We start from the raw sequence: 52987 nt of genomic DNA, 5'->3' as shown, positions 1-52987 counted from the left end.
GTCGGCAGCTGAGGACGGCCGGTCACGGGGCCGCCGGGGACCCCCCGGCGGCCCCGGTGCCGTCTCCGGTGCCGTCTCCGGTGCCGTCTCCGGTGCCGTCTCCGGTGCCGTCTCCGGCGGGGGCGGGTGCGCCGCACAGCAGCCCGGCGAGCGCGACGAGCCGGTCGCGCAGCGGCGCGGCCCGCTCGGCGAACGCGGCCTGCGCCCGCGCGTAGTCCGCCCGCCCGGCCGCGGTCTCGATCGGCACCGGGGTGAACCCGTGCCCGGACAGGTCGTACGGCGAGGCCCGCATGTCGAGCTCGCGCACGTCCGCGGCCAGGGCGAAGCAGTCCGCCACCAGCTCCGACCCCACGGCCGGGGCCAGCTTGTAGGCCCACTTGTAGAGGTCCATGGTCGCGTGCAGGCAGCCCGGCTGCTCCAGCTCGACCTGCCGCTCGCGGGTCGGGGCCAGCTCGTTGCGCGGCGCCGCGTCGCGGGTGAAGAACCGGTAGGCGTCGTAGTGGGTGCAGCTGATCCGCGCCGACTCGACGACGGCGTCGGTGCCGGCGCGGCCCAGGCGCAGCTCTGCCGTGCCGCGGTGGCGGGGGGCGTCGGCGCGGTACACCATCGCCCACTCGTGCAGCCCGAAGCAGCCGAGCCGGGCCGGGCGGGAGCGGGTCGCGTCGAGCAGCCGGTGCACGAACGCCGCCGTGGTGACCAGCCGTTGCGGCAGCGCGGCCGGGTCGAGCACCACGGTGCCGTCCTCGCGCAGGACGTGACCGGGGCGCCCGGCGAGCTCGCCGGCGTCGCGCAGGGCGAGCCCGGGACCCGGGTCCCAGCGCTCCAGCTGCGCCGGGCGGTGGGAGTAGTAGGTGAACAGGAAGTCCCACACCGGGTGCGGCTCGCCGCGGCGGCGGCGCTCCCGGTGCGGCACCGTCCACGCCGCGACCCGCGCGCGGTGCGCGGCCGCCCGCGCCCGCCACTGCGGCCCGTCCAGCACGACGGCACCGGCGACGGCGGGGGACGGGGCGCTCACACCTGCAGACGGTACGGCGGCGCCCGCTCAGGCCGGGGTGCCGGGGGCGTGCGTGGCGTCGCGCACGCTGCCGACGAACGCCTCGGTCAGGTCCTCCATGGTGACCACGCCGACGGTGGCACCGCCGGCGTCGACCGCGCGGGCCAGGTGCGCCCGCGCGGAGCGCAGCGCCGACAGCGCCTCGTCGAGCCGGTCGGTCGCCGCGACCGTGGGCAGGCTGCGGACCCGCTGCGGCGGGATCGTCGCCGACTCCGCGTCGGCCAGGTCCAGGACGTCCTTGACGTGCAGGTACCCGGTGAGCCGCCCGCGCGCCCCGCGGATCGGGAACCGGGAGTACCCGGTGCGCTCGACGGCCTCGGTCAGCCGCGACACCGTCGTCGACCCGCCGCCGTCGGAGTCGAGGCAGACGAGGTCGCCGAGGGCGATCACGACGTCGGCGACGGTCGCCTCGGCCGAGGACAGCGTCCGCTCGATGCGCGAGCTCTCCGAGTCGTCGAGCAGGCCCTCGCGGCGGGAGTCGTCGAGCATCTCGGCGAGCTCGCCGGTGGTGAACGCGGTCTCCAGCTCGTCGCGCGGGGTCACCCCGACCAGCTTCAGGGTGACGTTGGCCATCCAGTTGAACAGGTCGATCAGCGGGCGCGTCGCCCGCGTCCACACCAGGAACGGCGGGACGAGCAGGATCGCGGCGCGCTCCGGCCCGGCGATCGAGATGTTCTTCGGCACCATCTCGCCGAGCATCATGTGCGCGACGACGACGACCATCAGCGACACCGCGAACGCGACCGGGTGGGCGAACGCCTCCGGGACACCGGCCGCGGTGAGCGGGCCGTCGATGAGGTGCGCCACCGCCGGCTCGCCGAGGCGGCCCAGCAGCAGCGAGGCGATGGTGATGCCGAGCTGGGACGCGGCCAGCATCCGGGACAGGTCGTGCGAGGCGTCGAGCACCCGGCGGGCGCCCGCGGACCCGGCGTCGGCCATCGACTCCAGCCGGTCCTTGCGCCCGGAGATCAGCGCGAACTCCGCGGCGACGAAGAAGGCGTTCACCCCGAGCAGGGCGACCGCGGCGAGCAGGGCGAGCACGTCGTTCACGCCGGCACCGCCCCGGCCCGTGCGGCGGTCCCGACCCGCACCTCGGCGACCCGGTTGCGCTCGCGGCGCAGCACCGACAGCGACCAGCCGTCGACCTCGACGGTGTCCCCGACGTCGGGGATGCGCCCCAGCCGGGCCACGACGAGCCCGGCGAGGGTCTCGTACTCCCCGCGCGGCATCCGGAAGCCGGTGGCGTCGTCGACCTCGTCGGCGCGCATCAGGCCCGACAGCGCCCAGACGCCGTCGCCGAGGCGCCGGACCCGGTTCTGCTCGTCGCGGTCGTGCTCGTCGCGGACGTCGCCGACGATCTCCTCCACCAGGTCCTCCATCGTGACCAGGCCCGCAGTGCCGCCGTACTCGTCGACGACGACGGCGGTCTGCAGCCCGGCGGCCCGCAGGCGGGTCATCAGCTCGTCGCCGTCCAGCGACGACGGCACGGTCTCCACCGGGCGGGCCAGCTCCCGCACCGGGGTCGTGGCGCGCCGCGGCGCGGGCACCGAGAACGCCTGCTTGACGTGCACCAGCCCGAGCGGCACGTCCGGGTCGCCCTCGACGACCGGGAACCGCGAGAACCCGGAACGGCGGGCCAGCGCGAGCAGGTCGGCGACGGTGTCGCCCGCGTCGATGGTCTCCACCCGCACCCGCGGCGTCATCAGGTCCTCCGCGACGCGGTCGGTGAAGCGCAGCGAGCGCTCCAGCAGCGTCGCGGTGCCCGGGTCGATGCTGCCGCTCTCGGCGCTGGCCCGGACCAGCGAGCCGAGCTCGCCGGGGGAGCGGGCCGAGCGCAGCTCCTCGGCGGGCTCGATGCCCAGCCGGCGCACGATCGCGTTCGCCGCCGCGTTCAGCCCGGTGATCAGCCAGCGGAACGTCGCGGCGAAACCGGCCTGCAGCCACACCACCGATCGCGCCACCTCCAGCGGGTGCGCGATCGCCAGGTTCTTCGGGACCAGCTCGCCGAACACCATCGACAGCGCGGTCGCGATGACCAGCGACAGCACCGTGGCCGCGCCGGACGCGAGCCCGGCGGGCAGCCCGGCGGCCTCCAGCACGGGCCGGATGAGCTCGGCGACGGCGGGCTCGGCGATGTAGCCGGTGGCCAGGGTGGTGGCGGTGATGCCGAGCTGGCAGCCCGACAGCTGGAACGACAGCCCGGCGTGGGCACGCTGCACGGAGCGGGTGCGGCGGTCGTCGCTACGGGCGACCGCGGCGTCGATCCGGCTGCGCTCCAGCGCGGTCAGGGAGAACTCCGAGGCCACGGAGACGGCGGTGCCCATGGTGAGCGCGACGACCGCGAGCAGCCCGAGCAGGGAGAGCAGAACGGTCACGGAGCTCACGGCCTCCACATGCGGGTCGAAACGGTGCCCGACGATACGGCCGGTCACCGGACACCGCGCGCCGGGAGCTGCGAGTGATCTCACGACGTCCCGCGGGTGATCCGCCCGGTGGACGGGGTCTAGGTTGGTCAGCCATGACCACGGCGACGCCGCCCCCCGCGCCACCCCCCGCGCCCCCGGACCCGCTGCACGGGCGCCGGGTGCTGGTGACGGGGGCGTCGGCGGGCATCGGCGAGGCGGTCGCGCGGACGCTGACCGCGCGCGGAGCCCGGGTCGCGCTGCTCGCGCGGCGCGCCGACCGGCTCGACGCTCTGGCCGCCGAGCTGCCCGGCTCCGTCGCCGTCGCCGCCGACGTGACCGACGACGCGGCCGCGCAGGCCGCCGTCGCCCGCGCGAGCGCGGCCCTGGGCGGGCTCGACGCGCTGGTCAACGCGGCCGGGGTGTTCCACGCGGGCGTGGTCACCGGCGACGGGGAGCGCAGCACCCCCGACGGGTGGCGGGCCATGTTCGCGCTCAACGTCGTCGCGCTGCTGGTCCTCACCCGCGCCGCCGCCGACGCGCTCGCCGCCGGGACCTCGCCGTGCGTGGTGAACCTGTCGTCGATGTCCGGGCGGCGGGTGCCGACCGCGGCCGGCGCCGTCTACGCCGCGTCCAAGCACGCGGTGCACGCCGTCTCCGAGGGCCTGCGCACCGAGCTGGCGCCGCGCGGGGTGCGGGTGACCGTCGTCGCGCCGGGGTTCGTCGACACCGGCATCGTCGACGGCTGGCCCGACGGCCCGCTGCGCGAGCGGTTCACCGAGCGCCTCGCGACCGTCGGCCTGGACCCGGCCGTGGTCGCCGACGGGATCGCGCACGTGCTCGCGAGCCCGGCGCAGGTCGTGGAGTACGCGCTGACCTCGGTGCGGCAGTGAACGCGCCGCAGCCGGTGGGCCCGGCGGCCCCCCAGTACGGCGGTCGCCGCAACTCCGGGCTCGCCCGCGGCACCGCGTCGCCGTTCGTCGACTTCGACCGGCCCTCCTGGGCGCAGCTGGCGTCCTCCACCCGGGTGCCGCTGTCGGCCGAGGAGCTCGAGCAGCTGCGCAGCTACGGCGACTTCGTCGACCTCGACGAGGTCCGCGAGGTGTACCTGCCGCTGTCGCGGCTGCTGAACCTGCACGTGGAGGAGGGCGGCCGGCTCTACCGCGCCTACCGCCGCTTCCTCGGCGCGGGCGGCGCGCGGACCCCGTTCGTGATCGGCATCGCGGGCTCGGTGGCGGTGGGCAAGTCGACCACCGCCCGGCTGCTGCGGCTGCTGCTCGCCCGCTCCCCGGAGCACCCCGACGTGCAGCTCGTCACCACCGACGGGTTCCTGCACCCCAACGCCGAGCTGCAGGCCCGCGGGCTGATGGAGCGCAAGGGGTTCCCCGAGTCCTACGACCGCCGCAAGCTGCTGCGCTTCGTGTCCGAGATCAAGGGCGGGCGCCCCGAGGTGACCGCGCCGGTCTACTCGCACCTGGTCTACGACATCGTCCCGGACGAGCAGCTGGTCGTGCGCAGCCCGGACATCCTCATCGTCGAGGGCCTCAACGTCCTGCAGCCCGCGGTGGCGGGCGCGCTGACCGTGTCGGACTTCATCGACTTCTCGGTCTACGTCGACGCCGCCACCGCCGACGTGCGCCGCTGGTACGTGGAGCGCTTCCTGCGGCTGCGCCAGACCGCGTTCCGCGACCCCCAGTCCTACTTCCGCCGCTACGCCGAGCTCGACCACGACGCGGCCGTCGCCCGCGCCGAGTCGATCTGGGCCTCGATCAACCAGCCCAACCTGGAGCAGAACGTGCTGCCGACCCGGTCGCGGGCGAGCGCGGTGCTGACCAAGGGCCCGAACCACGACGTCACGCGGGTGCGGCTGCGCAAGCTCTGAGCAGGGCGTCGGTCGCGTCGACGATGTTCGCCGCCGAGCAGGTCTCGTCGGTCACGTGGGCCAGCTCCGGGTCGCCGGGGCCGTGCACGAGGACCGCGGGGGCGCGGCCGTCGTCGCCGGTCAGGGCGGGCACCAGCACCGAGGCGTCGGTGAAGTAGGACGCGAACCCGGCCGGGGCGCCGTCGTGGCCCAGCGCGGCGGCCGCGGCGCGGGCCCGCGGGTCGGCCGGGTCGGTCCCGACGGCGGGCAGGTCCAGCAGCACCTCGACCTCCGGCAGCCCCCGGTGGCCGGTGCCGGCCAGCGCCTCCCGGGCGACGGCGGCGACCTGCTCGCGGGCCGCGGCCGCGTCCAGCCCGGGGACCAGGCGCAGGTCGACCTCCAGCTCGGCCCGGTCGGGCACCAGGTTCGGTGCGACCCCGGCCCGCAGCACGCCGGGGTTGCCGGTCGCGGGGCCGTGCGTGTCGCTCACCGGCCACGCGTGCCCGTGCAGCGCGGTCGCGACCCGGCCCAGCGCGACGAGTGCGTTGTCGCCCAGGTCGGGCCGCGAGCCGTGGGCGCTGCGCCCGTGCTGGACCAGGCGCAGCCACAGCACGCCCTTGTGGCCGTGCAGCACCCGGTTCCCGGTCGGCTCGGCGACCAGCAGCAGCGGGGAGGGCTCCAGCCCGGTGAGGGTGCGCGCGCCGTCGCCGCCGGTCTCCTCGCCGAAGGTGAACACCAGCTGCAGCGGTGTCGCCGGGTCGCTGCGCAGCGCCGCGACCGTGATCGCCGCGACGCCGGCCTTCATGTCGGTGCTGCCGCGCCCGCGCAGCCGGCCGTCGACGACGTCGCCGGCGTGCGGGTCGAACGACCAGCCGGCCGGGTCGGCGGGCACGGTGTCCAGGTGCCCGGTCAGGGTGACCGGGGGACGGGCGTCACCGCGGCGGGCGAGCAGGTTGGCCCGCGCCGGGTCGGCCGGGTCGGGCCGGACGTCGACGGCGAACCCGGCGTCGTCGAGCAGGCCGGCGAGCAGGTCCGCGGCGGCGCGCTCGCCGCCGCCGCGGGTGTCGAGGGCGACCAGGGAGCCGGCGAGGGCGACGGGATCGGGGATGCGCATGCCCGTGACCCTGCCACCTGCCGCCCGCGGGGGCCGATGCCATTGCTCAACACTTGTTTGGCAGGATGGTGCGATGGGTGAGCGAACCGGTGACACGGCGGTGGCCGGCCGTTTCGAGACGCGCGAGGACGAGCTGGCGTCACGGCTGCGGCTCGCGGTGGGCAGGCTGAACCGGCGGATCCGCATCGACGGGAGCGAGTCGCTGCCCCCGCTGCAGCTCTCGACCCTGGTGACCGTGGAGCAGCACGGCCCGCTGCGCCTGTCCGAGCTGGCGCGGCGCGAGGGCGTCACCGCCCCCACCATGTCGCGGGTGCTGTCCGCGCTCGACGAGCAGGGCATGGTCCTGCGCGCGCCCGATCCCGGCGACGCCCGCGGCGTGCTCATCTCGATCTCCGACGACGGCCGGTCGCGGCTGCGTGAGGTCCGCAGCCAGCGCACCGCCCTGGTCGCGCGCCGTCTCGACCGCCTCGACGAGGCCCAGCGCGCCGCACTGGCGGCCGCGCTGCCCGCGCTCGAGGCGCTGCTCGTCGCCGACGAGGACTGACTCAGCCGGGCTCGCCGTCCACGGTCAGCTCGATGCGCGAGCCGTCGTCGCGGCTCCCGCCTGCGGTGGCCCGCAGCCCCGCGATCCGGGCCGACTCGGGCAGCGGGTCGGGGTAGTGCCAGAACACGTCGGCCAGCCGCGTCCCGCCGGGCAGCTCGGCGTGCTCGTAGTGGGCCTCGCCCTTGTACGGGCAACGGGTGCGCAGCTCGCCCGCCGTGGTGGGGACCGCGACGTCGGCCGGCGGCAGGTACCAGCGGTTCGGCAGCCCGGTCTCCGACAGCACCCACGGCGCGCGGGACTCGGCCAGCACGGTGCGCAGCCCGTCGGTCGCGACGTGGGTGACGACGACGTGGCGCCGGGTCGGGCGCACGTCGACGCGCGTGTAGGGGTCGGTGAGGTGGGCGAAGACCTGCTCGTCCTCGTCGTACCAGGCGTCCGCGGCGTTCCAGTACAGCGCGGCCAGCCCGCGCAGCCACGGCGCCCTCGCCACCGGCTCGGGGTAGGTCCACACCGCGTTCTCGGCGGTGCGGTCGCCGACCCGCAGCGACCGGTAGGTCGCGTCGCCCTTGAACGGGCAGTGCGTCGTGTGGCCGCTCGCGACGAGCGCGTCGTGGTCGAGGTCGGCCTCGGGCACGTAGAGCACGGGCAGCAGGTTCGACTCGTGCAGCAGGAACCCGCCGCGGGTGTCGAGCACCGTGCGCCCGGCGAACTCCGCGCGCACCCGGCGCGCGAACGGGTGCAGCAGCAGCCTGTGCGGCGGCCCGTCGAGCGCGTAGTTCACCGTCGCCGGTGCGTACGGCGACAGCGGGCCGTCGGTGCGGGTCAGTCCCATGGGGTGTCACCTCGGGGGTGGTCGTGCGGGGGATGCGCCCCACACAACCACCCCCGCGGGCGGGCGGCTACAGCGAGAGCTCCACGTCGTAGTCGCCGATCCAGGTGTTGAGGTCGATGATCCGCTCCAGCTGCATGCGGCGGCCCATCGAGTTCGCCTCGTGCCCGCCGCCCTCGTCGAGACGGGCGAGGACGGCCTCGCGGTCGACGAGCGGGGCGACCGGGGCGTCGTCGCCGCGGGCCATGATCTCGGCGACCTGGTCGCGCAGCGACTTCTCGTAGCCGTCGTCCTGGGTGGAGGGGTACGGGCTCTTCACCCGCTGCACCACCGACTCGGGCAGCAGGTCGGACGTGGCGTGGCGCAGCAGCGACTTCTCCCGGCCGTCGAAGGTCTTCTGCGACCACGGCGTGCCGAAGACGTACTCGACGAGGCGGTGGTCGCAGAACGGCACCCGCACCTCGAGACCGACGGCCATGCTCATCCGGTCCTTGCGGTCGAGCAGGATCGGCAGCCAGCGCGTCAGGTAGAGGTAGCAGATCTCGCGCATCCGCCGCTCGTGCGGGTCGTCGGCGGCCGGGCCGGTGAGCTCGGGGACCTCGGCGAGCGCGGCCCGGTACTGCTCGTCGACGAAGCCCGGCACGTCCAGCTGCGCCCACACCGCGCGGTCGAACAGGCCCGGGTCGCTCTGGTCCTGGTTCATCATCCGCCCGGCCAGCCACGGGAAGGTGTCCGCCGCGACGGTCTCGGCGTCGTGGAAGTCGCGGTAGCCGCCGAACACCTCGTCGGCGGACTCGCCGGACAGTGCGACGGTGGACTCCTGGCGGATCGCGGAGAACAGCAGGTAGAGCGAGGAGTCCATGTCGCCGATGCCGGCGGGCAGGTCGCGGGCGTGCACGGTGGCCCGGCGCACGGCCGGGTCCATCATGTCCTCGGTCCGCAGCACGATGTCGCGGTGCGAGGTGCCGACGTACTCGGCGACCTCGTGCACGTAGGGGGTGTCCGGGGTACCGCGGGCGTCGTCGGCGACGAAGTTGTCGGCGTAGCCCACGAAGTCCACCGCGAACGAGCGGACGGTCCCGTCGACGTGCTTCGCCGCCAGCGCGGTGAGCGCGGAGGAGTCCAGGCCGCCCGAGAGCAGCGTGCACAGCGGGACGTCGGCGTAGAGCTGGCGCAGCGCGGTGTCCTCGAGCAGCTCGCGGACGTGGTGCACGGTGGTGTCGACGTCGTCGGTGTGCCCGGTGTCGGTGAGCTGCCAGTAGCGCTCCTCGCGGACGCCGCCGTCGCGGGAGACGCGCACGACGCAGCCGGGCGGGACCTCGCGCATCCCGCGGAACACCGCGTTGGACATGTCGGAGACGAACGCGAGCGCCCGGCGCAGCCCCTCGGCGTCGACGACGCGGTCGGCCTCGGGGTTGGCCAGGATCGCCTTGGGCTCGGAGCCGAACAGCACGCCGTGCGGGGTGGGGTAGTAGTACAGCGGCTTGATGCCGAGCCGGTCGCGCACGAGCACCAGCTCCTGGGTGCGGGCGTCCCAGAGCGCGTAGGCGAACATGCCGTTGAGCCGCCGTGCGACCTCGCGCGGGTCGCGCCGGCCCCACTCCCGGTGGGCGCGCAGCACGACCTCGGTGTCGCTGGCCGTGCGGAACCGGTGCCCGGCCGCGGCGAGCTGCTCGCGCAGCTCACGGAAGTTGTAGGTCTCGCCGGAGTAGACGATGTGCAGGTCCGCGTCGGGGCCCTCGTCCAGGCTCATCGGCTGCCGGCCGCCCTCGATGTCGATGACGGCGAGCCGACGGTGGCACAGCGCGGCGGGCCCGCCGGTCCAGACGCCCTGCTGGTCCGGTCCCCGGCAGGACATCGTGTCGTTCATCGCGGCCAGGGTGCGGGCGTGCTCGTCCGCACCCAGGTCGTGCCGGTAGTCGATCCAGCCGCAGATTCCGCACACGGTCAGCGCCTCCTCGGTCTCGGGGGCCGGGCCGCTCCGCCCGGCAAGATCGATTGCAACGCTAACTGTTACATCACGCAACATGGACGTCACGTGACGTGGGTGCTTCTGTCCGGAACGTGACCGATCGTCCTGGCGTTTCGGGTCCCGCGTCGCTCGTCACACCCGTTCGGCGCAGCGGGGTCGCCCGGCGCCGCGCGTGCCGTTGCGTGAAGGCGCACGAACCTTTCGATCCGCTTACGTCATTGCGATCGTCAATGTTGCGGCCCGCAACGTGTGTAGCATGCGAAACATGACCGAACGTCCGATTGGCCCGATTGACGACGACGGCGTCGCCGCCTCCGGCGGTCTCGCCACGGCCGAGCGCCCCGGCGGCACCGACCCGCTGCACTCGCTGGAGAAGCAGATCACGCTGCTGGTGCGCCGCACCATGGAGTCGGTGTGGTCGCACGGCTACGGCTCCGACGAGGCCGTGGACCGCTACACCTACCCGGTCCTCATGCTGCTCGACGACGAGGGCGCCCTGTCGCTGACCGCCCTGACCGGCCGGCTCGGGGTGTCCAAGCCCACCGCCAGCCGCCAGGTCTCGCGGCTCTCGCGCGCCGGCCTGGTCGACGTGTCCCCGCACGAGCGCGACCCGCGCTCGGTCAGCGTGACCCTGACCGCGGCCGGACGGGCCGCGCGCGAGCAGGTCCGCGAGGCCCGCCTCGCCCCGCTGCGCGAGGTCATCGCGCACTGGCCCGAGTCCGACCGCGACTCCCTGGCGGCCCTGCTCGACCGGTTCAACACCGACCTCGACCTGTTCCAGCGCTGAGCGCTCCACCGGTCCGCGGCCCCTCCTGCGCCGTGCCCCGCCGGGTCCCGCCCGGGTGATGCGATAGTGGGGAGTCCGGGTGACCCGCACCCGGGCGGTATCGGGGGGTGGGGTCGGGCGTGGACGCGCTGGTGGCGCTCGTCGCCGGGCTGCTGAGCGGCATCCGGGGTCTCGGGGTCCCCGACGTCTGCCCGGGCGGCTGGGCCTGGTCGGTCACCGCGCTCGGCGTCCTGACCGGGCTGCTGCCCACCGCCGGGGCCGCGACCGTGGTGGTGCTGCGGCGCCGGATCGGGTCGGGGTCCTCCTCCGGCTACGGCTCGGCCGAGTCGGTGCTGATCGCCGGGCTCGGGGTGCTCTCGGCCGGGCTGCTGCCGCTGGCCGTGTTCGTCGGCGCGGGCGGGGTGTTCTCCCGGGCCACCGCGGGCGACCCGGTCGTGCCGGGGCTGAGCGCGACGGCGACCTCCTCGATCCGGGTCACGACGTGCGAGATCGTCGGCACCCAGAGCAGCTACCTGGGCCGGGGCAGCGTCGCCGGTGCCGTCGGCGGCGACGTCGTCACCTCGGCGACCGCGGTCGCCCTGCTCGGCGTGGTGCCGCTGCTGGCGACGGTGCTCGTCGCCGTCCAGGCCCGGACCGCGCTGCGCCGCGGGCCCCGCTGGCCCGCCAAGTTCTTCTGGGTGCCGCTGTTCTCCCTGATCGTGCTCACCGCGGCGGTCCCGGCCGGCACCGCCGAGCACCTGTGGGTCGGTGTGCTGGCCGCGAGCCTGGTCGGGGTCGTGGTGGTGCCGATGGTCCCCGCGCCGTCGCGGGCGACGGTCGAGCAGGTGCGGGCCGCCCGCGACGCCCCCCGCGAGCAGCCCCGCGCGGCGCTGCGCGGCGGGCCGGCGGCCACCGGCTCCTCGCGGTCCGGGCGCGGCGCCGGCACCGGGATCGCCGGGCAGTCCGGTGTCACCGCCACCCCGAGCGTCGCGGAACGCCTCGCCGAGCGCTTCTCCGCCCGCGAGCCGCAGAGCCCGGTCCAGGCGCCACCGCCCGGCGAGCGCTCCGGCCCCTACGCCGGGTTCGACTCCCCGCCGCGCCCGGCCGGGCCCGTCGCGTTCGCCCCGGGCCCGGGCGGCCGTCCGCCGGGCGGCCCCGGGTTCACCCCGGGCGGCCCGGGCGCGCACCCGGCCGCGGGGCCGCTGCGCCCGCCCGCGTCCGGCCCGCTGCGCGGACCGGGCGGTACCACCGGCCGCCCGCCGGTGGGGCCGCCGCCGCGCCGCCCGACCCTGGTCGCGCCGGTGGCCGGGGGGCCGCCGCGGGCCCCGCGCTTCCGGCTGATGCGCCGCCTGGGCGCCGGCGGGTTCGGCGGCGTCTGGCTGGCCCACGACGCCCGGCTGGGCCACACCGTCGCGGTCAAGTCCGCGCACGCCGCGGACCCCGAGACCGAGGAGCGGATCCGCCGCGAGGCCGCCGCGCTGGGCGCGCTGCGCCACCCGTGCTGCGTGCAGATCCACGACCTGCTGCACGCCTCCTCCGATCCCGGCCTGCAGGGCATGGACGGCCTGGTCATCGTCATGGAGTACGTCGACGGCATGTCGCTGGGCCAGCTCGTCGGCGAGCGCGGCCCGGTCGACGACATCTCCGCGGCCCGCATCTGGACCGGGATCGCGGGGGCGCTGGACCAGGCGCACCGGGCGGGCGTGCTGCACCGCGACATCAAGCCGGGCAACATCGTCGTCGACCCGCAGGGGCAGCCGCACCTGATCGACTTCGGCATCGCGCGCAAGCAGGGCGACTCCACGCTGACCCAGACCGGCTACGTCCTGGGCACCCCGGACTACCTGGCCCCCGAGGCCGCCGCGGGCAAGCCCGCCTCCCCGGCGTCGGACGGCTGGCAGCTGGCCGCCGCGGTGTCGTTCGCCCTGAGCGGGCACCCCCCGCGCGGGGAGTCCGCCGACGCCGTCGCCGGGCTGCGCGCGGCCGCGGCCGGGGCGAAGCTCACCCACCTGCCGACCCGCACGGCGCACCTGTCGCTGCTCAAGCAGGCGATGCGCACCGAGCCGCAGCGCCGCCCGGACCTGCCCGCCGTGCAGGCCAAGCTCGACGGCTGGCTGCGCCGCCACGGGCACCGCACCGACGGCCCGGTGACCGCCATGCTGGAGTTCCGCCGCGGCTGAGGCCCGGCGGCCCTACAGCCAGGCCTGCACGAACAGGCGCACCGCCAGCCCCAGCCCGGCGACGGCGATCCCGATCCGCACCGCGCGCGCCGGCAGCCGCCGGGCCACGACGGGCCCGAGGCGCCCGCCGAGCAGCAGCCCCAGCGCGAGTGCGGGCACCGCCGCCCACGCGACGTGGCCGAACACGGCGAAGCCGACCGCGGCGACGGCGTTCGCCGCCCAGGTCAGGACGTTCTTCAGGGCGTTGGCGCGCAGCAGCGTCGCGCCCGGCAGCGACATCGTCAGCGCGAGCATCATCACCCCGGCCGCGGCCCCGAAGTAGCCGCCGTACACCGCGACGCCGAACACCCCCAGGGTCACGCCCCGCCCCGGCGGTCGGGGCTCCCCGGCCCGGGGCGGGCGCAGGAGCAGCAGCGCCGCCGCGGCGACCAGGAACGGCACGATCCGCTCGAAGCCCCCGGCCGGGGTCAGCAGGAGCAGGCCCGCACCCGTCGCGCCGCCGAGGACCGCGGGCACCACCCAGCGGCGCACCTGCGGGCCCGCACCGCGCAGCTCCGGGCGCGACCCGGCGACGGCCCCGGCGCCCTGGAACAGCATGCAGACGGTGTTGGTGACGTTCGCGGTCGTCGCCGGCAGCCCGGCGGCCAGCAGCGCCGGGTAGGAGAACAGCGAGGCGAGCCCGGCGACGGCACCGATCAGGCCCGCGGCGACCCCGGCGGCGAACAGGGTGGCCAGCTGCCACGCCGTCACGGGCGGGCCGTCCCGGTGCGTGAGCTCGTGTCGTTGCTGATGCGCACGACCCTAGCGGGCGTCGTCCCCGTCGCCGGCGTGCAGGGCGAACCACAGCTCGGCGCGCACCCCGGGGGAGTCCAGGTCGCGCCCCAGCAGCTCCGCGGCCCGCGCGATGCGGGCCCGCAGCGTGTGCCGGTGCACCCCGAGCCGCGACGCGGCGGGGTCCCACTGGCCGTGGTGGGCCAGCCACTCGCGCAGCGAGGCGACCAGGTCGCCGCGCCGCACGGCGTCGTGGCGCACCAGCGGGTCCAGCACCGCGTCGGCGAACGCCGTCGCGTCCTCGGGGCGCACCAGACCGGCGAGCCCGGTGCCGGCCAGGTCGGTGAAGTGCAGGGCGGGCCGGTCGCGGCGCTCGGCCGCGTCCAGCGCGCGCCCGGCCTCGCGCAGCGCGCGGCCCAGGTCCCCGACGGCGGCCGGGGCGGAGATCCCGGCCCGGACCCCGCGCACCCGCCGCGCGACGGCGAGCACGTCGTCCACCGCCCCGGCCGCGACGACGGCGGCCACCTGCCCGTCGAGCTCGGCGTGGAAGGCGACCGCGGCCCGCTCCAGCGCGTCGAGCAGCACGTCGGGCCGCGCGTCCGGCGTACGCCCGCCCAGCGCGACCGCGACGAGCTCACCGTCGGGCAGCGGCCCCCACGTCTCGGCCAGCACGTCCTCGGCGCCGCAGCCGGGCAGCGTCGCCAGCGCGCGCAGCACCGCGGTCCGCACCCGCCGGTCCGCGCGGTCGGCGGCGGCGCTGCGCGCGTGCGCGAGGGTCAGCACCGACACCGCCGACCCGATGAGCTGGCGGTCGACCGCGGTGAACCGGTGGTCGCGCCCGACGGCGAGCACGGCCGGCTCCAGCAGGCGCACCGGCTGCAGCACGACCTGCCCGTTCCCGGCGGCGACGGTGACGCTGGTGGGCCCCGGGTGCTCGCGGACCCGGTCGATCTCGGCGCGCAGCGGCCCGGCGCGGCGGGCGGCGCCGGCGGGGGAGGCGCGGCGGACCCGCCCGTCGTGGCCGCAGACCAGCGTCCAGGCACCGAGGCGCTCGGCGAGCCGGTCGAGGACCCGGGCGGTGCCCGCGTCGGGGTCCTCGCCCAGCGCGGCCGCGGTGAGCGCGCGCTGCGCCTCGTCGGTGCGCACCACCTCGGCGTAGCGCTCGGCGGCACGTGCCTCGGTGACCGCCCGGGTCAGGGCGAGGAACGGGGTCCGCTCGGGCACCTCCAGCAGCGCGAGGCCGGTGTCCGCGCAGGCCGCGCGCACCGCGGGGAGCACGTCGTCGCGCCCGAGGCCGGTGCCGAACCCGAGCCCCGCCAGGCCGTGCGCGGCCAGCCGGGACACGTAGCCGGCGGGGTCCGCGGCCGGACCGAGGCCGGTGGTCAGCAGCAGCTCGCCACCGCTCAGATAGGGCGTCGGATCGGACAGTTCGCTCGAATGCACCCACATGATCGGCCGGTCCTGATCCGCGGACGGACACGCCAGGCGTAGTCCGAGGCTGCGGATCGCGCCCAGGTCTCGCACCGTCAGCGCCATCGCACCCCCTGCCGGACCGGCGTGTCCGGGACCACGAACACGCCGAACCGGACACTACCGCGGTGGGGTGTTCCGGATCACGCTGTCCGGCACGGAACCTCCGTCGTCGTCGGAAGGACAGTCGTTGACCGCCACCGAGGAGAGCAGGACCGCGCCGACCGGCGGGCCGTGGGTGGGCACCCGCCTGGCCCGCAAGGAGGACCAGGCCCTGCTGACCGGCCGCGCCACCTGGACCGACGACATCACCCCGCCCGGGTCGCTGCACATGGTCGTCGTGCGCAGCCCGCTGCCGCACGCGCGCATCGACGCGATCGACACGGCCGCCGCGGCCGCCGTCCCCGGCGTGCGGGCCGTGCTGACCGGCGCCGACGTCGACGCCGAGTTCCTCGCCGGCATCCCCTGCGGCTGGCCGGTCACCGAGGACATCCGCGTCCCCGACCACCGCCCGATCGCCGTCGACGAGGTCAACCACGTCGGCGACGGCGTCGCGGTCGTGCTCGCCACCGACGCGGCCACCGCCCGCGACGCCGCCGACCTGGTCGAGGTCGAGTACACCGAGCTGCCGGCCGTGGTCGACATGGCCGACGCACTCGCCGACGGCGCCCCGGTCGTGCACGAGGGCATGGGGACCAACCACTGCTACACCTGGCCGCTGGCCACCGGCGACGTCGACACCGCCTTCGCCGAGGCCGACGTCGTGGTCTCCGGGCGCTACCTGCAGCAGCGGGTCATCGCCTCGCCGATGGAGCCGCGCGCGGTGGTCTGCGTGCCCGACCCGGTCGGCGCCGGGTTCACCGTCTACACCGCCACCCAGGTCCCGCACTTCGTGCGCGACATCCTCGCCGCCTGCACCGGCATCCCGGACACCCGCATCCGGGTCGTCGCCCCCGACGTCGGCGGCGGCTTCGGCGCCAAGCTCAACGTCTACGCCGAGGAGTTCCTCGCCCTCGTCCTCGCCCGCCGCCTGCGCACCCCGGTGAAGTGGACCGAGACCCGCTCGGAGCACCACCAGGCCACCACGCACGGGCGCGGCCAGATCCAGGACGTCTCCGTTGCCGCCACCCGCGACGGGAAGATCCTCGGGATGAAGGTGGAGCTGCTCGCCGACATGGGCGCCTACCTGCAGCTGCTCACCCCCGGCATCGCCGTGTTCGGCGCGTTCACCTTCTGCGGGCTCTACGACTTCGGGCACTACTCCTTCACCGCGAAGGGGGTGTTCACCAACCTCACCCCGACCGACGCCTACCGCGGCGCCGGGCGCTCCGAGGCCGCCTACGGCCACGAGCGGATCATGGACGACCTGGCCCGCGAGCTGGGCATCGACGCCGCCGAGGTACGGCTGCGCAACCTGCACCCCAAGTTCCTCGAGCCGCGCACGGTCCCCTCGGGCGTGCAGTACGACTCCGGGGACTACGAGACGTGCATGCGCCGGGCGATGGAGCTCGTCGGCTACGACGAACTGCGCGCCGAGCAGGCGCGGCGCCGCGCGTCCGGCGACCCCGTGCAGCTCGGGATCGGGTTCGGCAACTTCACCGAGTCCGGCGGGCTCTCCCCGTCGAAGGTCGCGGCCGGGGTCCGGCTGCAGTCCGGCGGCTGGGAGCAGGCCACCGTGCGGATGACCACCAGCGGCAAGGTCGAGGTCGTCACCGGCACCTCCCCGCACGGGCAGGGCCACGAGACCGCCTGGTCGCAGATCGTCGCCGACCGGCTCGGCGTGCACCCCGACGACGTCGAGGTCCTGCACGGCGACACCCTCGTCGCGCCGTTCGGCCGCGACACCTACGGCTCGCGCAGCCTCGCCGTCGGCGGCACCGCGGTGCACCTGGCCGCGGGCAAGGTGCTCGACAAGGCGATGCGGATCGCGGCCCACCTGCTGGAGGCCGCCGAGGACGACCTCGAGTTCAGCGGCGGCCGGTTCTCCGTGGCGGGGACCTCCGGCCCGTCGGTGACCATCCAGGAGGTCGCGGGCGCCGCGTCGCTGGCCGCGGACCTGCCCGAGGGCATGGAACCCAACCTGACCGCGGACTCCGCGTTCGACCCGCCCAACTTCACCTGGCCGTTCGGCACGCACGTCTGCGTCACCGAGGTCGACACCGAGACCGGGTTCACCCGGATCCGCCGCTACGTCGCCGTCGACGACTGCGGGGTGGTGGTGAACCCGACGATCGTCGAGGGGCAGCTGCACGGCGGCATCGCCCAGGGCATCGGCCAGGCGCTGCACGAGCACGCCACGTTCGACGACGCCGGCAACCCCACCGCGGGCAACCTCGCCTCCTACACCGTGCCCGCGGCGACCGACCTGCCGAGCTTCGAGCTGGAGCAGCTGGTCACGCCCTCGCCGACCAACCCGATGGGGGTCAAGGGCATCGGGGAGTCCGGCGCGATCGGGTCCTCGCCCGCGGTGGTGAACGCGGTGATCGACGCCGTCGCCCACCTCGGCGTGACCCACGTGGACATGCCCGCGACGCCGCAGGCCGTCTGGCGGGCGATCACGCACGCGTCGGGCGAGACTGCCTGAACCCACCGGAAGGAGACCGGCATGGTGGCCGTGAACTGTGACATGGGCGAGTCGTTCTCGATCTACCACTGCGGCGACGACGAGGGCCTGATGCCCTGGGTGACCGTCGCCAACGTGGCGTGCGGGTTCCACGCCTCCGACCCGCGGGTCATGGCCCGCACCGTGGCCCTGGCCAAGGCCCACGGGGTACGGGTGGGGGCGCACCCGTCACTGCCCGACCGCGAGGGCTTCGGGCGCCGCGAGATGACGCTCGACCGCGAGGAGCTCACCGCGGGCGTCGTGTACCAGATCGGGGCGCTGAGCGGGTTCCTGCGGGCGCAGGGCATGGAGCTCAACCACGTCAAGGTGCACGGCTCGCTCTACGGCATGGCCGCCCGCGACCCCGAGGTGGCCGCGGCGGTCGCCGACGCCGCCGACGTGTTCGGCGCCCCGCTGATGGGCATGACCGGCACCGTGCACGAGCAGGTGTGGGGCGAGCGGCCGAGCGGGTTCATCGGCGAGTACTACGCCGACCTCGACTACCGCGACGACGGCTCGCTGATCATCACCCGCGAGCACCAGGCCTTCGACCCGGCCCGCTCCGCCGAGCGCGCGCTGCGCGCGGTCACCGAGGGCGTAGCGGTCTCGGAGAACGGCCACGAGATCCCGGTGCGCGCCGACTCGGTGTGCGTGCACTCCGACACCCCGAACGCCGTCGAGCTGGCCAAGGCCGTGCACGCGGCGCTCGAACCCCACCTGGACCGCTGAGAAGGAGTTCCGCAGTGCCCCGACACGAGGTCGTCTCCCCGATCCCCGGCGTCTTCTACCGGCGCCCCGACCCCGGCAGCCCGCCGTTCGCCGAGGACGGCGCCGCGGTCTCCGACGACACCCCGATCGGCCTGGTCGAGGTGATGAAGTCCTTCCACCAGATCGCGGCCGGCGCCACCGGCACGGTGGTGGAGTTCCTCGTCGGCGACGAGGACGAGGTCGACGCGGGCCAGCCGGTGGCCGTGGTGGAGACCGCGTGAGACGGCTGCTCGTCGCCAACCGCGGCGAGATCGCCGTCCGGATCATCCGGGCCGCGCGCGACCTGGGGATCGAGACGGTGGCGGTCGCGTCGAAGGCCGACGGCGACGCCCTGCACGCCCGCCTCGCCGACACCTGCGTGGACATCGGGCCGTCACCGGCGTCGAAGTCCTACCTGGTCACCACGACGCTGGTCGCCGCGGCCCGCGACAGCGGCGCCGACGCCGTCCACCCCGGGTACGGGTTCCTGTCCGAGCGGGCCGCGTTCGCCGCCGCCGTCGCCGACGCGGGCCTGACCTTCGTCGGTCCCGACGCCGCGACCATCGAGCGGATGGGCGACAAGGTCGCGGCCCGCGAGGTCGCCCGCGCGGCCGGCGTCCCGACCGTGCCGGGCACCCCCGGCGGGGTCGCCGACGCCGACGCCGCGGTGGCCGCCGCGGCCGACGTCGGCTTCCCGGTGATGCTCAAGGCTGCCGCCGGCGGCGGCGGGCGCGGCATCCGGGTGGTGCACGACGAGCACGCGCTGCGCTCGGCGTTCGGGCAGGCCTCGGCCGAGGCGGAGAAGGCGTTCGGCGACGGCACCATGTACCTGGAGCGGTTCGTCGAGCGGGCCCGCCACGTCGAGGTGCAGGTCCTCGGCGACGGCCGCGACGCGGTGCACCTGTTCGAACGCGAGTGCTCGCTGCAGCGACGCCGCCAGAAGGTCGTCGAGGAGGCCGTGTCACCCGGCATCACCGACGCCGTCCGCGACGCCATGACCACCGCCGCGGTCGACCTGTGCCGCGAGGTCGGCTACCGCTCGGCCGGGACCGTCGAGTTCCTCGTCGACGACGACTCCGGGGAGTTCTTCTTCATCGAGATGAACACCCGCATCCAGGTCGAGCACCCCACCACCGAGCTCGTCACCGGCATCGACCTCGTCGCCGAGCAGCTGCGGATCGCCGCGGGGGAGCCGCTGCGGACGAGCCAGGAGCAGGTGCAGCGGCGCGGGCACGCCATCGAGTACCGGGTGTGCGCCGAGGACCCGGCGCGGGACTTCCTGCCCCAGCCCGGCCCGCTGGGCCGGGTCACGCTGCCGTCCGGGCCGTGGGTGCGCTGCGACACCTGGGTCGAGCCCGACGGCACGGTCCCGCCGTACTACGACTCGCTGCTGGCGAAGGTCGTGGTGTGGGGCGCCGACCGCGCCGAGGCGCTGGCCCGCTCGCGGCGCGCGCTGGCCGAGTTCACCGTCGACGGCATCCCGACCACCGCGGGCCTGCTCGGCGAGCTGGCCGCCGAGCCGTGGGTGGCCGCCGCGGACTTCCACACCGGGACCCTCGAACACTGGCTGGCCGAACGGAAGGACACCGCATGAGCGCCCGCTACAGCTGGGGCGGCGACGAGTTCGTGTTCGTCGAGCTGGCCGAGGAGATGAGCCTGCAGGCCAACTTCAAGGCCGTGGCGATCACGAACCTGCTCCGCTCCGAACGTCCGGACGGGATCCTCGAGATCTGCCCGGCGAACGCCTCCTACCAGGTGCGCTACGACCCCGACGTGCTCGACCCGCACAAATTCCTGGCCCAGCTCCAGGAGCTGGAGGCCCGGGTCGGCGACGCCATGGGCGTCACCCTGGACTGCCGGGTCGTCGAGATCCCGGTGCTCTACCAGGACCCGTGGACCACCGAGACCCTGATGCGCTTCCGCGACCGCCACCAGGACCCCGACGCCACCGACATCGAGTACGCGGCCCGTATCAACGGCTACGCCGGGGTGGAGGAGTTCATCGCCGCCCACTGCGGCTCCCCGTGGTTCACCTCGATGGTCGGGTTCGTGGCCGGGCTGCCGTTCAAGTACCAGATGGTGCCCCGGGACCGGCAGATCGTGGTACCGAAGTACCTGCGTCCGCGCACCGACACCCCCAAGCAGACCGTCGGCTACGGCGGCTGCTTCTCCTGCATCTACTCGGTGCGCGGCGCGGGCGGCTACCAGATGTTCGGCATCACCCCCGCCCCCATCTACGACCCCACCCAGACGAAACCGGACTTCACCGAGCACATGGTGTTCATGCGCCCCGGCGACATGGTGAAGTTCCGCCCGATCGACCGCGACGAGTACGACGACCTGCAGGCGAAGGCGGAGAACGCCGACTACCGCATCACCGCGCGGCCCGTCGCGTTCGACCTGCAGCCCTTCCTCGACGACCCCGACGGCTACAACGCGCGCCTGCTGGAGGTGCTGGCATGAGCGGCACGACCATCGAGGTCCGCAAGCCCGGGCTGTCCACGACCGTGCAGGACGGCGGCCGCGCCGGCTACTACCACCTGGGCATCCCGCCGTCGGGCGCGCTGGACCAGTACTCCCTGGCGTGCGCGAACGCGCTGGTCGGGAACCCGGACGGGGCCGCCGCGCTGGAGATCGTCTACATGGGCCCGGAGCTGGTGTTCACCGGCCCGGCCACGGTCGCGGTCGCCGGCGCGGCGATCGCGCCGACGGTCAACGGGGAGGCCCGCCCGGTCTGGGAGTCCTTCACCGTCCGGGAGGGCGACGTGCTCGCCTTCGCCTACCTCACGGCCGGCGCGCGCGCCTACCTCGCGGTGTCCGGCGGGATCGACGTCCCGGAGAAGCTCGGCAGCCGCGCCACCTACGCGCTCGGCGCGCTGGGCGGGCTCGACGGCCGCCCGCTCGCGGAGGGGGACGTGCTCCCGGTCGGGACGGGGACCGGCCGGGCCGGGCTCGTGGTCCCGGAGGACCTGCGCCCCCGCATGGGCAAGGAGGTGGAGGTCCGGGTGGTGATGGGGCTCTACGACCACCGCCTGACCGACCGCGGCCGCGACACGTTCCTCGACACCACCTGGACGCTGACCCCGGTCGCGGACCGGATCGGGTTCCGCTACACCGGCGGCCGGCTGGAGACCGTCGACCGGGAGCCGCCGTTCGGGGCCGGGCAGGACCCGTCGAACATCGTGGACTCGCCCTACCCGATCGGCTCGATCCAGGTGCCGGGCGGCGTGGAGCCGATCGTGCTGCACCGCGACGCCGTGTCCGGCGGCGGCTACATGATGGTGGCGACGGTGATCTCCGGCGACCTCGACGTCGTCGCGCAGTCGGCGCCCCGGACCCGGACCCGGTTCGTCGCCGTCGACCTGGAGACGGCGCTGTCGCTGCGGACCGAACGGAAGGAGCGCCTCGCGCGGATGCACGCCGCCCTCGGCGGGTGAGGCACGTCGCTCACCCGTTCGGGGTGGCCGAGCGGCGCCGTCTGGTCCAGACTCGACGCTCGGCGACGGACCGGACACGGGAGAGGCGGACCGACCGATGAGCGGCAGGCACCGGAGGACGATGCGGGCGGGCCTGGTGCGGCGGATCCTCGCCGTCGCCGTCCCGGCCGTCGGGGCGGTCGCCGTCGCCGCGGCCGTGGTCGTCACCGGCGGGACGACGCCCGAGCCGTCCGGCGGCGCGGACGGCGCGGACCGGTCCGACGCGGGCACGGTCTCGCCCGAGGCGTCCGCGCCGGCCGGGCCGTCCCCGGCCCCGTCCCCGGCCACTGACGCTGCCCCGCCGGGCGCGGCGCCGCCCGTCGCGGGTTCCGGCGGCTCCGGGGCCGGCGGCGGTGTCGTCGTCCCCGCGGACCCGGCCGCCCTCGCGCAGGGGCCGGTCCGGGCCGCGTCCGGGGCCGCGGCGGCCGTGCCGGGCCGGACCGCCCGTGACCCGGGCGCCGGGCGACCGGCGACCCCGAGCGGCCCGACGGGCGGCGGTCCGGGCGGCTCCCGTGACGACGACGCCGCGGGGCGGTCGCCGGCCACCGGCGGGGGACCCGTCGGCGCGGCGGGCGGGCTCGTCGCCGGGGCGCTCGACGCGCTGCCCGCGCCGGCCGGCCGCGGTGCCGCCGGGGAGCGGGCCGGCGGCGCGTGGTCCCCGGACGACTCCGGGCGTGCGGCCGGGTCCGGTGTCGAGCCGTTCGCGGCCGGGCCGGAGCCCGTCGTGCCGTTCTCGGCGCCCGGGGCCGGCGCCGGGCAGGATCCGGCCGGGGACGCCGGCCCCGGCCGTCACGCCACCGACGACACCACCGACGACACCACCGACGACACCTCGCAGGACACCTCCGACGGCATCACGGGGTCGACGGACGACACCGCCGGCACCGCGGACGACACCGGGGTCACCGTCGGGGACCCCGCCGGGGACGTCGCGCCCGACGGGGCCCTGCTGCGGCTGCGGCTGCGGATCGCCGAGGTCCCGCCCGTCGACGTCCGCGTACCCGGACCGGCGCTGTCGCTGCTCGGGAACTGACACCCCGCGCGCGGGCCGGGCGTGATTCACCCGCCCGGTACGCTCCGTGGCCCCGGCGCACCCGTTCGGTGCATGGTCACGTCGTCGTCCGGCGGTGACGATCACCGCATGCGTGCGGCGAACGGCTCCACCTCGTGACGGGACGGCACCGCATCCCCGTCCCCGCCGGCACGGCGGGCCCCGAGCCGTGGGCACGGCGCGGCGGCGCCGACGGCCCGCACGCGACCACCGCGGCGGGGTCCGCACCCCGCCCGGCCCCGGCGACCGACGGCCGGCGCCCGGGCGCGGCGGCGGCCGGGCCTCGGCGGCTGCGGGCCGTGCTGGCCGGGGCCGTGCCCGTCGTCCTGCTCGCCGCGGTGACGGTGACCGGGCTGCTCGGCAGCGGCGTGCTGGGCGGGATCGCCCCGGCCGGGCAGCGCCTCGACGGGTACGTGCCCGTGCCCACCTTCGCCGCCGACCCTGCCGGGTCCACCGGCCCCGCCGACACCACCGGTGCTCCCTCGCCCCGCTGGTACGGGCCCCTCACCGGGACCGGACCGGGCGCTCGTACCGCGACCGCGGTGCCGGTCGCGCTGACCGAGCCCCGGGCCGCCGCGGCGGCCGACGGCGCCGTCCGGGCGGCGTCGGAGCGGATCGCCGAGCAGCAGCGGATCGCCGCCGAGCGCGAGGCACGACGGGCCGAGGAGCTCGCCGCGCAGCGCCGCGCGGCGCAGGAGCGCGCCCGCGCCGCGCAGCAGCGCAGCGCGGCGCCGCCGTCGCCCGCCCCGACGAGTGCCCCGGCGACGCCGACGAGCCCGCCGCCGACGGCCGCCGCACCGTCCGGTCCGACGACGGCGCCCCGGTCCGCGCGCCCGTCGGCGCCCGCGCCGTCACGTGCGCCGTCGCCCGCGCCGGGTGCGGCCCGCCCCGACGGCGCCGTGTGCCCGGCCGCGCGCTGCTGAGGCTCACCCGTCCGGCCGTCCCCGGACGAGCGGTGGCGCACCGGCGGCCCGCCGGTCATCATCGGTGCACGGTTGGACCGTTCGGTCCCGTCCGGGCGGCGCGTCCGGCGGTGTCCGCCGTGGGGGAGGGAGCAGCGGTGCCCGGTCGCCATCGAGCCCGTCGCCCCGCCCGCCGCCGGTCGCTGCGCGAGACCGTGCTGCTCGCCGCCCCCGTCGTGGCCGCGGTCGCGGCCGCGGCGACCGTCGTCGGCGTCGTGGCGACCGCCGGGCTGTCCGCGGACCGGGTCCCCGCCGCGGCCGGGGGCACCGCTCCGGTCGCGGGCGCCGTCCTGGCGGTGCCGCCCCCGGCGGCGCGCACGGTGCCGCTGCCCGCGACCGGCCCGTCCACCGCGGCCGCGCGGGCCGTCGGCGCCGCCCTGCTCGCCGCCCGGATCTGCGACCTCGACGGGCCGCCCCGCTTCGACGACCCGGCCGACCCCGACCGCATCACCAACCGCGAGTGCGGCCGCACCGACGCGCAGGGCCGCACCCGCTCCGCCGACCCCTGGATCGACGCCCAGCTGGGGTACTGACGTTTCGCCGTGCCCGCCACCGGCTACGGAACCGGGGACGGGAGGCGATCACGATGACCGGACGGCATCGACGCACACGTACCACCCCCGCCCAGCTGGTCCTGCTCGGCGCGGTACCGCTGCTCGGCGGTGCCGGGATGGTCACCGCGCTGCTCGGCGCCACCACGCCCGGCCCCGACCGCACCACGGCGACGGCCACGACCGCCGACACTCGCGCCGGCACGGGTGCGGACAGCACCGCCCCGCCCTCCGCGCCGGGGGCGGCACCGGTCGCCGACCGGACCGTGCCCGGCCGCGGCGAGCTCGCGCTCGACGCCGTCGGCGGGGCCCGCGACGCCGCCCGCCGCGCCGGCGACGAGCAGGTCGCCGCCCGGGTCAGCACCGTCGCCGCCGAGCTGCGCGACCGCGCCCGCGAGCGCGCGGCGGCCGCCCGCGCCGCGGGTGACGCCGAGCTCGCCGCCTACCACCGCGCCGAGGCGGCCCGGTACGCCGCGGACGCCGACTCGTCGCGGCCCGTCCTGCCGGCCGTACCCGACGACCTGCCCGGCGACCCGACCGAGGACGGCGCACCCGACCCGGGCGGGTCGTGCACGGCCGCCGACGTCGTGCGGCTCGGTCCGCTGACCGCCACCGGCCCGTCCTGCGCGAACGACCCCTGGGTCGCCGGGCAGGTGCAGGACGCACTCGGCCGCGGCGGCCTCGGACCGGCCGTGGGCTGAGCCCCACGGGCCGCTGCCGCGCGGGCGCGGGTCAGCCGTCGAGCACCGTCATGCCCAGCGCGGTGCAGACCGCCCCGGCCTGGGCGGGGGAGATGACCGCGCCGCGCAGCTCCCGCGGGGTGTCCGGGGTGATCTCGCCGAGGTCGCAGCCCCGCAGGTCGGTCCCGTCGAGCCGGGCCGAGCGCAGCACGGTCCCGCGCAGCCGGCATCGCTCGAAGCGCACCGTGCGCAGGTCGGCACCGGACAGGTCGGCCTCGGACAGGTCGCAGTCGGCGACCCGCAGCCCGCGCAGCGTCACGTCCCGCAGGTCGGCGAGCTGCAGCGAGCAGTCCTCGAGCACGAACGACGCGGTCAGGCCCCGCAGCCCGCGCAGCACGGTGCCGATCATCCGGCATCCGGTGAAGCGCGTCTCGCCGAGCAGCGCACCCGCCAGGCGGGCCCCCGACAGGTCGACCCCGGACAGCACCGCGTCGGTCAGGTCGGCCTCGCGCAGGTCCGCACCGGCCAGCGACGTCCGCTCGATGCGGGCACGGTCCAGCCGGGTCCCGCGCAGGTCGGCCCCGGCCAGCGAGCCGCCGCGCAGGACGAGCCCGGCGAGGTCGGTCTCGCGCAGATCGGCCTCGTCGAGCACCGCCGAGGTCACCTCGACCCCGTCGCGGGCCGCCGCGACCAGGTCCTCCGCCGTCGTCACCGCCACCACGGGCGACAGCGTGGCACGGTCAGGGTGCGGGCCGTGCCGCCGGGGCGGCCGCGGGTGCCGCGGCCGGCCCGGGCAGCGCGCGTTCCAGGGCCACCGGGCCGGGTGCGGGGACGGCGGCCTGCGCGGGCGGGACGAGCGCCAGGCCGAGCGTGGTCACCGCGACGGCCACCGAGGCCACGGCGGCCCACCGCCTGCGGTCGACACCGACCCCTGTCCGCACCCGCAGCCTCCCTCGTCCGTCCCCGTCGCCGGGATCAACGACGAGCGTCACGGAAGGTTGCGCACGGTCACCGGGCAGGGCCGTCCGGGGGAGGGGACTGCTCCGTCCGATCCTGCCGTGGGCGGCCCCCGCGCCGCATGTTGCCGTTGGTCGTACGCCGGGTGGGGTCGACGAGCCGCTTCCACTTGCCCTGCGCCGCCTGCCTGCTCGACAGCTGGGCCTGCACGGCGTCGGCGACCTCCTTCCAGGTCATCCCGCCCGCGCGCAGGGTGCGGATGAGGTCGCGCTCGTAGTAGTCGGCGAGGCGGCGCATCTCCTGCACCAGGGCGTACCAGGCGGCCGCGCCGTCGTGGGTCAGGACGCCGTCGGCGGCCCGCTGCTTCATCCCGTCCAGCTGCTCGGTGATGGACTCCCGCTTCCGTGCGATCGAAGGATCGGCCCGCTCCAGCCAGCGCTGCGCCTCGTCGTACCTCATGGAGTCAATGGTTCATTGACGCGTACGCGCGGTCAACCGTTCGGCGACCCCGGCGTGTCGCCGGGGCCTCGACGGGGCGGCCGCCGGCCGGTCGGTCCGCGGCGGGGACGAACACGCCGCCGGTGAGCAGGGGGAGTGCCGTGGAGCCGTCCAGCTCGGCCGCGACCGCGACGTCGTCGCCCCAGCCGCCGTCGACGAGCTCGCGCCCGCTGGGGCAGGAGCGCAGCAGCGCGAGCGGGTCGGTGGCCGGGCCGAGCAGCACCCCGGCCGCGGCGGAGCGGTTGCGCAGCGACATCCCCAGCACGGTCCCGGGGGCGGCCGCGGCGATCGTGGAGCCGTCGGGGGAGGGGAGGACCAGCCGGTGCGGCTCCGCCGCGGCGCGCACCGTGCCGGGGGACAGCGACACCGGCCCCGTGCCGCGTGGTGCGGCGACGACGGCATCGTGGGCGCGGCCCAGGGCGGCCGCACGGTCGTCACGCCACGGGCAGGGCACGACGGCCCCCCGCGGTCGGCGGCGACGGTGAGGGTCGTGGTGAAGCTCAGCACGTCGACCAGGGCCAGGACGTCGACGGCCCCGTCCGTCGCGGCCCCGACGGGGCCCAGGTGAATCCGACCGGTGTGCGCGTGGTCATCGTCCCGACCTATCAGTCAATGAACCATTGACGCGAACAGATCGTCATCGAAACGACGACACCCAAGAACCAGCCAGGACCGCCGGTGCGGCGCGCGGCCCGGTCAGCCGGGGGACAGGGGGAGGGAGAAGCCGTCGTGGGTGACGGTGAAGCCGAGCCGCTCGTAGAAGCGGTGGGCGTCGGTGCGGGTCCGGTCCGAGGTGAGCTGCACCAGGGACGCGCCGCGCCGGCGGGCCTCGTCGACCGCGTGGGCCACGAGGAGCTCACCGAGCCGGGCACCGCGCCGGTCGGCGGCGACCCGCACGGCCTCGATGCGGGCCCGCACGGCACCCCGGCGCGCCAGCCCCGGCAGCAGCGACAGCTGCAGCGTGCCGACGACGCGGCCGCCGTCGTCGAGGACCAGGAGCAGCTCGGAGGGGTCCGCGTCGACGACCGCGAACGCCTCCCGGTACGGCGCCAGGTCGCCGGGGGACTCCCGGCGCGAGCCGAGCGGGTCGTCCGCAAGCAGCGCGACGATCGCCGGCACGTCGTCCGCCGTGGCCCGCCGGACGCGGGGGAGGGGAGCGGTCGGCACGCGACGATCCTACGGACGCGGGTCACGCAGTGATCTCGTGCGCCCGGGCTGCCCCGCACGCGCACGGCGGGTCACCATGCAGGCATGTCCCTCGACACCCGCGACCGGGCCGGCGGCACCATCCCCGCCGCCGACCCCGGCCACGTCCCGACCGGCGGCGACCCCGTCACGGTCTCGTTCACCCGTCGCGCCGACCCCGGGCACGCCGCGGAGATGACCGCCTGGATCCGCGCCGGCCTGCTCATGGCCGAGGGCTTCCCGGGCTTCCTCGGCGGCGGCTGGGTCCGCAGCCGCGACGGCTCCGACGAGTGGCACATGCTCGCCCGGTTCGACTCGCCCGACAGCCTCGCCCGCTGGGAGGCCAGCCCCGAGCGCCGCTGGTGGCTCGGCTCGGCGCAGGGCCTGGCCGAGATGACGCGGGCCGAGCGCCGCACCGGCATCGAGGGCTGGTTCGACCAGCCCGCCGCCGTCGAGACGGCCGGTCCGCCGCAGGTCACCCCGCCCCGCTGGAAGCAGGCCACGACGATCTGGCTCGTCTTCTTCCCGATGAACCTGCTCGCCACCGTCACGATCGGCGCGCTGCTCGCGGACTGGCACGTCGTGCCGCGGATCGCGGTCACCACGATCCTGCTGACCCCGGTGATGGTCTACGTGATGCTGCCCTGGATCACGGGCGTGCTGGGGTGGTGGCTGCAGGGCCGCCGGTTCCGCGACCGGCACCGCGAACCGGCCGGCTGATCACGCCCGGGGGCTGCCCGGGTCACGCGGAGCGAGGCCGCTACCGTCGTTCGGTGCTCACCTCCGAACCGGCGGTCGCCCAGCGGACGCCCGTCGACACGCTGCGCGACCGGCGGCGGCTGCGCTGGGCGGGCCGCCTCGGCCTGCTCGCGTTCGTCCTCGCGGTGGCCGTGCCGTTCCTGCCCGTGGTGCAGCACACGACGACCATCGTCTGGCCGTCGCCGTCGACCGGCACCGCCGACGTCAACGCGCCGCTGGTGGCGCTGCGCCCCGAGCGGATGACGGTCGTCGTCCCCGCCGAGGCCGTCCGCAGCCTCGACGCGCGCACCGACGGCAGCGCCACCGTGCTGTCCACGGTGCCGCCGGAGTCCCCGGAGGGCGCCCGCTCCGGCATGGTCCTCACCGTCGCCGACGGCCAGCTCGCCCTGGTCGACCGCGGCCAGCAGCTCGCGACCGCGCCGCTGCGCCCCGGGCCCGCCGAGATCCGGGTGAGCTCCGACGCCGCGGCCACCACCATCGACCTCGGGTCGGGCGCGCAGACCTTCGAGGGCGACCTGCGCCCGCAGTCGGTCGGCATCTACTCCGACCTCGACGCGACGCGCGACCCCGTCGCGGGCGCCGACGTCCGGATCACCCCGGACACCCGCTTCGACACCAGCCCCTCGGCCTGGAAGACCGCGGCCACCGTCGTCGCGACCCTGGCGCTGCTCGGGTCGCTGCTCGCGCTGGCCGGTGTCGACCGGCACCTGGGCCGCAGCCCGCACCGGGCCGGCCGCGACGCGATCGGCGGTCTCGCCGGGCGCTGGCCGCCACGGCTGCGTCGCTGGTGGGGCCGGGCCCGGCCGCGCCCGATCGACCTGATCGTCACCGTGGTGCTGGTCGGCTGGGCCGCCATCGGCGGCCAGACCTCCGACGACGGCTTCACCCTCGGCATCGTGCGCGACGTGCCCACCTCGGGCTACGTCGGCAACTACTACCGCTGGTACGACGCCGCGGAGGCGCCGTTCGGCTGGTTCTACGACCTGTACGCGCTGTGGGTGCGGGTCTCGGACTCGCTGCTGTGGCTGCGCCTGCCCTCGGTCCTCATGGGGATCATGGCGTGGTGGCTGGTCTCGCGCGGCCTGCTGCCGCGCCTCGGCCGCCAGGCCCGCCGCTCCCGGGCCGCGACCTGGGCCGCGGGGATGGTGTTCCTCGCGTTCTGGATGGCCTACAACTCCGGGCTGCGCCCCGAGCCGGTCGTGGTGGTCTGCTCGCTGCTCGCGCTGGTGTGCGTCGAGCGCGCACTGGCCCTGCAGCGGCTCCTGCCGGTCGCGCTGGGCCTGTTCGCGGCGTCGATGGCGGTCGGGGCGAACCCGGCCGGCCTCATCGCCGTCGCCCCGTTCATCGCCGGCGTGCGCCCGCTGTGGCACCTGCTTGCGGCCCGCGTCCGCGCGGTCGGCCTCGTCCCGGTGCTGGCGCCGCTGCTGGCGTCGGGCACCGCGATCCTGATGGTCGCCTGGGCCGACCAGAGCTGGGCCGCCGTCGTCGACTCCACCCGCATCCGGTCCGACATCGGCCCGGACTGGCCCTGGTACACCGAGATCGCCCAGCGCTACGCCCCGCTGTTCGAGGGCCTCGCCGACGGCTCGATCGCCCGCCGCTTCCCGATCCTGCTGGTCATCCTCTGCCTGCTGGCGTGCGTGGTCGTCCTGATCCGGCGCAACCGGATCCCGGGCGCGGCGCTCGGTCCCGCCCAGCGGCTGATCGGCAGCACGGTCATCGCGCTGCTGATCTTCGCCCTCACCCCGACGAAGTGGACCCACCACTTCGGCGACCTGGTCGGGCTCGGCTCCGGCATGGTCGCGCTGGCCGCGATCGCGACCGGGTCGGACGTGCTGCGCTCGCTGCGCAACCGGCTCGCGTTCCTCTCCGCGGTCTTCCTGGTCGCCGCGCTGTCCGCGGCCGGGCCGAACCTGTGGTGGTACACCAACAACTGGGGCGTCCCGTGGGCCGGTGAGCAGGTCACCCTCGGCGGCGCCGAGCTGTCCACGATCCTGCTGCTGGTCGCGCTGCTGCTCGCCGTCGGCGCGGGGGTCGAGCACCTGCGCGGCATCCGCGAGGAACGCCACCCCGACCAGCTCGCCGGGGTCGAGCGCGCGCTCGGCCGGGTCCCGCTGCTGGGCCGCTGGGTCCGGGCCCGCGACTGGCGCCGCGACGCCTCGTCCGCGCTGCGCGCCACCCGGCGCCTGCGGCTGACCTCCGCGCCGCTGGCGGTGCTGTGCGGGCTGCTGGTCACCTTCAACGTGTGGTCGATGACGACGGCGATCGGGGACCGGTCCGGGACCTGGACGATGGGCGCCGACGCCCTGACCCACCCGTTCGGCGGCTCCTGCGGGCTCGCCAGCCAGGTCTTCGCCGAGCGCCGCCCGGTGGACGGCGTGCTCGCCCCGGCCCCCGAGCCGACCGGGATGGCCGCACCGGCCCGCTCCGGGCTTCTCCCGACCGTCGCGCCGCCGCCCCCGCCCGGGGAGCCGACCGCGACGCCCGCCCCGCTGGCCCCGGGTGTCGTCCCGGCCAACAGCCCGGACGCGCAGCTGCTCGACCCGTCCAGCGGCGGCGGCGGCTTCGTCCGCGACGGCATCCCGCCCACCGGCGGGGGGACGGGCGCGTCCGGGTTCGAGTACGTGCTCTCCGGCGGTCTCGGCAGCGACGCCGCGCCCGCGTTCGGCAGCTACCTCCCGCGCGACACCCGCAACACCGGCACCCTGCGCACGCCGTGGGTGCTGCTGACCGACGAGCAGCGCGCCGGCACGACCCCGCTGGTGGTGACGGCCGCGGGCCGGCTCGGCAACGGCAACCGGCTCACCGTGCAGTACGCGACGCGGCTGTCCGACGGCCGGGTACGCGTGGTCGAGCAGACCACGCTCGACGACGGCCGGGTGGAGGAGATGCCGTGGCGCGAGCTGCGCTTCGACCTGCCCGAGACCGCCCGCGCGGCCACCGAGGTCCGGATGGTGGTGCAGGACAGCTCGCTGGGCGCCGACGGCTGGCTCGCCGTCGCGCCGCTGCGCGCCCCGCAGCTGGCGCCGCTGTCGCAGGTCGTGGGGGACCAGCCGATGTTCCTGGAGTACCCGGTGTCGCTGGCCAGCCCGTGCCTGCGCCCGTTCCGGACCTCCGGCGGCATCGCCGAGGTCCCCGCCTACCGGCTGCAGGCCGACGGCAGCCAGATGCGCGGCGACGGCGAGGGCTGGTCCTCGCCGCAGGCCGGCGGGCCGCTGGGATGGATCCAGGTCATCGGCAAGCAGGCCGAGCTGCCCACCTACCTCGAGGGCGACCCCGGCCGGGACTGGGGCAAGGTGCAGGCGATCCAGCCGTACCGGCCGAACGCCGTCGGCCCGACGCTGGACCGGCGGGACGTCGAGCGGTCCGGGCTCTACAGCGCAGGCCCGCTGCCCGCGCCGCCGCCCGGCATCCCGTCGCCGAGCCGGTGACGCCGGGCCTCAGCCGCTGAACTCGACGGCGGGGGCCTGGCGGACCGGCTCCTCCACGGGGGCGGCGCCCGTGTCGGCGCCGGGGTCGTCGCCGGTCACGACACCGGCGGCGTCGCCGGGGCCCTCGTGGGCCCGGCGGTGGGCCTCGACGACCTCGGACGGGATCCGGCCGCGCTCGGACAGCGTCCACCCGTTCTCCCGGGCCCAGGCGCGCACCTCACGGTTGTGCTCGCGCGTCGCGGCGTCCGACCCGGAGGCGCCGGACCCGGTCGCGGCCGGGGCGGCGGCGCGCCCCGCCTTCGGGGTGCCCGCGGGGCGGGCGGCGCCGAGGAACGGGGCGAGCGCGTCACGCAGGGCGTCGGCGTTCGCGGTGCTCAGGTCGATCTCGAAACGGCGGCCGTCGAGTCCGAATGCGACGGTCTCGTCGGCGTCGCCGCCGGTGATGTCGTCGACCAGCCGGATCGTCTCGACCTTCGCCACTGCAGTTCCTCCCGGATTCACCGGCCCGGATTCCCGGGCGTCGTCCGCAGCATAACGACGGGCGTTCGGCGAATCGCGGAGCCGGGGCGTGCGCAGGACGCTCGGCCTGGTGGGGCGGGACGTTCCCCTGCCGAGCGGGATGCGGCCACCCGCCGCCGGTGAAAGCGCGATGCGACGACGACAGGAGCCTCCGGAATGGGGCCGCGCGTCGTGTGAGCAATTCTCGAGCCGGCCCGGCGCCGGGGTCGTGAAGGATGGGCGCATGCGGATCGCCGTCGACGACCTCACCGATCCCGGGATCGGCGCGTTCCTGACCGGGCACGCCGCCGACATGCTCGCCCAGGGGCCGCCGGAGAGCAGCCACGCGCTGGATCTCGACGGGCTGCGCGGGCCCGGGGTGACGGTGTGGGCCGCCCGCGACGACGACGGCACCCTCCTCGGCTGCGGCGCGCTGAGCGAGCTGGCGGCGGGCAGCGTGCCCGAGCACCCGGCCGCGGAGCTGAAGTCGATGCGGACGGCCGAGCACGCGCGCGGCCGCGGGGTCGGGACCGCGGTCCTGCTCCGTCTGCTCGGCGCGGCCCGCGACCGGGGCTGTGCGGCGCTGTACCTGGAGACGGGGGCGGGGGAGTACTGGGCCCCGGCCCGGCGCCTCTACGCGCGGCACGGTTTCGTGCCCTGCGCGCCGTTCGCGCACTACCCGGACGACCCGCTCAGCGTGCACATGCGGCGGTCGCCGGTGTGACCCGGACGTCGTGTGATCCCGCTCTCGCCCGGATGCAGGGAGTGATCTAGAATACTCTACGAGTCGTAGAACACGGCGCCTGACCGTACGAGGTCCTCCCACCCGGGAGTCGTGCCCCGGGCCGCGGGGACGGGAATGAGGCCACGGGAATGACGGTCGAAGCCGGGCTGGTCAACGCAGACCTGCGCCGCAAGCGATCGGTGGATCTGGCGCAGCTGATCCACGAGCAGCACGGGGGACCGGTGACCGAGCTGCGGCACGGCCTGCTCGCCTACCCCTACGCGCGGCCGGTGCCCGAGTGGCACCGCGCGTGGATCGTCGTGCCCGCGATGCGCGGCGCGCTGGAGCTGACGCTGGTCGCGTCGACGGCGCCGGACGCGCAGGCCCCGGCCGCCGGTGTCGGGATCTGGGAGCTGTCGGTCACCGCACCCGAGCCGCTGCCCCGGGGTGAGGCCGAGGGCTGGGCCCGGGCGCTGTTCGGCTACCGCTGCGCGCCGCTGGTGTACCGGCGCCGTTCGGGCGGCGGCCTGTTCCACCGCCCGAACGCCGTCGAGTTCGTCGTGCACCACGGCGAGCACGGTCCGATGCACCCCTCCGACGTCGAGGAGTACGGCGCGAGCGCCTGCGCCTGAGGCGCGCGCTCAGAGCTCGTAGGAGCGCAGCCAGACCGTCTGCGAGGCCCGGCGCAGCGCCGAGAGCACGTCCTCGGGCAGCACCCGGTCGGTGTCGGTCAGCACGTAGCCCAGGTCGCCGTTGGTCGACAGCGACTGGCCCACGACGTTCACGCCGGCGTCGGCCAGCAGCCGGTTGATGTCGGCGAGCACGCCCGGCGTGCTGGTGTGCAGGTAGGCCGTCCGGAAGACCCCGGGCGGGTTCGGCGCGCCCACGTTGGGCAGGTTGACCGACAGGGGAGTGGCGCCCACCTGCACGAAGTCGAGCAGCTTGCGGGAGACGAAGGTGCCGATGCCCTCCTGCGCCTCCTGGGTCGACCCGCCGATGTGCGGGGTGAGGATGACGTTGTCCAGGCCGCGCAGCGGGGAGTCGAACTCGTCGCCCTGCGCCTTGGGCTCGATGGGGAACACGTCGACCGCGGCGCCGGCGATGTGGCCGGACAGGATGTTCTCCCGCAGCGCCAGCTCGTCGATGACCATGCCGCGCGAGGCGTTGATGAACATCGAGCGGGGCTTCATCCGGGCGAACTGCTCGGCGCCGAACAGCCCGGCGTTGCCGGGGCGGCCGTCGACGTGGATGGACACCACGTCGGACTCGGCCAGCAGCGCGTCGAGGGTGGGCATGCGGCGGGCGTTGCCGTGGGCGAGCCGGTCGGCGGTGTCGTAGAAGACGACCTGCAGCCCGATGGCCTCGGCCATGTTCGACAGCTGGGTGCCGATGTTGCCGTAGCCGACGATGCCCAGCGTGCGGCCGCGGAACTCGTGGGCGCCCTTGGCGGACTTGTCCCACACGCCCTCGTGCATCCGCTGGGTCTTCTCGGTGAGCCGCCGGGCCAGGACGACGATCTCGCCGATGACCAGCTCGACCACGCTGCGGGTGTTGGAGTACGGCGCGTTGAACACCGCGATGCCGCGCTCGGCCGCCGCGGTCAGGTCGACCTGGTTGGTGCCGATGCAGAAGCAGCCGACGGCCAGCAGGTCCTTGGCGGCGTCGAGCACCTCGGCGGTGATGGTGGTGTTGGAGCGGATGCCGAGCAGCGACACCCCGTCGAGCGCCTCGTGCAGCTCGTCGCCGCTGAGTGATCCGGCCCGGGTCTCGACCTCGAAGCCCTCGCGTCGGAACGCCTCGGCGGCGCCGGGGTGGATGTTTTCCAGCAACAGGACCTTCACCCGTCCAACCTAGGACGCGCGGGGCCCGGCGGGGCACGGGGGCGGCCATTGTCGCCAGGACGACGATCGGTTAGGTTCGCCTCACCTCACCCGTTACGGACGGAGCATGCCGGAATGTCCAGAATCATCGGAGCGCGCCGCCGCGCGCTCCTCGTCGCGACCGGGCTCGTGACCGCACTGCTGGTCGCCGGCTGCGCAGGCGGTGGCGACCAGCAGGACGCGCCCGCGGCGCAGCCCGGGCAGGGGACGTTCCCCGTCCGGATCGACCACGCCTACGGCACGACCGAGATCCCGGCCGAGCCGACGCGCGTGGTCACGGTGGGCCTGTCCGACCAGGACCCGCTGCTCGCGCTGGGCGTGCGCCCGATCGCGGTGAACCCCTGGTACGGCGACTACCCGTCGGCGACCTGGCCGTGGGCCCAGGACGAGCTGGGCGACGCGCGCCCGGTCGTCCTCAACGGCGGGGTGCGCAACGACGAGGCGCCGCCGGTCGAGGAGATCGCCGCGCTGAAGCCGGACCTGATCATCTCCCTCTACAGCGGGACGACCGCCCAGCAGTGGGAGCAGCTGTCGCGGATCGCGCCGACCGTCGTCCCGGACGCGGAGTTCACCGACTTCCGGATCACCTGGCAGGAGGCGACCCGGGCGACCGGCGAGGCACTGGGGCGCGAGCAGGAGGCGCGCGACCTCGTCGCGGCGACCGAGGCCCGCTTCGCCGAGGCGGCCCGGGCGAACCCGGGCTTCGCGGGCAAGCAGGTCGTCGTCGCGGAGCGGTTCGAGCCGGGGGAGAGCGTGGTGCGCAGCGGCAACGACGTGCGCGCCCGGTTCTTCGACCAGCTCGGCTTCCGGTCGCCGACCGACATCGGCGGGCTGAAGCCCGACGAGTACGGCGAGATCGCCGTGTCCGACGAGCTGATGGGCTCGCTGTCGCGCGACCTGCTCGTGTGGAACATCGGCAACGACCCGAGCGTCCGTCCGCAGATCGAGGGCAACCCGGTGTACCCGACGCTGCCGGTCGTGCAGCAGGACAAGGTGCTGTGGCTCGAGGACCCGGTCGTCGCCGGCGCCTTCAGCTGGGGCACCGTCCTGAGCCTGGACTACGCACTGGAGCAGCTGGTCCCGCAGATCGCGCAGACGGTCGGGGACTGACGTCCGGGCGGCGTGGCCGGTCCCTGTCACGGGGGCGGGCCACGCCGCCGGGGCACCCCTCCGACGGTCGAACTGTCATAACGTGCATTATCGGCTCGGCGGTAGGGTGCACCGGTGACCGGTCCGATCCACCACGTCGAGCTGTGGACGCACGACCTCGCGCAGGCCGAGCCGTCCTTCCACTGGCTGTTCACCGAGCTCGGCTGGACCCTGCGCGACGACGGCTGGGACCGCGGCCGCGTCTGGACGCATCCGGCCGGCGTCTACGTCGTCCTGGAGCAGTCGCCCGACGTGCGCGGCCACCACGACCGGCACCGCGCCGGGCTCAACCACCTCGCGCTGACGGTGCCGGACCGCCCGCGGCTCGACGCGCTGCGGGCGGCCTGCGGCGGGCACGGCTGGACCGAGCTGTTCGCCGATGCCTACCCGCACGCGGGCGGTCCGGCGCACACGGCGCTGTTCGCCGAGAACGCCCAGGGTTTCGAGGTCGAGATCGTCGCGCCGGGCCCGTGAGCGCCTACGCGCCGCGGCCGGTCGCGTCCTGCAGCTCGTCGATGCGCCGCGACGCCTCGACCTTGCTGAGCCCGTCGATGTCCGCCGGCGCCTCGCGGCCGGCCTGCTGGAGCAGCGTCTCCAGGTACGAGCGCTGCGGGCCGGTCATCGGCTCGTCGCCGGTCGTCCAGTCCGCGGGGTCCTTCTCGGCCGTCCCGGGGTCGACGGCGTCGGTGCTGTGGTCGTTGGTCATGAGTCGAACATATCTTCGATCCCCGCTCCCCGCACGACGGACCGTTCCCGCCTCGCGAGAACTGTCATAACGGGGAACGGGTCGTCGTCGGTGCTGGTCAGTACGCTCCCGGGTGTGCCCCTGGACGAGTACCGGCGCAAGCGCGACCCGCGGCGGACCCCGGAGCCGGTCCCCGAGCGGGACGGCCCGGCCGCGTCCGGCGGCGACCGCTTCGTGATCCAGGAGCACCACGCCACCGCCCTGCACTGGGACCTGCGCCTGGAGCGCGACGGCGTGCTCGCGTCCTGGGCGGTGCCCAAGGGCCTGCCCGAGGACTCCGCCACGGTGCGGATGGCCGTGCGCACCGAGGACCATCCGCTGGAGTACCTGGACTTCGCCGGGGACATCCCGCGCGGCGAGTACGGCGGCGGGACGATGTCGGTCTGGGACACCGGGCGCTACGAGACCGAGAAGTGGTCCGACCGCGAGATCGCGTTCGTGCTGCACGGCGAGCGCACCCGCGGCCGGTACGTGCTCCTGCACCGCAGCACGGGCGGACGTCCCGACGGCTGGCTGCTGCGCCGCACGCGCGAGCAGCCCGCCGGGGCCGCACCGCCGGGGGAGCCGCTCCCCCACGACGTCGTGCTGGCGGTCCCCCGCACCGCCCCGGCACTGCCCGCGGGCGAGGCCTGGACGGTGCGCCCGGTCTTCGGCGGCCGCCGGGTGCTCGTACGGGCCGACGGCGGCCGCCTCGTGCTGCGCCCGGTCGACGAGCGCGGCCGCCCGGGCGACCCGGTGGAGACACCCGGCGCGCTGCGCGCCCTGGGCCCCGCCCTGGGCCCCGGCGGGCACCTGCTCGACGCGGAGCTGACCGCGCGCGGGCAGCTCTGGGTCACCGACGTCCTGCACACCGGGGGCCACGACGTCCGGGAGCTCCCGGCCGAGCGGCGCCGCGCACTGCTCGAGGACCTCCCGCTCGACGGGCCGCACCGGCGCGCCGCCCCGGTCTACCCGAACGCTGGGCCCCGGCTGCTCGACGCCGTCCGCGAGCAGGGCCTGCCCGGGGTCGTGGCCGTGCGGGCCGGGTCCCCGTACCCCGGGGGCGACACCGAGGACTGGGTGCAGGTCGGTGCGGGCGCGACGGGGAGCCGGCCGGGACCGCGCGAGGGGTACGGGCGCGCGTCGCTGTCCAACCCCGACAAGGTGCTCTACCCCGCCACCGGCACGACCAAGGCCGACGTGCTCGGCCACTACCTCGCCGTCGCCGGGGCGATGCTCCCCCACGTCGACACGCGACCCGCCACGCTCAAGCGCTGGCCGGACGGGGTGGAGGGCCCGTCGTTCTTCGAGAAGAACGTGGCCCGCCACGCCCCGCCCTGGCTGCGCACCGCCCGGGTCGGCACCCCCGGCGGGCGCTCGGAGTCCGCCGACTTCGCCGTCCTCACCGACACCGAGGGCCTGGCCTGGGCGGCGAACCTGGCGGCGCTGGAGCTGCACGTGCCGCAGTGGCGGCTCGGTCCCCGCGACGGCCGGCGGGGAGTGCACGCGGACCGCGTGCCGGACCGGGTGGTGTTCGACCTCGACCCCGGCGAGGGCACGACGGTCGTGGACTGCTGCCGGGTCGCGCTGTGGCTGCGTGAGCTGCTCGACGGGCACGGCCTGGCCGCGTACCCGACGACCTCGGGCGGCAAGGGCATGCAGCTCTACGTCCCGGTGCGGGTCACCCGGCCCGAGCGGACCAGCGGGTTCGCCCGCGAGGTCGCCGAGCGCCTGGCGCAGGAGCACCCGCGCGAGGTCGTCGCGGTGATGACCCGGGCCCGGCGGCGCGGGAAGGTGTTCGTGGACTGGAGCCAGAACAACACCGCCAAGACGACGATCGCGCCGTACTCCCTGCGCGGGCGCGAGCTCCCGACGGTCGCCACCCCCCTGACCTGGGACGAGGTCGAGGGCTGCCGCGAGCGGGAGGACCTCGTGTTCACCCTCGACGACCTGCCGGCGCGCCTGGACGCCCACGGCGACCTGATGCGTCCCCTGATCGACACCGAGGGTTTCCGCCTGCCCCGTGGTGGCACGATCTTCCGCCTGCCAGGCTGACCCACCGTGCACCACCCGTACCTCGACGGCCCGTACCCGCGCGCCTACGCCCACCGCGGCTGGCACATCGGCGAGCTCGCCGGCTGCGAGAACACCCTGGCCGCGTTCACCGCCGCCGCCGACCACGGCCTGCGCTACGTGGAGATGGACGTGCACGCCAGCGCCGACGGGGTGCCGTTCGTGCACCACGACCCGACGCTGGACCGCACCACCGACGGCGCGGGCCGCATCGACGAGCGCCCGGCCGCCGAGCTCGACGGGGTGCGGGTCACCGGCGCGCACCGCAGCGAGCCGCTGCCGCGGCTGGCCGCGGTGCTCGCGGCCCTGCCCGGGGTGCGGGTCACCGTCGAGCTGAAGTCGGCGGCGGTGATCGCGCCGACCCTCGCCGTGCTCGACGCCGCCGACGCCTGGGACCGGGTGTGCCTCGGCTCGTTCTCCGGGCGGTGGCTGTCCGCCGCCCGCGCCGGGGCCGGAGCGCGGCTGTGCACGTCGATGGGGCAGGCCGAGGTGGTCGCGCTGCGGGCCCGCGCCTGGGGTGTGCCCGGCGCGCTGCTGCCGTCGCCGGCGGGGGTGTTCGCGCAGGTCCCGACCACGTTCGGGCCGATCCCGGTGGCCGGTGACCGCCGGTTCGTGCGGGCCGCGCACCGCGCCGGGCACGAGGTCCACGTGTGGACGGTCGACGACGCGGCGGCGATGCGGGAGCTGCTGTCGATCGGCGTGGACGGGCTGCTGTCGGACCGCCCCGACCTGCTGCTCGACGTCGTCGGCAGCTGAGCGCTCCGCCCGGCGACACCGTCACGCCACCGGTAGTTTCCCGGGCAACGGGTGCCCACGGCGGACCTCCGCCGAGTTCGACGACGAACGGGAGCAGCATCGTGGCGGAGCGCGACGCGCGGTACGACTACGTGGTGGTCGGTGCGGGATCGGCGGGGGCCGTGGTCGCGGCCCGGCTCGCGGAGGACCCCGGCCTGCGGGTCCTGCTGCTGGAGGCCGGCGGGGACGACCGGGACCATCCGGAGATCGCGCGGCCCGGGGCGTGGCCGTACACGCTGCAGGGCACGTCGTTCGACTGGCAGTACGAGACGACCCCGCAGAAGTACGCCGCCGGGCGGGTCGGCGTCGTCCCGCGCGGGAAGGTGCTGGGCGGGACGAGCGCGATCAACGCCCTGGTCTACGTGCGCGGGCACCGCAGCGACTTCGACAACTGGGCCTACCAGGGCAACCCCGGCTGGGACTACGCGAGCGTGCTGCCCTCGTTCCGCCGCTCGGAGGACTACGAGTTCGGGGCGGACGAGTACCACGGGGCCGGCGGGCCGCTGTCGGTGCGCCGGTTCACCGCGGACAACGCGAACCCGGTGTCGGTCGCGATGCTCGACGCGGCACTGGAGGCCGGCTACCCCTCGACCGAGGACTTCAACGGCGCCACCATGCGCGGCGCCGGGTTCAACAGCGTCACGATCAACCGCGACGGCACGCGGTCGGGCACGTTCATGTTCCTGCGCGACACCCCGGCGAACCTGACGATCGCGACGCACGCACTGGCCCGGCGCCTGCTCGTCGAGGGCGGGCGGTGCACCGGGGTGGAGTTCCTCCGCGACGGCGCGCTGCAGCGGGCCACGGCCGAGCGCGAGGTGATCGTCTGCGGCGGCGGCATCGACTCCCCCCGGCTGCTCATGCTGTCCGGGATCGGGCCCGCCGACGAGCTGACCGCGGCCGGGGTCACCCCGGTGCTGGACCTGCCCGGCGTCGGGAAGAACCTGCAGGACCACCTGCTGACCGGTGTCGTCTACGAGTCGGCCCGGCCGGTGCCGCGGGCGACCTGGGCCAACCACTCCGAGACCACCCTGTTCTGGCCCGACGACGAGCGCGGCCTGGGCATCTGCCCCGGCATGCAGATCCAGTTCATCCACGTGCCGTTCGCGCCGGTCGGGTTCACCGGCCCCGAGGAGGGCGCCGGCTACACCGTGACGCCCGGCCCGAACCGGATCGTCAGCCGCGGCGAGATCCGGCTGCGCTCGGCCGACCCGGACGACCCGCCGGAGATCGACCCGAACTACCTGATGGAGGAGGCCGACGTGAGCGCGCACGTGCGGGGCATCCGGATGTCGCGCGAGATCGGCGAGGCCCGCGCGCTGTCGGAGTGGCGGCGCCGCGAGGTGCTGCCGGGACCGGACGTGCGCACCGACGCCGAGCTGCGCGACTACGTGCGCCGCGCGGCCAGCACGATCTACCACCACGTCGGGACCTGCCGGATGGGCGTCGACCGGGGCGCGGTGGTCGACCCGCAGCTGCGGGTGCACGGGCTCGACGGGCTGCGCGTCGCGGACGCCTCGATCATGCCCGCGATCACCTCGGGCAACACGAACGCACCGTCGATCATGATCGGTGAGCACTGCGCGGAGCTGGTCCGCGCCGGGGAGGGGTCCGGACGTGGCTGAGCCGGTGGTGATCGAGGTCCGCTGCAACGAGGCCGCGGAACGGGACGGGAACCCGGCGCTGCCCTACGGTCCGCAGGAGGTCGTGACCGAGCTGCTGGCCTCGGCCCGGGCGGGCGCGTCGGTGCTGCACTGGCACGCCCGCGACGCCGACGGCACCGAGCGGGCCGACGACGTCGCGCTGTACCGGGAGGTGATCCGAGGGGTGCGGGAGAGCTCGCGGGACACGGTGCTGCACCCCACGCTGGGGTTCATGGCGACCCAGGGCGACGCGCGGGGCCGGATGCGCCACATCCTGGAGCTGATGGAGGACCCGCAGACCCGGGTCGACGTCGTCCCGGTGGACTTCGGGGCCTACGGCGCGGACCTGTGGGACGCGGCGGGCGGCCGGTTCCGCACCGGGGACCGGTTCGTCGTCAACGAGGTCGGGTACCTGCGGGAGCTGCTCGGCGTGATCGCCGGGACGGGGCTGGCGGTGTACCCGGTGGTGTGGAGCGCGGGCGGGGTGCGCACCGCGCGCAGCCTGCAGGCCGAGGGCCTGCTGCCCCGCACCAGTGTGTGGTGCCTGGGCTTCACCGGCGACGAGGTGCCGGGCGGCCCGCCGCCGACGCCGGCGAACCTGCAGACCTTCCTCGACGAGCTGCCGCCGGGCGACCCGTGGACGGTGCACTGCCGCAACGGCGACGTGCTGCCGCTGGCGGCGTGGGCGATCACCCGGGGCGGGCACGTCAGCATCGGGCTGGGCGACTTCGGCTACGACCGGTTCGGCGCGCCCCGCAACAGCGAGCTGGTGGCGCGGGTCGCAGGGCTCGCCGAGACCCTCGGCCGCCCGGTGGCGACCCCGGCGCAGGCGCGGGAGATCCTCGGCCTGGATCCTGCGTAGTCGGGCGGAGGCCGCGGCCCAGTGGCGCCGATACGCTCACGCCCGTGACCGCCGCGACCGCTGCCGAGACCACGCCCCGCCGATCCCGGGTGTGGGCGTGGGGGATGTGGGACTGGGGGTCCTCGGGCTTCCAGCACATCGCGCTGACCTTCGTGTTCTCGGTCTACCTGACCGACGCGGTCGGCGCGGACCTGCCGGGCACGATCAGCGCGAACAGCTGGCTGGCGTGGTCGACGGCGGCGGCCGGTGTGCTGATCGCGCTGATGGCCCCGGTGATCGGGCAGAGCGCGGACCGGCGGGGGCGGCGGCTGCGGGCGACCGGGGTGTGGACGGCGCTGGTGGTGCTGTGCATGCTCGGGATGTTCTTCGTCCGCGACGACTGGTCCTACCTGTGGCTGGGCCTGCTGCTGCTGGGCCTCGCCTCGATCTTCGTCGAGCTGGCGGCGGTGTCGTACTACGCGCTGATGGCGCAGGTGTCGACGCCGGCGACGGTCGGGCGGGTGTCGGGGTTCGGCTGGGCGCTGGGCTACGTCGGCGGCATCGTCCTGCTGCTGGCGGTCTACGTCGGCCTGCTCTCCGGCGACGGCGGCCTGCTGGGGGTGCCGACGGCGGACGGGATGGACGTGCGGATCGCCGTCGTCGTGGCCGCGGTGTGGTTCGCGGTGTTCGCGGCGCCGATGTTCGTGCTGCTGCCCGAGACGGCCCCGGTGGCGCCGCACGCGCCGAAGCTGGGGGTCGCGGGGTCCTACCGCGCACTGCTGGCCGACCTGCGTGCGTTGTACCGGGCCAGCCCGCACACCGTGTACTTCCTGGGGGCGAGCGCGCTGTACCGGGACGGGCTGAACGCGATCTTCGCCTTCGGCGGGGTGCTCGCGGTGACGGTGTACGGGCTGGAGCCCGGCCAGGTGCTGATCTTCGGGGTGGCGATCAACGTGGTGTCCGCGGCCGGGGCGCTGGCCGGTGGCCGCCTCGACGACCGGTACGGGCCCAAGGCGGTGGTGGTCGCGTCGCTCGCCGGGCTGGTCGTGGTGGGGATCGTGCTGCTGCTGGTGTCCGGACCGACGATGTTCTGGATCTTCGGGCTGGTGCTGGGGCTGTTCGTCGGTCCGGCGCAGGCGTCGTCGCGGTCGTACCTGTTGCGGATCTGCCCGCCGCAGCAGGAGGGCCAGCTGTTCGGGCTCTACGCGACGACCGGACGCGCCGTGTCGTTCCTGGCGCCGGCGCTCATCGGGCTGTTCACCTTCTGGCTGGGCTCGGACCGGGCGGGCACGATCGGGATCGTGCTGGTCCTGGCCGCGGGACTGCTCGCGCTGCTGCCCGTCCGCTCCCCCGCGGGTGCACGGCCCGTCGCGACCCCGTGAACAGTCGCCGATCCGGTGGTGAGCACCGTCACACATGGCTGACACGTCACATCGGAGTGTGTAACGGGGCGCAGTAGGGAACACTGGTCAATCGGGCGCAGAGCGGGTTACCGCGAGGTAACTCGAGCGGACCGTTCTGCCCTGCCGCCGGAATACCGTAGCTCCCAGCACGTTACACCCGGTGGCGGAGAGGTAACCGTCGAGGTGCTCCCTCGACATCGCGCTACAGGAGGGTGACGCATGGCCGACCGCGTTCTGCGTGGCAGCCGTCTCGGGGCTGTCAGCTACGAGACCGACCGCAACCACGACCTGGCGCCGCGGCAGATGGTCCGTTATGTGTCCGACTCCGGTCACGAGTTCGAGGTGCCGTTCGCCAACGACGCCGAGGCTCCCGCGACCTGGGAGTCGCCGCAGGGCGGCCTCGGGCGCCGCGTCGACGGCACCGAGCCGGAGCAGAAGAAGCAGAAGCCCCCGCGTACGCACTGGGACATGCTGCTCGAGCGCCGGTCGATCGCCGAGCTCGAGGAGCTGCTCGACGAGCGCCTGGAGCTGCTGCGCGAGCGCCGCGCCGAGATCGCCTGACGCGGACACCGCGCCACCGGTCCACGACGGAGCCCGGGCCCCTGTGGGGTCCGGGCTCCGTCGCGTTCGGGATCGCGTTCGGAGTTCGCGTTCGGAGTGGTAGGCGGAGCCGTGCGCGGGAGCGCGCCACCGGGCCGCCCCGCGGGCATGATGGCCCCTGATGAACGATCAGCAGACCGGTACCGACGGCGCCCACCGGCCCGTGCGCGACCTCGCCGACGACCACGTGCGGCGTCTCGCCGCGCTCGACCCGATCCTGGCCGGCGACCTCGGCCTGACCGAACGGCAGGACGAGCTGCCCGACCTCTCCCCCGACGGCACCGGCGCGCTCGTCGACGCCTGCCGCGACACCCTGGCCCGCCTCGACGCGCTGCCCCGCCCGGCCGGCGCGGAGGACCCGGACGAGCGGCGGTGCGCGCGGCTGCTGCGTGAGCGCCTCGGCGCCCAGCTCGACCACCTCACCTCCGGTGAGCCGCAGCGGGCGGTGCAGGAGCTGTTCGGGCCGCTGGCCACGCTGCGTACCGCGTTCACCCTCATGCCCGTCGACGGCGAGCAGGACTGGGCCACCGTCGCGGCCCGGATGGCGCGGGTGCCCGAGGCGCTGGCCGGGTACCGGGCGTCGCTGACCGAGGGGCGGCGGCGCGGGTCGTTCGCCGCGCCCCGCCAGGTCGTGCGGGTCACCGAGCAGATCGACTCCTGGAACGCCGACGGCGCAGGCCGCGGCTGGTTCGCCGCCTTCGCCGACGACGCGGGCGTCGGCGCCGCCGTGCGGGCCGACCTCGACCGCGGGGCGCGCGACGCGACCGCGGCGCTGGGCGAGCTGCGCGACTGGCTGGCCACGGAGTACCTGCCGGCGGCCGAGGGCACCCCCGACGGCGTCGGGCCGGACCGCTACCGGATCGCGAACCGGTTCTGGAACGGTGCCGACATCGACTCCGCCGAGGTGTACGACTGGGGCTGGTCGGAGTTCCGGCGGATCCGCGAGGAGATGGTCGTCGAGGCCGGGCGGGTGCTGCCGGGCGCCTCGGTCGCCCGGGCGATGGAGTTCCTCGACCGCGACGGCGGCTCGACCGGCGTCGTCGTGGGCGGGGAGGCGGCGCGGGCGCACCTGCAGCAGATGATGGACGACACGATCGCCGAGCTCGACGGCGTCCACTTCGACCTGTCCGGGCGGCTGCGCGACGTCGAGTCGCGGCTGGCGCCCGCGGGGAGCGCGGCGGCGCCGTACTACACGCCGCCGGCGCTGGACTTCTCCCGGCCCGGGCGCACCTGGCTGCCGGCCAACGCCGACGACCGCTACCCGCTGTGGGACCTGATCAGCACCTGGTACCACGAGGGTGTCCCGGGCCACCACCTGCAGCTGGCGTCCTGGGCGCTGCGGTCGACGGAGCTGTCGACGTTCCAGACGTCGCTGGTCGGCGCGGTCAGCGCCGACGTCGAGGGCTGGGCCCTCTACGCCGAGCGCCTCATGGACGAGCTCGGCCACCACGACGACCCCGGGTCGCGGCTGGGCTACCTCAACGCGCAGATGCTGCGCGCCGTGCGCGTGGTGATCGACCTCGGGATGCACCTGTCGCTGGAGATCCCCGGCGACTCCCCCGTCGGCGCCGGGCTGCGGTGGACCCCGGAGCTGGGCCGGGAGTTCTTCGGCCGCCACGTCGGCGGCGGGGACGCGATGGCGGACTCGGAGCTGCTGCGCTACCTCGGCGGTCCGGCGCAGGCGATCGGCTACAAGCTGGGCGAGCGGGCCTGGCTGACCGGCCGTGAGCGGGCCCGTGCCGCGCACGCCGCGCGGGGTGCGGAGTTCGACCTCGCCGCGTGGCACGCGGCCGCGCTCGACCAGGGCACCCTCGGTCTGGACGACCTGGTGCCGGAGCTCGCGGAGCTGCCCGCCGCGCGCGGCTGAGCCGCACCGTCCCGGGCGCCGCCGGCGGCTCAGCCGTGGGCGGCGCCCTCGGTGACCGGGCCGGCGGGCCGCTCCGGGGTGTCACGGCCGAGGCGGTACGACACGCCCCAGCAGGTGACCCGCCACAGCGCCTCGGCGACGATGCCGCCGCTCATCTTCGACGCGCCGCGCTCGCGCTCGGTGAAGGTGATCGGGACCTCGCGGACCCGGAACCCGGCCCGCACCGCGCGCCAGGCCATGTCGACCTGGAAGCAGTAGCCCTGCGAGGCGACCGAGCCCAGGTCGAGGTGCTCGAGCACGCTGCGCCGGTAGACGCGGTAGCCGCCGGTGATGTCGCGCAGGCCGACGCCGAGCGCGAGGCGGGAGTACAGGTTGCCGCCGCGGGAGAGGACCTCGCGGTGCCAGGGCCAGTTCACGACGCGCCCGCCGGGGACGTAGCGGGAGCCGAGCACGACGTCGGCGTCGGCGAGTGCGGCGAGCAGGGCGGGCAGGTCCTCGGGGGCGTGCGAGCCGTCGGCGTCCATCTCGACGACGACCTGGTGCCCGCCGGCCAGCGCGTGCCGGAAGCCGTCGAGGTAGGCGGCGCCGAGGCCGCTCTTGCCGGGACGGTGCAGGACGCGGACCCGCTCGTCGGCGGCGGCGAAGGAGTCCGCGAGCTCCCCGGTGCCGTCGGGGCTGGCGTCGTCGACGACGAGCACGTCGGCGCCGGGCAGGGCGGCGTGCAGCCGCGCGAGGGCGGGACCCAGGTTGTCCCGCTCCTCGTAGGTGGGAACCACGACCAGGACCGGGCCCGGTGGTGCAGCCATGCTCGTCCTCTCCCCCGCCCGTGCCTGCCGACCGGACGACCCTACCCGCACTGCGCGCACCGGCCCGGTCACCGGTGGTCGCGGTGCCGCGGGACGCGGTCGTGCGGACAGCGTAGTGGGCGTGCTCCGGATCGCGGAGGACGGTCAGCGGGTGCCGGCGAGCAGGTGCGCGTTGCCGAGTGCCTCGAGCACCCCGCCGCGGCCCCCCGCGGGGGCGTTCTCGCCGGGCAGGAACCACTCGTAGCCGTAGGTGGCGGCGAAGGACGCGTCGTCGACCGAGGCCGGGTCGATCTGGCTGGCGTGGGCGAGCATGGCGGCCCGCTTCACGGCGAGCTCGGCGGGCCCGCCCCCGACGGCGACGGCGATCTCGGCGGTGACCCGCCCGTAGCCGACGCCCGCGGCGTGCGCGGCGCCGTGCACGAGGTGCCGGCCGGGGGCGGCGAGCGCGAGGTGTTCGCGGTCCACGGTCATCCGGTAGCCGTGCGCGCCGGTCAGCGCGCAGGCGAGCGTGCCGGCGGCGTGCGCGGCGCGGTGGTCGGGGTGGCCGTAGATGCCGGCGTCGTCGTCGTGCAGGACGGTGCCCGCGCCCTCGGCGTCGGCGATCTCGGCGACGGCCCGGCCGAGCGCGACCGGGTCGGCGCCGGCCAGGGCGCGGGGGTGGGCGGTCCCGGCTCCGCCGGGCAAGCCGGAGTCGCGGTGCCCGAGCAGCACGAGCCGGTCGACGCCGAGCAGCGCGGCGGCCTCGGTGAGCTCGCGCCGGCGCCGGTCGGTGACGGTCTCGCCGCGGTCCAGCGGCAGCCGGGAGCCGCCGAGGTCGCCCCCGGTGGCCATGACGAGCACGACGCGGGCGCCGGCGTCGGCGAGGCGGCGCAGGGTGAGGCCGGTGAAGATCGCCTCGTCGTCGGGGTGGGCGTGCAGGGCCAGGACGGTCTGGCCGGAGAGGGAGGTCACCTGGTGATCGCTTCGCGTGCGGGGCCGGGTCGGCCGGTGCGGGGACGGACCGGAGCGGGTCGGTACCCGGGCGGCGCGAGCGGTCCCGGCCGGAGGCGGGGACCGCGGTGTCAGCCGCGCGGGGACGGACCCCGGCGACAGCGACACGCGGCGGCGCGCACGGGGCGCGCGGCGGCGGAGGCGGTCGTCGGGGCGATCACGCGGCCGATGATGGCAGGGTCGCCGTCGCGGGTCCACACCGGGGCCCCGCGACGGCGCTCACACCCGGATCAGACGGCGGCCTTCGGCATGATCAGCCACAGGACCAGGTAGATCACGAACTGCGGGCCGGGCAGCAGGCAGGACAGCACGAACAGCAGGCGCACGGTGCCCCGCCCCATGCCGAAGCGGTCGGCCAGCCCGGCGCAGACCCCGGCGATCACCGTCCCGCTGCGGGGCCGGACGAGGCGCTGGGACGCGGGCATGTTCACGGGTGTCTCCTTCGTGGTGCGGGTGGGTCCGGTCCCCACCCTGGCACCGGTGGGCCCCGGCGCGCTCGGGGAACACCCGGAGGGCGACCCCGAACCCGCCGGGTCCCGGCCTACAGGACGACCAGGTCGCGCGGGGTGGTGTTGAGCCGCTCCACGCCGTCGGCGGTGACGACGACGATGTCCTCGATCCGCGCACCCCACCTGCCGGCCTGGTAGATGCCGGGCTCGACGGAAAAGGCCATGCCCGCGTCGAGGACGAGGTCGTTGCCGCCGACGATGTAGGGCTCCTCGTGGACGTCGAGGCCGATGCCGTGGCCGGTGCGGTGGATGAAGTGCTCGCCGTGCCCGGCGGCGGCGATGTGCTCGCGCGCGGCGCGGTCGATGTCGGCGGCGGTGGCGCCGGGGCGGACGGCGGCGACGGCGCGCTCCTGGGCCTCCTGCAGCACCGCGTAGGTCTCCTTGACCTCCGGGCCGGGCTCGCCGCCCACGGCGTAGGTGCGGGTGCAGTCGGAGTTGTAGCCGCCGGGCAGCGGCCCGCCGATGTCGATGACGACGACGTCGCCGGGCTCGATCACGCGGTCGGACACGTCGTGGTGCGGGCTGGCGCCGTTCGGGCCGGACCCGACGATGACGAACGCGGCCTCGGTGTGCCCCTCGGCGACGATGGCGGCGGTGATGTCCGCGCCGACCTCGGCCTCGGTGCGGCCGGGCCGCAGGAACTCGCCCATGCGGCGGTGCACGCGGTCGATGGCGGCGCCGGCGGCGCGCAGCCGGTCGATCTCGGCGGGGTCCTTGCGCATCCGCAGCTCCCGCAGGACGGCGCCGGCGAGGAGCTGGGGGACGTCGGGGAAGGCGTGGCGCAGTCCGAGCACGTGGCGGGCCTGCATGTCGTCGTCGACGGACATGCGGGTGGGGCCGCCGGCGAGGTCGCTGACGAGCAGGTAGGGGTCCTCGCCGTCGGTCCAGGTGACGAGGTCGATGCCCAGTGCCTCCAGCGGCACGTCGGCGAACCCGGGTGCCTCCAGCGACGGCACGACCAGCGCGGGCGGGGCGCGGTGCCCGGCGGCGGGCACGACCAGGCAGGTCAGGCGCTCGTGGGAGGACCCGTCGAACCCGGTCAGGTAGCGCAGGTCGGTGCCGGGGGTCAGGAACAGCACGTCGGTGCCCTGCTCGGCGGCGTGCTCACCGGCCCGGCGCAGCCGGTCGGCGAGCAGCTCGGTGGGGACGGCATCGTTCATGACCGTGAGCGTAGGCGGGCACGGGGGGTGCACGACCGCCGCCCGGAGCACCCGCGCGTCGGCCGGGCGGCGGTGCCGGGGCGCCCGGACGCGCAGCGTGACCGGCCGGCGGGCGACCGGGGGTCAGGACGGGGGCGGGTACGGCTCCGCGGCGAGCTCGGCGAGCGCGGCGACGGCGTCGGCGAGGTCGGTGAAGCGGCCGACGCCGTCGAGGCTCGGCGGCGGCCCCGACCGCGGGCGCGGCGGCGGGCCGGCCAGGTGGCAGCGGACCCGCCTGCGGTGCGCGGCGTAGCGCAGGTGGCGCAGCACGGCGGCCCCGCCGGGTCCGAAGGCGGTGACCCCGGCGAGGTCCAGCACCAGGTGGCGCGGCACCGGCCCGCCGGCGGGCGCGGTCATCTCCAGGTCGGCCAGGCGCAGCAGGCGCGCACCCGCGGCGCGGTCGAGGATCCCGGTCGGGGCGATCACGTGCACCCCGGGCAGCGGATGGTCGACGTGCAGGCGCGCGGGCGCGTCCGGGCCGTCGCGGGCCGGGTCGCCGGGGACGGCTCCGGGCGTGGGCGGGAGGAGGGTGGTCACCGGCGGCTCCGTCGCGGTCGGTCGGCAGCGGTCCGTGCGGGCACGGAGGGTGAGCTGACGGCTCAACTCGACGGTTCCCGGCGCGACGCGCGCCGGGCTCCCGATGGTGGCCCGCGCCCGCCTGCGCGGCAAGCCGGACGCGCGGGGCGCGGGTGCGGCGGGGTCAGTCCGCGTCGAGGGCGTGCGGGTGCGCGGTGACGGTCCCGGCGAGCTCGACGAGCTTGACGTTGAGGTCCTGGGAGGTGCGGCGCAGCACGTCGAAGGCGCCCTCGGCGGTCAGGCCGCGCCGGGCCATGAGGATCCCCTTGGCCTGGCCGATGACGTCGCGCGAGGCGATGGCCTGGCGCAGCTGGGTCGCCTGCAGCTCCGCCGCCGACACCGACACGCAGGTGGCCAGGGCCAGCGAGGCGTGGGTGGACAGCAGGAGCAGCCGGTCGCGGTCGTCCGGGGTGAACGTGCCGGGGCCGGTGGCGTAGACGTTGAGCGCGCCGGGCAGGCGGGGCGGCTCGGCGTTGGGGACCAGGGAGCAGGCCAGCACCGAGCGGAACCCGTGCTCGACGGCGGCGCGGGCGAACTCGGGCCAGCGCTCGTCGGCGGCGAGGTCGTCGGCCGAGGCCAGGGCGGGCCCGTCGGCGCGGGCGGACTCGACGCACGGGCCGCGGCCGCTGGAGTACTGGGCCTCGTCGATGACCGAGGCGGCCGGGGCGGTCTCGACGGGGGTGTGGAACCGGCCGTCGTCGTCGCGCAGGGTGACGCTGACCAGGTCGGCGCCCGGCACGACCCGGCGCGCGGCGGCCACGACCCGGGCCAGCACGTCGGCGACGCTGCCCGAGGCGAGCAGCGCGCCGGTCAGGGCGGTGAACTCGCGGGCGAGCGGGCCGGCCTCGGCGATCGCCTGTTCGGCGGTCCCGTCGCGCTGCTCGGCGGCGACGAACAGGTCCCGATCGGCGAGCCAGTCCTGCTCGATCCCGGTGGTCGACGCGCTCCCGTTGTGCTCCACGGGAACATTCTGCACAACCTGCGCCGGATGCGGTGCGCACCCGGGGGGCCGGTCGGTGCCAGACTCCGTGCATGAGCGAGCGCCCGCTGATGCTGCTGGACTCCGCGAGCATGTACTTCCGCGCCTACTTCGGGGTCCCGGAGAGCGTCACGGCGCCGGACGGGACACCGGTGAACGCGGTGCGCGGGTTCACCGACATGATCGCGCGCCTGGTCACCGAGCACCGCCCGGCGCGGCTGGTGGCGTGCCTGGACCTGGACTGGCGCCCGGCGTTCCGGGTGGCGGCGCTGCCGTCGTACAAGGCGCACCGGGTGGAGGCGGGCCGGGCCGGGGACGAGGTGCCGGCCGGGGTGCCCGAGGAGGTCCCCGACACCCTCGCCCCGCAGGTGCCGCTCATCATGGAGGTGCTGGCGGCGGCCGGGATCGCGACCGGGGGCGCGGCCGGCTGCGAGGCCGACGACGTCATCGGGACGCTGGCCCACCGCGAGGCCGCCGACCCGGTGCTGGCGGTCTCCGGCGACCGCGACCTCATGCAGATCGTGCGCGACGAGCCGCCGGTGCGGCTGCTCTACATCGGGCGCGGGCTGAACAAGGCCGAGAACCTCGGCCCGGCCGAGGTGGCGGAGAAGTTCGGGGTGCCCCCCGAGCGGGCCGGGGCCGCGTACGCGGAGATGGCGATGCTGCGCGGCGACCCGTCCGACGGGCTGCCCGGCGTGCCCGGGGTCGGCGCGAAGACGGCGGCGACGCTGGTGGGCCGCTTCGGCTCGTGGGCGGAGCTGCTGGCCGCGGTCGGCGACGGCGACACCCGCCTCGGGCCCGGCCCCCGCTCGAAGCTGGCCGCGGCCCGGGAGTACCTCGACGCGGTCGAGCCGGTGGTGCGGGTGCTGACCGACGCCGAGGTGGAGCACAGCCGCGACGACGTGCTGCCCACCGCGTTCGCCGACCCCGCGCGGCTCGAGGAGCTGGCGCAGCGCTGGGGCCTGCAGTCCTCGGTGGGGCGGCTGCGGACCGCACTGGAGTCCGCCGCGCGCTGACCCCGCGGGCGGGGTGCGGGAGGATCCCGCTGTGACGTGCCCGGACCACCACCCCGTGCCCCCCTCCTCCGCCCACGACGACGCCGTCGCCCGCGAGACGGCGCTGCGCGCGGCGGCCGCGGAGCCGATCACCTCGCCGCACGAGGGCGCCCCGGCCGCGGTGACGGCCGCGGTCGGCGCCGCGGTGGACGCGCTCGGCGCCGAGCTGCTGGCCCTGTCCCACGACCTGCACGCGCACCCGGAGACCGCGTTCGCCGAGCACCGGTCGGTGGGGCGGGTGGCCGAGCTGCTGCGCCGGCACGGCGTCGCGGCCGACGTGGGCGTGCACGGCCTGGAGACCGCGCTGCGGGCGAGCACCGGGGCGGGTGGCGGCCCGACGGTCGCGGTGCTCGCCGAGTACGACGCGCTGCCCGGGCTCGGCCACGCCTGCGGGCACAACGTCATCTGCTCGGCCGCGGTCGGCGCGTTCCTCGCCCTGGCCCGGGTGCTCGCCGTGCACCCGGTGCCCGCGACGGTGCTGCTGCTGGGCACGCCCGCCGAGGAGGGCGGCGGCGGCAAGGAGACGATGGCCCGCGACGGCGCGTTCGACGGCGTCGACGCGGCGGTGATGCTGCACCCCTTCGCCCACGACATCGCCGACCACCCGTTCCTGGGCCGCCGCCAGCTGGAGGTCACCTACCACGGCGTCGCCGCGCACGCCGCGGCCCAGCCGCACGGGGGGCGCAACGCCCTCGACGCCGTCGTCGCCGGGTACCAGGGGATCGCGATGCTGCGCCAGCACCTGCCCGACACCGACCGGGTGCACGGCATCGTCACCGACGGCGGGCAGGCGCCGAACGTGGTGCCCGAGCGG

At 76.0% G+C, this 52987-nt stretch carries 52 protein-coding genes (1 of these 52 cut by a window edge); 30 read left to right on the top strand and 22 right to left on the bottom strand.

Annotated features, from left to right (window positions below; genetic code table 11):
• Positions 1 to 22: 22 nt before the first annotated feature.
• The 3 genes from WJX68_RS17970 to WJX68_RS17960 are packed head-to-tail and all read right to left on the bottom strand — an operon-like array spanning position 23 to position 3429.
• Positions 23 to 1015 (bottom strand): 3-methyladenine DNA glycosylase, encoded by a 993-nt coding sequence (locus WJX68_RS17970; protein WP_340292411.1) that lies wholly within the window; start codon positions 1013 to 1015, stop codon positions 23 to 25.
• A gap of 27 nt (positions 1016 to 1042) precedes the next feature.
• Positions 1043 to 2104: a hemolysin family protein gene (locus WJX68_RS17965; RefSeq protein ID WP_340292409.1), complete on the bottom strand. Its 1062-nt coding sequence runs from the start codon at positions 2102 to 2104 to the stop codon at positions 1043 to 1045.
• Positions 2101 to 3429: a hemolysin family protein gene (locus WJX68_RS17960; RefSeq protein ID WP_340292407.1), complete on the bottom strand. Its 1329-nt coding sequence runs from the start codon at positions 3427 to 3429 to the stop codon at positions 2101 to 2103. Before WJX68_RS17960 ends, WJX68_RS17965 begins: the two co-directional genes overlap by 4 nt.
• 143 nt (positions 3430 to 3572) lie before the next feature.
• On the opposite strand from WJX68_RS17960, the gene WJX68_RS17955 reads away from it, so the two are divergent.
• Both WJX68_RS17955 and coaA read left to right on the top strand, forming a co-directional pair.
• Positions 3573 to 4349, top strand: a complete 777-nt coding sequence (locus tag WJX68_RS17955; RefSeq protein WP_340292404.1) for an SDR family oxidoreductase — start codon at positions 3573 to 3575, stop codon at positions 4347 to 4349.
• Between the two features lie 116 nt (positions 4350 to 4465).
• Positions 4466 to 5338 (top strand): type I pantothenate kinase, encoded by an 873-nt coding sequence (coaA, locus tag WJX68_RS17950; RefSeq protein ID WP_340292425.1) that lies wholly within the window; start codon positions 4466 to 4468, stop codon positions 5336 to 5338.
• On the opposite strand, the gene WJX68_RS17945 is transcribed toward coaA, so the two are convergent.
• On the bottom strand, positions 5310 to 6431 hold the full coding sequence (locus WJX68_RS17945) for a M20/M25/M40 family metallo-hydrolase (protein ID WP_340292402.1): 1122 nt from the start codon (positions 6429 to 6431) through the stop codon (positions 5310 to 5312). The genes coaA and WJX68_RS17945 overlap by 29 nt on opposite strands.
• A gap of 73 nt (positions 6432 to 6504) precedes the next feature.
• Here WJX68_RS17945 and WJX68_RS17940 point away from each other — a divergent pair, with 73 nt between their 5' ends.
• Positions 6505 to 6975: a MarR family winged helix-turn-helix transcriptional regulator gene (locus tag WJX68_RS17940; protein WP_340292400.1), complete on the top strand. Its 471-nt coding sequence runs from the start codon at positions 6505 to 6507 to the stop codon at positions 6973 to 6975.
• A gap of 1 nt (position 6976) precedes the next feature.
• On the opposite strand, the gene WJX68_RS17935 is transcribed toward WJX68_RS17940, so the two are convergent.
• Together WJX68_RS17935 and asnB are read right to left on the bottom strand one after the other, a co-directional pair.
• Positions 6977 to 7807 (bottom strand): DUF427 domain-containing protein, encoded by an 831-nt coding sequence (locus WJX68_RS17935; protein WP_340292397.1) that lies wholly within the window; start codon positions 7805 to 7807, stop codon positions 6977 to 6979.
• Between the two features lie 67 nt (positions 7808 to 7874).
• A complete protein-coding gene (gene asnB / locus WJX68_RS17930; protein ID WP_340292396.1) occupies positions 7875 to 9749 on the bottom strand; it encodes an asparagine synthase (glutamine-hydrolyzing) in 1875 nt (624 codons plus the stop codon).
• Positions 9750 to 10041: 292 nt separating this feature from the next.
• On the opposite strand from asnB, the gene WJX68_RS17925 reads away from it, so the two are divergent.
• Positions 10042 to 10563, top strand: a complete 522-nt coding sequence (locus WJX68_RS17925) for a MarR family winged helix-turn-helix transcriptional regulator (RefSeq protein WP_340292394.1) — start codon at positions 10042 to 10044, stop codon at positions 10561 to 10563.
• A 119-nt stretch (positions 10564 to 10682) separates the two neighbouring features.
• Complete coding sequence (locus WJX68_RS17920; RefSeq protein WP_340292392.1) at positions 10683 to 12722, top strand: protein kinase domain-containing protein; 2040 nt, start codon at positions 10683 to 10685, stop codon at positions 12720 to 12722.
• 12 nt (positions 12723 to 12734) lie between these two features.
• Here the strand turns inward: WJX68_RS17920 and WJX68_RS17915 are convergent, their stop codons facing one another.
• Together WJX68_RS17915 and WJX68_RS17910 are read right to left on the bottom strand one after the other, a co-directional pair.
• On the bottom strand, positions 12735 to 13472 hold the full coding sequence (locus tag WJX68_RS17915; protein WP_340292390.1) for a sulfite exporter TauE/SafE family protein: 738 nt from the start codon (positions 13470 to 13472) through the stop codon (positions 12735 to 12737).
• A 51-nt stretch (positions 13473 to 13523) separates the two neighbouring features.
• On the bottom strand, positions 13524 to 15029 hold the full coding sequence (locus WJX68_RS17910) for a PucR family transcriptional regulator ligand-binding domain-containing protein (protein WP_340292388.1): 1506 nt from the start codon (positions 15027 to 15029) through the stop codon (positions 13524 to 13526).
• A 124-nt stretch (positions 15030 to 15153) separates the two neighbouring features.
• On the opposite strand from WJX68_RS17910, the gene WJX68_RS17905 reads away from it, so the two are divergent.
• From WJX68_RS17905 to WJX68_RS17860, 10 genes are all read left to right on the top strand, one after another.
• Positions 15154 to 17547, top strand: a complete 2394-nt coding sequence (locus tag WJX68_RS17905) for a xanthine dehydrogenase family protein molybdopterin-binding subunit (RefSeq protein WP_340292386.1) — start codon at positions 15154 to 15156, stop codon at positions 17545 to 17547.
• A 21-nt stretch (positions 17548 to 17568) separates the two neighbouring features.
• On the top strand, positions 17569 to 18294 hold the full coding sequence (pxpA, locus tag WJX68_RS17900; protein WP_340292383.1) for a 5-oxoprolinase subunit PxpA: 726 nt from the start codon (positions 17569 to 17571) through the stop codon (positions 18292 to 18294).
• A gap of 14 nt (positions 18295 to 18308) precedes the next feature.
• On the top strand, positions 18309 to 18554 hold the full coding sequence (locus tag WJX68_RS17895) for an acetyl-CoA carboxylase (protein WP_340292381.1): 246 nt from the start codon (positions 18309 to 18311) through the stop codon (positions 18552 to 18554).
• Complete coding sequence (locus WJX68_RS17890; RefSeq protein WP_340292379.1) at positions 18551 to 19906, top strand: acetyl-CoA carboxylase biotin carboxylase subunit; 1356 nt, start codon at positions 18551 to 18553, stop codon at positions 19904 to 19906. Before WJX68_RS17895 ends, WJX68_RS17890 begins: the two co-directional genes overlap by 4 nt.
• Positions 19903 to 20775, top strand: a complete 873-nt coding sequence (locus tag WJX68_RS17885; RefSeq protein WP_340292377.1) for a 5-oxoprolinase subunit B family protein — start codon at positions 19903 to 19905, stop codon at positions 20773 to 20775. The genes WJX68_RS17890 and WJX68_RS17885 overlap by 4 nt, the downstream gene beginning before the upstream one ends.
• On the top strand, positions 20772 to 21749 hold the full coding sequence (locus WJX68_RS17880) for a 5-oxoprolinase subunit C family protein (protein WP_340292375.1): 978 nt from the start codon (positions 20772 to 20774) through the stop codon (positions 21747 to 21749). The genes WJX68_RS17885 and WJX68_RS17880 overlap by 4 nt, the downstream gene beginning before the upstream one ends.
• A 97-nt stretch (positions 21750 to 21846) precedes the next feature.
• On the top strand, positions 21847 to 22821 hold the full coding sequence (locus WJX68_RS17875) for a hypothetical protein (RefSeq protein WP_340292373.1): 975 nt from the start codon (positions 21847 to 21849) through the stop codon (positions 22819 to 22821).
• Between the two features lie 134 nt (positions 22822 to 22955).
• Complete coding sequence (locus tag WJX68_RS17870; RefSeq protein WP_340292371.1) at positions 22956 to 23762, top strand: hypothetical protein; 807 nt, start codon at positions 22956 to 22958, stop codon at positions 23760 to 23762.
• 137 nt (positions 23763 to 23899) lie between these two features.
• Positions 23900 to 24334, top strand: a complete 435-nt coding sequence (locus WJX68_RS17865) for a hypothetical protein (RefSeq protein WP_340292369.1) — start codon at positions 23900 to 23902, stop codon at positions 24332 to 24334.
• 53 nt (positions 24335 to 24387) lie between these two features.
• Positions 24388 to 25053 (top strand): hypothetical protein, encoded by a 666-nt coding sequence (locus WJX68_RS17860; protein WP_340292367.1) that lies wholly within the window; start codon positions 24388 to 24390, stop codon positions 25051 to 25053.
• Positions 25054 to 25084: 31 nt separating this feature from the next.
• Here the strand turns inward: WJX68_RS17860 and WJX68_RS17855 are convergent, their stop codons facing one another.
• From WJX68_RS17855 to WJX68_RS17835, 5 genes are all read right to left on the bottom strand, one after another.
• Positions 25085 to 25753 carry a pentapeptide repeat-containing protein gene (locus WJX68_RS17855; protein WP_340292365.1) on the bottom strand — a complete coding sequence of 223 codons (669 nt, stop codon included), beginning with the start codon at positions 25751 to 25753 and terminating at the stop codon, positions 25085 to 25087.
• A gap of 19 nt (positions 25754 to 25772) precedes the next feature.
• Positions 25773 to 25973: a hypothetical protein gene (locus tag WJX68_RS17850; RefSeq protein WP_340292363.1), complete on the bottom strand. Its 201-nt coding sequence runs from the start codon at positions 25971 to 25973 to the stop codon at positions 25773 to 25775.
• A gap of 67 nt (positions 25974 to 26040) precedes the next feature.
• A complete protein-coding gene (locus tag WJX68_RS17845; RefSeq protein ID WP_340292361.1) occupies positions 26041 to 26448 on the bottom strand; it encodes a hypothetical protein in 408 nt (135 codons plus the stop codon).
• 4 nt (positions 26449 to 26452) lie between these two features.
• Positions 26453 to 26854 carry a hypothetical protein gene (locus tag WJX68_RS17840; protein ID WP_340292359.1) on the bottom strand — a complete coding sequence of 134 codons (402 nt, stop codon included), beginning with the start codon at positions 26852 to 26854 and terminating at the stop codon, positions 26453 to 26455.
• A 329-nt stretch (positions 26855 to 27183) separates the two neighbouring features.
• A complete protein-coding gene (locus WJX68_RS17835) occupies positions 27184 to 27654 on the bottom strand; it encodes a GNAT family N-acetyltransferase (RefSeq protein WP_340292357.1) in 471 nt (156 codons plus the stop codon).
• 84 nt (positions 27655 to 27738) lie between these two features.
• On the opposite strand from WJX68_RS17835, the gene WJX68_RS17830 reads away from it, so the two are divergent.
• Positions 27739 to 28392, top strand: coding sequence for an antibiotic biosynthesis monooxygenase (locus tag WJX68_RS17830; RefSeq protein WP_340292355.1), 654 nt, complete (start codon positions 27739 to 27741; stop codon positions 28390 to 28392).
• 53 nt (positions 28393 to 28445) lie between these two features.
• A complete protein-coding gene (locus tag WJX68_RS17825; protein WP_340292353.1) occupies positions 28446 to 31862 on the top strand; it encodes an arabinosyltransferase domain-containing protein in 3417 nt (1138 codons plus the stop codon).
• Positions 31863 to 31871: 9 nt separating this feature from the next.
• On the opposite strand, the gene WJX68_RS17820 is transcribed toward WJX68_RS17825, so the two are convergent.
• Entirely contained in the window at positions 31872 to 32342 is a 471-nt protein-coding gene (locus WJX68_RS17820; RefSeq protein ID WP_422785724.1) for a histone-like nucleoid-structuring protein Lsr2, read from the bottom strand.
• Positions 32343 to 32604: 262 nt separating this feature from the next.
• Here WJX68_RS17820 and WJX68_RS17815 point away from each other — a divergent pair, with 262 nt between their 5' ends.
• Both WJX68_RS17815 and WJX68_RS17810 read left to right on the top strand, forming a co-directional pair.
• Positions 32605 to 33084 carry a GNAT family N-acetyltransferase gene (locus WJX68_RS17815; protein WP_340292350.1) on the top strand — a complete coding sequence of 160 codons (480 nt, stop codon included), beginning with the start codon at positions 32605 to 32607 and terminating at the stop codon, positions 33082 to 33084.
• A gap of 149 nt (positions 33085 to 33233) precedes the next feature.
• A complete protein-coding gene (locus WJX68_RS17810; RefSeq protein WP_340292348.1) occupies positions 33234 to 33716 on the top strand; it encodes a hypothetical protein in 483 nt (160 codons plus the stop codon).
• A gap of 9 nt (positions 33717 to 33725) precedes the next feature.
• Here WJX68_RS17810 and serA read toward each other — a convergent pair whose 3' ends face one another.
• On the bottom strand, positions 33726 to 34925 hold the full coding sequence (gene serA / locus WJX68_RS17805) for a phosphoglycerate dehydrogenase (protein WP_340292345.1): 1200 nt from the start codon (positions 34923 to 34925) through the stop codon (positions 33726 to 33728).
• A 114-nt stretch (positions 34926 to 35039) separates the two neighbouring features.
• Here serA and WJX68_RS17800 point away from each other — a divergent pair, with 114 nt between their 5' ends.
• Entirely contained in the window at positions 35040 to 36074 is a 1035-nt protein-coding gene (locus WJX68_RS17800; RefSeq protein ID WP_340292343.1) for an ABC transporter substrate-binding protein, read from the top strand.
• A gap of 114 nt (positions 36075 to 36188) precedes the next feature.
• The gene (locus tag WJX68_RS17795; RefSeq protein WP_340292341.1) at positions 36189 to 36587 is read left to right on the top strand and encodes a VOC family protein; all 399 of its coding nucleotides are present in this window, start codon (positions 36189 to 36191) and stop codon (positions 36585 to 36587) included.
• 4 nt (positions 36588 to 36591) lie between these two features.
• Here the strand turns inward: WJX68_RS17795 and WJX68_RS17790 are convergent, their stop codons facing one another.
• Entirely contained in the window at positions 36592 to 36819 is a 228-nt protein-coding gene (locus tag WJX68_RS17790) for a DUF3072 domain-containing protein (protein WP_340292339.1), read from the bottom strand.
• 114 nt (positions 36820 to 36933) lie between these two features.
• Here WJX68_RS17790 and ligD point away from each other — a divergent pair, with 114 nt between their 5' ends.
• From ligD to WJX68_RS17755, 7 genes are all read left to right on the top strand, one after another.
• Positions 36934 to 38892 carry a non-homologous end-joining DNA ligase gene (gene ligD, locus WJX68_RS17785; RefSeq protein WP_340292337.1) on the top strand — a complete coding sequence of 653 codons (1959 nt, stop codon included), beginning with the start codon at positions 36934 to 36936 and terminating at the stop codon, positions 38890 to 38892.
• A gap of 6 nt (positions 38893 to 38898) precedes the next feature.
• On the top strand, positions 38899 to 39666 hold the full coding sequence (locus WJX68_RS17780; protein WP_340292335.1) for a glycerophosphodiester phosphodiesterase family protein: 768 nt from the start codon (positions 38899 to 38901) through the stop codon (positions 39664 to 39666).
• 101 nt (positions 39667 to 39767) lie between these two features.
• Positions 39768 to 41330 carry a GMC family oxidoreductase gene (locus WJX68_RS17775; RefSeq protein ID WP_340292333.1) on the top strand — a complete coding sequence of 521 codons (1563 nt, stop codon included), beginning with the start codon at positions 39768 to 39770 and terminating at the stop codon, positions 41328 to 41330.
• Positions 41323 to 42210: a beta-keto acid cleavage family enzyme gene (locus WJX68_RS17770; protein WP_340292331.1), complete on the top strand. Its 888-nt coding sequence runs from the start codon at positions 41323 to 41325 to the stop codon at positions 42208 to 42210. The genes WJX68_RS17775 and WJX68_RS17770 overlap by 8 nt, the downstream gene beginning before the upstream one ends.
• Positions 42211 to 42254: 44 nt before the next feature.
• Complete coding sequence (locus WJX68_RS17765; RefSeq protein ID WP_340292329.1) at positions 42255 to 43571, top strand: MFS transporter; 1317 nt, start codon at positions 42255 to 42257, stop codon at positions 43569 to 43571.
• 240 nt (positions 43572 to 43811) lie between these two features.
• Positions 43812 to 44153 (top strand): RNA polymerase-binding protein RbpA, encoded by a 342-nt coding sequence (locus WJX68_RS17760; protein WP_340292327.1) that lies wholly within the window; start codon positions 43812 to 43814, stop codon positions 44151 to 44153.
• A gap of 160 nt (positions 44154 to 44313) precedes the next feature.
• Positions 44314 to 46059 (top strand): DUF885 domain-containing protein, encoded by a 1746-nt coding sequence (locus WJX68_RS17755; RefSeq protein WP_340292324.1) that lies wholly within the window; start codon positions 44314 to 44316, stop codon positions 46057 to 46059.
• A 29-nt stretch (positions 46060 to 46088) separates the two neighbouring features.
• Here WJX68_RS17755 and WJX68_RS17750 read toward each other — a convergent pair whose 3' ends face one another.
• The 6 genes from WJX68_RS17750 to WJX68_RS17725 all read right to left on the bottom strand — a co-directional run bounded on the left by WJX68_RS17750 (position 46089) and on the right by WJX68_RS17725 (position 51100).
• A complete protein-coding gene (locus WJX68_RS17750) occupies positions 46089 to 46865 on the bottom strand; it encodes a polyprenol monophosphomannose synthase (RefSeq protein ID WP_340292322.1) in 777 nt (258 codons plus the stop codon).
• Between the two features lie 144 nt (positions 46866 to 47009).
• Entirely contained in the window at positions 47010 to 47816 is an 807-nt protein-coding gene (locus WJX68_RS17745) for a PIG-L deacetylase family protein (RefSeq protein ID WP_340292320.1), read from the bottom strand.
• 269 nt (positions 47817 to 48085) lie between these two features.
• Entirely contained in the window at positions 48086 to 48280 is a 195-nt protein-coding gene (locus WJX68_RS17740; protein WP_340292423.1) for a PspC domain-containing protein, read from the bottom strand.
• A 116-nt stretch (positions 48281 to 48396) separates the two neighbouring features.
• Positions 48397 to 49524, bottom strand: coding sequence for a M24 family metallopeptidase (locus tag WJX68_RS17735; RefSeq protein WP_340292318.1), 1128 nt, complete (start codon positions 49522 to 49524; stop codon positions 48397 to 48399).
• A 123-nt stretch (positions 49525 to 49647) separates the two neighbouring features.
• Complete coding sequence (locus WJX68_RS17730; RefSeq protein ID WP_340292316.1) at positions 49648 to 50100, bottom strand: STAS domain-containing protein; 453 nt, start codon at positions 50098 to 50100, stop codon at positions 49648 to 49650.
• Positions 50101 to 50263: 163 nt separating this feature from the next.
• Positions 50264 to 51100, bottom strand: coding sequence for an ANTAR domain-containing protein (locus tag WJX68_RS17725; protein WP_340292314.1), 837 nt, complete (start codon positions 51098 to 51100; stop codon positions 50264 to 50266).
• Between the two features lie 71 nt (positions 51101 to 51171).
• Between WJX68_RS17725 and WJX68_RS17720 the strand changes: the two genes are divergently transcribed.
• Positions 51172 to 52134 (top strand): 5'-3' exonuclease, encoded by a 963-nt coding sequence (locus tag WJX68_RS17720; RefSeq protein ID WP_340292312.1) that lies wholly within the window; start codon positions 51172 to 51174, stop codon positions 52132 to 52134.
• A gap of 55 nt (positions 52135 to 52189) precedes the next feature.
• Positions 52190 to 52987, top strand: partial view of a M20 family metallopeptidase gene (locus WJX68_RS17715; RefSeq protein WP_340292310.1) — the 5' portion only. Its footprint extends 513 nt past the window's final position; the window shows 798 of its 1311 coding nt (coding positions 1-798); its start codon is at positions 52190 to 52192; the stop codon falls past the right edge of the window.

This window comes from Pseudonocardia spirodelae (assembly GCF_037727765.1).
Taxonomy (GTDB): domain Bacteria; phylum Actinomycetota; class Actinomycetes; order Mycobacteriales; family Pseudonocardiaceae; genus Pseudonocardia; species Pseudonocardia spirodelae.
Note: the sequence above shows the minus strand (reverse complement) of the source record. Positions and strands in the feature narration are given on the sequence as shown.

Excerpts from the sequence above, each read along its gene's own strand:
- WJX68_RS17955 (WP_340292404.1), top strand. The coding sequence starts at position 3,573 with ATGACCACGGCGACGCCGCCCCCCGCGCCACCCCCCGCGCCCCCGGAC.
- WJX68_RS17945 (WP_340292402.1), bottom strand. The coding sequence starts at position 6,431 with ATGCGCATCCCCGATCCCGTCGCCCTCGCCGGCTCCCTGGTCGCCCTC.
- WJX68_RS17940 (WP_340292400.1), top strand. The coding sequence starts at position 6,505 with ATGGGTGAGCGAACCGGTGACACGGCGGTGGCCGGCCGTTTCGAGACG.
- WJX68_RS17935 (WP_340292397.1), bottom strand. The coding sequence starts at position 7,807 with ATGGGACTGACCCGCACCGACGGCCCGCTGTCGCCGTACGCACCGGCG.
- WJX68_RS17925 (WP_340292394.1), top strand. The coding sequence starts at position 10,042 with ATGACCGAACGTCCGATTGGCCCGATTGACGACGACGGCGTCGCCGCC.
- WJX68_RS17910 (WP_340292388.1), bottom strand. The coding sequence starts at position 15,029 with ATGGCGCTGACGGTGCGAGACCTGGGCGCGATCCGCAGCCTCGGACTA.
- pxpA (WP_340292383.1), top strand. The coding sequence starts at position 17,569 with ATGGTGGCCGTGAACTGTGACATGGGCGAGTCGTTCTCGATCTACCAC.
- WJX68_RS17885 (WP_340292377.1), top strand. The coding sequence starts at position 19,903 with ATGAGCGCCCGCTACAGCTGGGGCGGCGACGAGTTCGTGTTCGTCGAG.
- WJX68_RS17880 (WP_340292375.1), top strand. The coding sequence starts at position 20,772 with ATGAGCGGCACGACCATCGAGGTCCGCAAGCCCGGGCTGTCCACGACC.
- WJX68_RS17875 (WP_340292373.1), top strand. The coding sequence starts at position 21,847 with ATGAGCGGCAGGCACCGGAGGACGATGCGGGCGGGCCTGGTGCGGCGG.
- WJX68_RS17860 (WP_340292367.1), top strand. The coding sequence starts at position 24,388 with ATGACCGGACGGCATCGACGCACACGTACCACCCCCGCCCAGCTGGTC.
- WJX68_RS17845 (WP_340292361.1), bottom strand. The coding sequence starts at position 26,448 with ATGAGGTACGACGAGGCGCAGCGCTGGCTGGAGCGGGCCGATCCTTCG.
- WJX68_RS17830 (WP_340292355.1), top strand. The coding sequence starts at position 27,739 with ATGTCCCTCGACACCCGCGACCGGGCCGGCGGCACCATCCCCGCCGCC.
- WJX68_RS17815 (WP_340292350.1), top strand. The coding sequence starts at position 32,605 with ATGCGGATCGCCGTCGACGACCTCACCGATCCCGGGATCGGCGCGTTC.
- WJX68_RS17810 (WP_340292348.1), top strand. The coding sequence starts at position 33,234 with ATGACGGTCGAAGCCGGGCTGGTCAACGCAGACCTGCGCCGCAAGCGA.
- WJX68_RS17800 (WP_340292343.1), top strand. The coding sequence starts at position 35,040 with ATGTCCAGAATCATCGGAGCGCGCCGCCGCGCGCTCCTCGTCGCGACC.
- WJX68_RS17790 (WP_340292339.1), bottom strand. The coding sequence starts at position 36,819 with ATGACCAACGACCACAGCACCGACGCCGTCGACCCCGGGACGGCCGAG.
- WJX68_RS17760 (WP_340292327.1), top strand. The coding sequence starts at position 43,812 with ATGGCCGACCGCGTTCTGCGTGGCAGCCGTCTCGGGGCTGTCAGCTAC.
- WJX68_RS17755 (WP_340292324.1), top strand. The coding sequence starts at position 44,314 with ATGAACGATCAGCAGACCGGTACCGACGGCGCCCACCGGCCCGTGCGC.
- WJX68_RS17750 (WP_340292322.1), bottom strand. The coding sequence starts at position 46,865 with ATGGCTGCACCACCGGGCCCGGTCCTGGTCGTGGTTCCCACCTACGAG.
- WJX68_RS17740 (WP_340292423.1), bottom strand. The coding sequence starts at position 48,280 with ATGCCCGCGTCCCAGCGCCTCGTCCGGCCCCGCAGCGGGACGGTGATC.
- WJX68_RS17735 (WP_340292318.1), bottom strand. The coding sequence starts at position 49,524 with ATGAACGATGCCGTCCCCACCGAGCTGCTCGCCGACCGGCTGCGCCGG.
- WJX68_RS17720 (WP_340292312.1), top strand. The coding sequence starts at position 51,172 with ATGAGCGAGCGCCCGCTGATGCTGCTGGACTCCGCGAGCATGTACTTC.